At 72.2% G+C, this 46,766-nt stretch carries 38 protein-coding genes; 19 read left to right on the forward strand and 19 right to left on the reverse strand.

The annotated features are described in order from the left end of the window. Window positions 1-158: 158 nt before the first annotated feature. Window positions 159-1,079, reverse strand: coding sequence for a (2Fe-2S)-binding protein (locus ACZ6I1_RS31355; protein WP_469292282.1), 921 nt, complete (start codon window positions 1,077-1,079; stop codon window positions 159-161). Between the two features lie 248 nt (window positions 1,080-1,327). Here ACZ6I1_RS31355 and ACZ6I1_RS31360 point away from each other — a divergent pair, with 248 nt between their 5' ends. The 7 genes from ACZ6I1_RS31360 (at window position 1,328) to ACZ6I1_RS31390 (ending at window position 10,059) form a co-directional block, all read left to right on the forward strand. Further along, the gene (locus ACZ6I1_RS31360; RefSeq protein WP_469292283.1) at window positions 1,328-2,524 is read left to right on the forward strand and encodes an ATP-grasp domain-containing protein; all 1,197 of its coding nucleotides are present in this window, start codon (window positions 1,328-1,330) and stop codon (window positions 2,522-2,524) included. Then, window positions 2,521-4,317 carry an IucA/IucC family protein gene (locus tag ACZ6I1_RS31365; protein WP_469292284.1) on the forward strand — a complete coding sequence of 599 codons (1,797 nt, stop codon included), beginning with the start codon at window positions 2,521-2,523 and terminating at the stop codon, window positions 4,315-4,317. Before ACZ6I1_RS31360 ends, ACZ6I1_RS31365 begins: the two co-directional genes overlap by 4 nt. A gap of 71 nt (window positions 4,318-4,388) precedes the next feature. Next, the gene (locus ACZ6I1_RS31370; RefSeq protein ID WP_469292316.1) at window positions 4,389-5,627 is read left to right on the forward strand and encodes an MFS transporter; all 1,239 of its coding nucleotides are present in this window, start codon (window positions 4,389-4,391) and stop codon (window positions 5,625-5,627) included. After that, window positions 5,627-7,444 carry an IucA/IucC family protein gene (locus tag ACZ6I1_RS31375; RefSeq protein ID WP_469292285.1) on the forward strand — a complete coding sequence of 606 codons (1,818 nt, stop codon included), beginning with the start codon at window positions 5,627-5,629 and terminating at the stop codon, window positions 7,442-7,444. Before ACZ6I1_RS31370 ends, ACZ6I1_RS31375 begins: the two co-directional genes overlap by 1 nt. Then, complete coding sequence (locus ACZ6I1_RS31380) at window positions 7,441-8,664, forward strand: type III PLP-dependent enzyme (protein WP_469292286.1); 1,224 nt, start codon at window positions 7,441-7,443, stop codon at window positions 8,662-8,664. The genes ACZ6I1_RS31375 and ACZ6I1_RS31380 overlap by 4 nt, the downstream gene beginning before the upstream one ends. Window positions 8,665-8,740: 76 nt before the next feature. Further along, window positions 8,741-9,109: an ArsR/SmtB family transcription factor gene (locus ACZ6I1_RS31385; protein ID WP_469292287.1), complete on the forward strand. Its 369-nt coding sequence runs from the start codon at window positions 8,741-8,743 to the stop codon at window positions 9,107-9,109. Window positions 9,110-9,219: 110 nt separating this feature from the next. After that, window positions 9,220-10,059, forward strand: a complete 840-nt coding sequence (locus ACZ6I1_RS31390) for a DUF2182 domain-containing protein (protein WP_469292288.1) — start codon at window positions 9,220-9,222, stop codon at window positions 10,057-10,059. Between the two features lie 302 nt (window positions 10,060-10,361). Here the strand turns inward: ACZ6I1_RS31390 and ACZ6I1_RS31395 are convergent, their stop codons facing one another. After that, window positions 10,362-10,985: a DUF1326 domain-containing protein gene (locus ACZ6I1_RS31395; protein ID WP_469292289.1), complete on the reverse strand. Its 624-nt coding sequence runs from the start codon at window positions 10,983-10,985 to the stop codon at window positions 10,362-10,364. 450 nt (window positions 10,986-11,435) lie between these two features. Between ACZ6I1_RS31395 and ACZ6I1_RS31400 the strand changes: the two genes are divergently transcribed. After that, the gene (locus ACZ6I1_RS31400; protein ID WP_469292290.1) at window positions 11,436-12,323 is read left to right on the forward strand and encodes a DUF4436 family protein; all 888 of its coding nucleotides are present in this window, start codon (window positions 11,436-11,438) and stop codon (window positions 12,321-12,323) included. Here the strand turns inward: ACZ6I1_RS31400 and ACZ6I1_RS31405 are convergent. From ACZ6I1_RS31405 to ACZ6I1_RS31420, 4 genes are all read right to left on the reverse strand, one after another. After that, a complete protein-coding gene (locus ACZ6I1_RS31405) occupies window positions 12,320-16,972 on the reverse strand; it encodes a HEAT repeat domain-containing protein (protein ID WP_469292291.1) in 4,653 nt (1,550 codons plus the stop codon). The genes ACZ6I1_RS31400 and ACZ6I1_RS31405 overlap by 4 nt on opposite strands. A gap of 242 nt (window positions 16,973-17,214) precedes the next feature. Continuing rightward, window positions 17,215-18,090, reverse strand: coding sequence for a potassium channel family protein (locus ACZ6I1_RS31410; RefSeq protein WP_469292292.1), 876 nt, complete (start codon window positions 18,088-18,090; stop codon window positions 17,215-17,217). 87 nt (window positions 18,091-18,177) lie between these two features. After that, window positions 18,178-19,356, reverse strand: coding sequence for an MFS transporter (locus ACZ6I1_RS31415; protein WP_469292293.1), 1,179 nt, complete (start codon window positions 19,354-19,356; stop codon window positions 18,178-18,180). Between the two features lie 110 nt (window positions 19,357-19,466). Next, a complete protein-coding gene (locus tag ACZ6I1_RS31420; RefSeq protein ID WP_469292294.1) occupies window positions 19,467-20,120 on the reverse strand; it encodes a DUF305 domain-containing protein in 654 nt (217 codons plus the stop codon). 640 nt (window positions 20,121-20,760) lie between these two features. Between ACZ6I1_RS31420 and ACZ6I1_RS31425 the strand changes: the two genes are divergently transcribed. The 4 genes from ACZ6I1_RS31425 to ACZ6I1_RS31440 all read left to right on the forward strand — a co-directional run bounded on the left by ACZ6I1_RS31425 (window position 20,761) and on the right by ACZ6I1_RS31440 (window position 23,468). Continuing rightward, window positions 20,761-21,021 carry a hypothetical protein gene (locus ACZ6I1_RS31425; protein WP_469292295.1) on the forward strand — a complete coding sequence of 87 codons (261 nt, stop codon included), beginning with the start codon at window positions 20,761-20,763 and terminating at the stop codon, window positions 21,019-21,021. Between the two features lie 36 nt (window positions 21,022-21,057). After that, entirely contained in the window at window positions 21,058-21,420 is a 363-nt protein-coding gene (locus tag ACZ6I1_RS31430) for a hypothetical protein (protein WP_469292296.1), read from the forward strand. Between the two features lie 131 nt (window positions 21,421-21,551). Further along, window positions 21,552-22,085: a DUF4396 domain-containing protein gene (locus ACZ6I1_RS31435; protein ID WP_469292297.1), complete on the forward strand. Its 534-nt coding sequence runs from the start codon at window positions 21,552-21,554 to the stop codon at window positions 22,083-22,085. Between the two features lie 141 nt (window positions 22,086-22,226). Continuing rightward, window positions 22,227-23,468 carry an NAD(P)/FAD-dependent oxidoreductase gene (locus tag ACZ6I1_RS31440; protein WP_469292298.1) on the forward strand — a complete coding sequence of 414 codons (1,242 nt, stop codon included), beginning with the start codon at window positions 22,227-22,229 and terminating at the stop codon, window positions 23,466-23,468. Between the two features lie 11 nt (window positions 23,469-23,479). Here the strand turns inward: ACZ6I1_RS31440 and ACZ6I1_RS31445 are convergent, their stop codons facing one another. The 11 genes from ACZ6I1_RS31445 to kdpF all read right to left on the reverse strand — a co-directional run bounded on the left by ACZ6I1_RS31445 (window position 23,480) and on the right by kdpF (window position 33,864). Further along, the gene (locus ACZ6I1_RS31445; RefSeq protein WP_469292299.1) at window positions 23,480-24,883 is read right to left on the reverse strand and encodes a M20/M25/M40 family metallo-hydrolase; all 1,404 of its coding nucleotides are present in this window, start codon (window positions 24,881-24,883) and stop codon (window positions 23,480-23,482) included. 480 nt (window positions 24,884-25,363) lie between these two features. Beyond that, window positions 25,364-25,522: a hypothetical protein gene (locus tag ACZ6I1_RS31450; RefSeq protein WP_469292300.1), complete on the reverse strand. Its 159-nt coding sequence runs from the start codon at window positions 25,520-25,522 to the stop codon at window positions 25,364-25,366. 37 nt (window positions 25,523-25,559) lie between these two features. Further along, complete coding sequence (locus ACZ6I1_RS31455; protein ID WP_469292301.1) at window positions 25,560-26,018, reverse strand: SRPBCC family protein; 459 nt, start codon at window positions 26,016-26,018, stop codon at window positions 25,560-25,562. A 4-nt stretch (window positions 26,019-26,022) separates the two neighbouring features. Continuing rightward, complete coding sequence (locus ACZ6I1_RS31460; protein WP_469292302.1) at window positions 26,023-26,961, reverse strand: SDR family oxidoreductase; 939 nt, start codon at window positions 26,959-26,961, stop codon at window positions 26,023-26,025. Window positions 26,962-26,989: 28 nt separating this feature from the next. Beyond that, window positions 26,990-28,042, reverse strand: coding sequence for an iron-containing redox enzyme family protein (locus tag ACZ6I1_RS31465; RefSeq protein WP_469292303.1), 1,053 nt, complete (start codon window positions 28,040-28,042; stop codon window positions 26,990-26,992). Beyond that, window positions 28,042-28,344, reverse strand: coding sequence for a CDGSH iron-sulfur domain-containing protein (locus ACZ6I1_RS31470; protein WP_469292304.1), 303 nt, complete (start codon window positions 28,342-28,344; stop codon window positions 28,042-28,044). Before ACZ6I1_RS31470 ends, ACZ6I1_RS31465 begins: the two co-directional genes overlap by 1 nt. Then, a complete protein-coding gene (locus tag ACZ6I1_RS31475) occupies window positions 28,328-29,014 on the reverse strand; it encodes a HemK2/MTQ2 family protein methyltransferase (protein WP_469292305.1) in 687 nt (228 codons plus the stop codon). The genes ACZ6I1_RS31470 and ACZ6I1_RS31475 overlap by 17 nt, the downstream gene beginning before the upstream one ends. A gap of 227 nt (window positions 29,015-29,241) precedes the next feature. Next, window positions 29,242-29,979 carry a potassium-transporting ATPase subunit C gene (locus tag ACZ6I1_RS31480; RefSeq protein WP_469292306.1) on the reverse strand — a complete coding sequence of 246 codons (738 nt, stop codon included), beginning with the start codon at window positions 29,977-29,979 and terminating at the stop codon, window positions 29,242-29,244. 6 nt (window positions 29,980-29,985) lie between these two features. Continuing rightward, window positions 29,986-32,094: a potassium-transporting ATPase subunit KdpB gene (kdpB, locus tag ACZ6I1_RS31485; protein ID WP_469292307.1), complete on the reverse strand. Its 2,109-nt coding sequence runs from the start codon at window positions 32,092-32,094 to the stop codon at window positions 29,986-29,988. Further along, complete coding sequence (kdpA, locus tag ACZ6I1_RS31490) at window positions 32,091-33,770, reverse strand: potassium-transporting ATPase subunit KdpA (protein ID WP_469292308.1); 1,680 nt, start codon at window positions 33,768-33,770, stop codon at window positions 32,091-32,093. The genes kdpB and kdpA overlap by 4 nt, the downstream gene beginning before the upstream one ends. A gap of 4 nt (window positions 33,771-33,774) precedes the next feature. Beyond that, window positions 33,775-33,864, reverse strand: a complete 90-nt coding sequence (gene kdpF, locus ACZ6I1_RS31495) for a K(+)-transporting ATPase subunit F (RefSeq protein ID WP_401191907.1) — start codon at window positions 33,862-33,864, stop codon at window positions 33,775-33,777. 404 nt (window positions 33,865-34,268) lie between these two features. Between kdpF and ACZ6I1_RS31500 the strand changes: the two genes are divergently transcribed. After that, window positions 34,269-36,137, forward strand: coding sequence for an APC family permease (locus ACZ6I1_RS31500; RefSeq protein WP_469292309.1), 1,869 nt, complete (start codon window positions 34,269-34,271; stop codon window positions 36,135-36,137). A 261-nt stretch (window positions 36,138-36,398) separates the two neighbouring features. Here the strand turns inward: ACZ6I1_RS31500 and ACZ6I1_RS31505 are convergent, their stop codons facing one another. After that, window positions 36,399-38,381: an APC family permease gene (locus ACZ6I1_RS31505; protein WP_469292317.1), complete on the reverse strand. Its 1,983-nt coding sequence runs from the start codon at window positions 38,379-38,381 to the stop codon at window positions 36,399-36,401. Between the two features lie 252 nt (window positions 38,382-38,633). Further along, the gene (locus tag ACZ6I1_RS31510) at window positions 38,634-39,308 is read right to left on the reverse strand and encodes a GbsR/MarR family transcriptional regulator (protein WP_469292310.1); all 675 of its coding nucleotides are present in this window, start codon (window positions 39,306-39,308) and stop codon (window positions 38,634-38,636) included. A 181-nt stretch (window positions 39,309-39,489) separates the two neighbouring features. Between ACZ6I1_RS31510 and ACZ6I1_RS31515 the strand changes: the two genes are divergently transcribed. The 6 genes from ACZ6I1_RS31515 to ACZ6I1_RS31540 all read left to right on the forward strand — a co-directional run. Beyond that, complete coding sequence (locus ACZ6I1_RS31515; protein WP_469292311.1) at window positions 39,490-40,680, forward strand: cytochrome P450; 1,191 nt, start codon at window positions 39,490-39,492, stop codon at window positions 40,678-40,680. A 157-nt stretch (window positions 40,681-40,837) separates the two neighbouring features. After that, window positions 40,838-42,772: an APC family permease gene (locus tag ACZ6I1_RS31520; protein WP_469292312.1), complete on the forward strand. Its 1,935-nt coding sequence runs from the start codon at window positions 40,838-40,840 to the stop codon at window positions 42,770-42,772. A gap of 606 nt (window positions 42,773-43,378) precedes the next feature. Beyond that, on the forward strand, window positions 43,379-44,575 hold the full coding sequence (locus tag ACZ6I1_RS31525) for an acyl-CoA dehydrogenase family protein (protein ID WP_469292313.1): 1,197 nt from the start codon (window positions 43,379-43,381) through the stop codon (window positions 44,573-44,575). A 140-nt stretch (window positions 44,576-44,715) separates the two neighbouring features. Continuing rightward, window positions 44,716-45,174 carry an RrF2 family transcriptional regulator gene (locus tag ACZ6I1_RS31530; RefSeq protein WP_469292314.1) on the forward strand — a complete coding sequence of 153 codons (459 nt, stop codon included), beginning with the start codon at window positions 44,716-44,718 and terminating at the stop codon, window positions 45,172-45,174. 146 nt (window positions 45,175-45,320) lie between these two features. Beyond that, window positions 45,321-45,422 (forward strand): putative leader peptide, encoded by a 102-nt coding sequence (locus ACZ6I1_RS31535; protein ID WP_469292318.1) that lies wholly within the window; start codon window positions 45,321-45,323, stop codon window positions 45,420-45,422. 271 nt (window positions 45,423-45,693) lie between these two features. Beyond that, window positions 45,694-46,766: ABC transporter substrate-binding protein (locus ACZ6I1_RS31540; protein WP_469292315.1), on the forward strand; the 1,073-nt coding region annotated here is incomplete at its 3' end.

A 46,766-nucleotide genomic window follows, 5' to 3' on the forward strand; every position in this document is an offset into this window, starting at 1 on the left:
TCTCCACCCCCCCACCCCCCCCACCCCCCCCCCCCCACCCCCCCCCCCCCCCCCCCCCCCCCCCCCCCCCCCCCCCCCCCCCCCCCCCCCCCCCCCCCCCGGGGCCGGTTTCCGTGTGCGCGGGGGAAGCATTCGGTTCACTCCCCCCGCCTCGATGCTCAGTCCTCGCCCTCGATCCGGCGCAGCCGCTCCGCGTCACAGGTCCGGGGGCAGGTCGTACAGGCGCGGGCCGCGTCCAGCGTGTAGTACATGCAGCAGCCGAGCCGGGTACGGGTCGGGTGCAGTTGTCCGGCGCGGTCCGCGAGCCGCCTGAAGTCGGCGCCGCCGGGGAAGGGCGCAATGGCGGTGGGGAGCACCTCGGTCGCCTCCCGCACGGCCCGGTCCTCCTCGCCCAGGACGCGGCCGAGGTACCAGATCCCGGAGACGAGGTCGTCGGCGGCCATGCCCCACAGGGCCCGTTCGCGGCGCCGGACCCGCGGTCCCATCGCGGCCAGCAGCGGCCGCACGTGGTCGGCGACGGCCGCCCGCAGCTCGGCGCGCAGCGCCTCCTCGCCGGCCACCACCCGGGCGCCCGGCAGACCCGCCGCCGGATCGCCGGGCAGGCAGGCGAACGCGGCCCCCGGCACGATCAGGTACGTGCCCGTCGAGAGGTCCGCGCGCACCTCGCTCGGGCGGATGCGCGGTACGCGCCGCTCCAGGTACCAGGCGCCGCTCATCAGCAGGCTGACGGACCAGAGGTAGTCGTGGAGCGCGCGCGACGCGGCCACGTCGGGGCGCGGCTCGTGCCCGTGCTCCGCCCGGATGCGGGCGGCCTCGGCGGCGACGAAGGCGTCCAAGGCCCCCGGGGAGGCGCCGAAGGCCTCCTGGTCCGCGGGGGGTTCCGCCGCTGCCGATGCCGGTGCCGCGGCCGCGGCGAGCTCCGCGCCGTCGATCCATCGTCCGGGCCGTGCGGCAGCGGTGGCCACCTGCACGCCCAACGCCTCGCAGGTGTCCGTGAGACGACCGTACGTCCGCGCGAGCACGGCGGCGGCGTCCAGGTCACGACGCTCGGGCAGCGCGATGCGCGGGACCGTGGTCATCGGTTCTCGATCAGGTGCGGCACGGAAACTCCGGTTACGGGAGAGTAGGTAAGGCTTACCTTAACCCAATGGCTTAGGATCATGGCATCACGCCATATCAGGCACCTTGAGCCCGAGTTGAGGCTAAGGGTTGGCTAACCTAAGCTGACCTTCGCCGGCGGATGGGAAATCCGTCGGCGCTGAGGCGTGCCGGAAAACAGTCGTCCGCTCACCCCCACTGCTCAGAATCTCGGAAGGGGCCCAGCCCAATGCGGTTGTACCTGCTCGCACTCAACCCCACGGACTCCGTCTCCGAGGGGTTCCTCCCGGCCGCGGCCCGGCTCGGCCTCGAGGTCACCGTCCTCACCGACCGGCCCGACGCGCACCGCCGGACGGCCCCGGACGTCGAGGTCCTGGAGTGCGACGTACGCGACTTCCGCGCTGTCATCACCCGGATATCGACCCACCACGCGCCCGACGCGGTGTTCACCAACAGCGACCACCTCCAGACCCAGGCGGCCCTGGCGGCCGACTACTTCGGCCTCCCCGCCAAGGACTGGCGGACGGCGCTGCGCGTCAAGGACAAGGCCCAGATGCGCCGCCACCTCGCCGCGAGCGGGCTGGACGCCGTCTGGTGCACCGAGCTGGCCCCCGGTCAGGACCCGGCCGGCCTCACCGCCCTGGACGTCCCCTACCCGTGCGTGGTCAAGCCCCGGGAAGGCGTGGCCAGCGAGGACGTGGTCCTGGTCGACGGGCCGGAGGACCTCGTCCTGCGCTGCAAGGAGATCCAGACCCGCCGCCCGGAGGCGTCGCTGGTCGTCGAGGAGTACCTGGCGGGCGACCTGTGCAGCCTGGAGACGCTCGGCGACGGGCAGGTCCGCCACGTGCTGGGCGGGTTCCGCACGCGGCTGTCGCCGCCCCCGTACTTCATCGAGCAGCGCTGCACCTTCGTCAGCGCCCACCCGGAACCGGTCACCCGGCAGGTCCTCGCCCAGCTCGACGCGCTCGGCGTCGGTTTCGGCATCTGCCACACCGAGTTCGTCGTGAAGGACGGCCGGGCCCGCATCATCGAGGTCAACTACCGGGCCATCGGCGACCAGGCCGACCTGATGCTCGCCCAGCTGCTGGACATCCCGCTGTTCGAGCACGTCCTGCGCACGCACCTGGGGGAGCCGCTGCCCGCGGACCTGGGCGCGCGCACGGACGGCGTCGCCCTGGTCGACAACCCCTGCGCCCAGAGCGCCGGCACGCTCACCGCCGCACCCGAGGCCGCCGACCTCGTCGTGGACGGGGTCGAGCTGACGTACCGGCCGCTGCGCGCGGTGGGCGAGCGGCACGACCTCTACCACACCAACCGCGACTTCATAGGCGCCCTGCGCGCGCTCGGCCGGAACACCGACCAGGAGACCGTCGACCGCGTCGTCGCCGACTTCCTCGCGGCCCAGCGCTGGGAGATCACCCCGTGAGCACGACCACCCCGGCCACCAGCGCCGTCCACACCGACACCACCGAGGCGGAGCTGCTGCTCCGCGTCCTCGGTGCGCTCCTGCGGGAGGACGTCGTCGGCCTGCGCACCCGCACCACCGCCGTCGACCGCACGGACGGCCGCTGGCTGCGGCTGCCCGCCGGCGACGGCGACGCCCTGCTCCTCCCGGTCGTCGAGGACGGCTACCAGAGCGTGTACGCCGCCCGGCTGCCGCTGCTCGCCCGGGAGTCCGACGGCCGCGAACTGACCACCCACGACGAGGTCCTCGACGCCCTGGGCGCGCTCGCCGACCCCGCCGACCGCGGCGGCTTCGACGCCTTCGCCGAAGAGTGCCGCCAGACCCTCGCCACCATGCGGCTGCACGCCGAGACCGCGGACGAGGTCGCCGCCGCCCTGGCCGCCTCCCCCCTCGCCGCCGGCGCCGACCCCGCCGACTGGACCGGTCTCACGGGCGGGCTCGCGTACGACACCCTCGCCGCGCGCCTCGACCACCCGGTGTACCCCACCGCGCGCGGCCGCTCCGGCCTCGACGAGAGCCGGCTGCGGGCCTACGCCCCGGAATTCCACCCGCGCTTCGCGCTGCGCTGGATCGCCGTGCCGCAGCAGGACCTGACGGTGGCCGGCGGCCCGGCCGCGCTGCCCGCCGTCTGGCCCACGCCGGGCGCGCTCGGCCTGCCCGAGCTCGACCACAGCCACCTCGCCCTGCCCGTCCACCCGCTGACCGTGGGCGCGCCGCTGCGCGAGGCCCTGAGCGCCGCGGGCCTGGCCGGCCGGGCCGTGCTCGCCGAGCGCCCGTACCTGGACGTCGTGCCCACGCTGTCCATGCGCACGGTCGCCGTCACCGACGACCCCACCCTGCACCTCAAGGTCCCGATGGCCACCGCCACCCTGGGACTGCGCAACCGCCGGATCATCCGGCCCGGCTTCCTCGCCGACGGGGTCGCGGGCCAGCGCCTGATCGAAGCCGTCGTCGCCCGCGAACCGCGGTTCCAGGGCGTGATCCTGCACGCCGACGAGACCGTCTACGCCCATGCCGGGCACGAGCTCCTCGCCGCGCTCTGCCGCCGCTACCCGGCCGGCCTCGAGAACGCCGTCGTCACCCCGCTCGCCGCACTCCTCGCCGAAGCCCCCGGCGGCCGGCTGCTGATCGACCACCTCGCCGACCGGTTCTACGGCGGCGACCCGATCGCCCTGTTCGACGCCTACCTCCGGCTCCTCCTCGACTGGCAGACGACCCTGTTCGGCTACGGCGTCGCCCTGGAGTCGCACCAGCAGAACGTCTCCCTCGTCCTCGACCGCGATCCGGCGGGCGACACCCGCGTGCGGCTGCTGTTCAAGGACGACGACGGCCCCCGCGTGAACCCGGCCCGGGTCCGCGCGGCGCTCGGCGCCGACGCCCCTCTCGGCTTCGACGACCCCCGCGCGTTCTGCGACGACGACCGCCCGCTCACCGACCTGTTCACCACGATCACCCTGCACCTGTGCGCCGGTTCGTACGCCTTCGGACTGGCCCGGCACGGCCGCGCCGCGGCGGGCACCCTGCTGGACCTCGTGCGCGACCGGCTCGCCGAGGCCGTCGAACGGCTCGGCACCCGACCGGGCGAGCCCGGCGCCACGCTGCGCGCCCACGTGCTGGACGCCGCGCAGCTGCCCATCAAGGCGATGGTCACCGCCGGAACCCTGCTCAGCAAGGAACGCTCGGGCGCCGCCGACATCAACAAGCACTACACCACCGGCCCCAACTACCTGCTGCGTCCGGAGGTTTCCCCGTGAGCGCCAGCGCTCCCCCGGACCGGCGCGAGGCGGCTGCCGCAGCCGCCGTCGAGCCGCAGCCCCGCCCGGCCCTGGGCCGCAGGCAGGTCCACGCGGTCGCCGGATGCTACTTCGTGGCCTCCTTCGCCGCGCTCGGCCTGCCGCCCTTCCTCACCGAGATCCTCCCGGAGCTCGGCGACCGCGACGCGAGCTGGGCCGGTGTGCTCTACATCGTCCCCACCGTCTTCGCGGCCGTCGGCGCCCCCCTGTGGGGCCGGCTCGCGGACCGGTTCGGCCGCAAGAGGCTGCTGCTGCGCGCCCAGTTGGGGCTGGCGCTCTCCTTCGTGCTGGCCGGCTGGGCCGACTCGATAGCCACCTTCACCGTGGCCCTGGTGCTCCAGGGCATCCTCGGCGGCACCTTCGCCGCGTCCAACGGATACCTGGGCGCCGCGCTGCAGGGCCCGGACCTGTCCAGAGCGCTCACCCTGATGCAGGGCGCCGCCCGGGCCGCGCTGGTCTTCGCACCGATCGTGGTGGGCAGCCTCTCGCCCTGGCTGTCCCCGCACCGCCAGTACGCCCTGCTCGCCGTCCTTCCGCTGACGGCCGCGCTGCTGATCGCCGCGCTGCCGGAATCCCGCGGCATGCCGGCGGAGCCCCGCAAGCCGGCCGCCGGGGCGCCGCCGGCCGAGGCCCCGGCCGCCGACGAGCCGGCGGCCGGGAAGCAGGAGGAGGACGCCAGCACCGAGCGCCCGACCTCCCTGCACGGCCTGTACGCCCTGGAGTTCGCCTTCGTCTTCTCCACGGTCATCTCCTTCCCGTACCTGATCTCCCTCATCGAGGACCGGATCCCCGGTACCTCCCCGGTGGTCTCCGGCGTGCTCTTCGCCCTGCCCCACCTGTGCTACCTCGCCGCCGCGATGTGGGTGCACTCGGCCTTCCACCGGCGCCCCCGCCTCGGAGTGACGCTCGGCTTCGCCTGCATAGCCCTCGGGCTGGCCGGGCACGGCCTGGCCCACTCGCTCGCCACGCTCGCCGCCGTCCGCCTGCTGCTGGGCGCGGGCCTCACCCTCGGCCTCGTCTGCCTGTCCGTGATGGCCTCCGACTGCGCCAAGGGCCGTGCGCCCGGCGGTCTGTTCGGCTCGATCGAATTCTTCTCCAAGGCCGGTGCGGTCGTCGCCGGCCTCGCCGCCGCCGCGGGCAACAGCCTGTACGGGCCTTCCGCGCCCGTACTGACCGGTACCGCCGTGGCGCTGCTCACGGTCTGCGCAACCGCCGCGCCGGCCCTGAACCTCCGCTCTCCCCGCTCTCTCCGCACCCGCTGGAGCCGTTGATGTCCCTGACCGATGCTTTCGGTACCGCCTCCGCCGCACCCTGCGCCGGCGTCGCCCCCTCCGCGGCTCCGGCCGGGCTGCCCACGGCCGATGAGGCAGTCGCCCACACGCTGCTGAACTGCCTGCTGCGCGAGTTGTCCGGACCGGAACACCAGACCGCGGTCGCGGACGGCCACCTGATGCTGTGGCTGCCCCGCCGCGGGGTAGTGCTGCGCGCCGCCCTGCGCCGTACCTCGCTGCTGGGCGCGCACCGTTTCACCGGACCGGTGCGGGAGCAGCAGGACGGCGGCTGGGCCGAGGTCGGCTGGCGCCGCCTCGCCGAGTACGTGCAGGACGAGCTGGCCCTGCGGACCGACGTGCGCAACGAGGAGTTCCTGGAGCAGATCGCCTCCAGCCACCAGGCCGTGTCGGCCGCGCTCGCCGTACGCGCCGAGCGGCCCTCCACGGGCACCGTGGTCGGGGACGGCGACGGGCTCGCCGCCTACCTGGAGTCCGAGCAGTCGCTCCTCTTCGGCCACCGCTTCCACCCCACCCCCAAGGCCCGTACCGGCGACACCGCGTCCTGGCTCGCGTACGCCCCCGAGACCGGCGCCTCCTTCCGGCTGCGCCACCTCGCCGTCCGTGAGCACCTGGTCGCCGAGGAGACCGCCGCCGAGGGCGCGGCGCAGGCCCTGGACCGGCTGCGCGCCGATGTGCCCGAGGGGTACCGACTGCTGCCCGCGCACCCGTGGCAGTACGAGATGCTGCGCGAACACCCCGGGTTCCAGGCGGCGTTCGACCGCGGGGACATCCTGGACCTGGGCCTCGCGGGCAAGCCGTTCGCCGCCACCGCCTCGGTGCGCACGCTGTACGACGGAGCCACCTTCCTCAAGTTCAGCCTCAACATCCGCATCACCAACTGTCTGCGGAAGAACGCGAGTTACGAACTCTCCGGTGCGGTGGCACTGACCCGCCTGCTGGGCCCGGTCCTCGCCGACCTGGAGACCCGCTTCCCCGGCACCGCCATGCTCCGCGAGCCCGCCTACCGCAGCCTCGCCCTGCCCGGCCCCGACGGCGCCCCGGACCGCTCCCTCCTCGAGGGATTCGGCGTGATCGTCCGCGAGGGGCTGCTCGCCCGGCTCATGCCCGGCACCACCCCGCTGCTCGCCGCGGCCGTCGCCGACGAGTACCCGACCGGCCCCGGGCACATCTCCCGCCTGCTCGCGGACTCCTCCGCGCAGACCGCGCTCGACTGGTGGACGGCGTACCTGGAGCTGCTCCTCCCGCCGGTCATGGCCGCGTACTTCGACCACGGACTCGTCCTCGAACCGCACCTGCAGAACGTCGTCGTCTGCGTCGACGAGGAGGGCATGCCGGCGCAGGTCCTGTTCCGCGACCTGGAGGGAACCAAGCTGGTTCCCGAACAGCACGCGGACCTCCTCGCGTCCCTGCCGGCCGAGGTCGCGGGCCCGATGACGTACGACGCCCAGCGCGGCTGGGACCGGGTCGTGTACTGCCTGCTGGTCAACCACGTCGCCGAGGTGCTCGCCGCCCTCGCCGACCTGCACCCGCAGTCCGAGGGCGCGCTGTGGGCCGAGGTCCGCGCCACGCTCCAGACGTACGCCGACCTGAACGGCTGCCCGCCGCGGCTGGCCGCCCTGCTCGCCGGGGTGCCGCTGCCCGCCAAGGCCAACCTGCTCACCCGCTGGGAGCGCAAGGCCGACCGCGACGCCGGCTACGTCCGGCTGGCCTCTCCGCTCGCCGAGGACGTGCTGTCCCAGGCCCTGCGGCAGGACGCCGACGACGACCTCGACCACGACACCCGGAGCGCCCGATGACCCTGCCCACCGCTGCGGTGCGCGACCGCCTCCTCGCCCTCGACGGCACCGAACTCCCCGCCTACCTCTACGACCTGACCGCCCTGGCCGAGCACGCCGCAGCCGTCCGGGCCGCGCTCCCGGAGCGGGTCGAGCTGTACTACGCGGCCAAGGCCAACCCGGAGGCGGAGATCCTGGCCGCCCTCGGCCCGTACGTCGACGGCTACGAGGTCTCCTCCGGCGGCGAACTGGCCCACGTGGCCAAGGCGGTGCCGGGCCGCCCGCTGGCCTTCAGCGGCCCGGGCAAGACCCCTGCCGAGCTGGCGGCCGCCCTCGAGCTGGGCGTGGAGCGCTTCCACGTCGAGAGCCTGCACGAACTCCGCGTGCTGGCCGCTCTCGCCGCGCGCACCGCGCCCGGCGACGGGCCCGTACCCGGAGTCCTGCTGCGCTTCAACCTGCCCCTGGCCGCCGCCTCCCTCGAAGGCAGCTCGCTGGCCATGGGAGGCCGCCCGACCCCCTTCGGCCTCGACCCGGCCGAGGCCGACACGGCCGTCCGCCTGCTCACCGACGGCACCTGCCCGCAGCTGCGGCTGCTGGGCGTGCACGCCCACCTGGCCAGCGGCCTCGACGCCGCGGAGCAGCTGGCGGTGGCCGAGTCGGTCGTCACCTGGGCCGACGGCCTCGCGGCCCGCCACCGCATCCGCCTGACCGAGGTGAACGTGGGCGGCGGCATGAGCGTCGACTACGCCGCCCCGGAGCAGCGCTTCGACTGGACGGCGTACGGAGCCGGCCTCGCCCGCCTCACGTCCTCCCACCCCGAGCTCACCCTGCGCATCGAGCCGGGGCGCTCGCTCACCGCCTACTGCGGCTGGTACGCCACGGAGGTGCTGGACGTGAAGCACAGCCACGGCGAGGAGTTCGCGGTGGTCCGCGGCGGCACCCACCACATGCGCACTCCGGCGACCAAGGGGCACGACCAGCCCTGTGCGGTCCTGCCCGTGGCCGAGTGGCCCCACCCCTGGCCCCGGCCGGCCGCCACCGCGGACCGGGTCACCCTCACCGGCCAGCTCTGCACCCCGAAGGACCTGCTGTCCCGCAACGTGCCCGCCCCCGGGCTGCGCGCCGGTGACCGCGTGGCCTTCGCCCTCGCGGGCGCCTACGCATGGAACATCTCGCACCACGACTTCCTGATGCACCCGCACCCCGGCTTCCACTTCCTCACGCCGGAGTCGACGGCGTAGCGGCGCCGGGTGGGAGGGTCCGCCCGCCGACGGGCGCCCCCTCCCACCCTGCTTCGACATGTGTCAACATAGACATATGTCGAATGTGAAGGTGCTGCCGCTGCTGGAGCCGGATGCCGTCGTGCCGTGCTGCCCCCCGCTGACCGAGCGCCCGCTGACCGCGGACGAGGCCGAGCGCACGGCGGCGATGTTCAAGGCCCTGGGCGACCCGGTCCGGCTGCGGCTCTTCTCGGCCGTCGCCTCCCACGAGGGCGGCGAGGCGTGCGTCTGCGACATCTCCGACGTCGGCGTCTCCCAGCCGACCGTCTCCCACCACCTGAAGAAGCTCAAGGAGGCCGGGCTGCTTTCCTCCGAGCGGCGCGGCACCTGGGTGTTCTACCGCGTGGAACCCGCCGTCATCGCGGCCATGGGCGCCCTGCTGAGCGGCGCGGCCAAGGGCGCCTGACCCGGCGGGCGCGCAGCGGCCGCGCCGCTCGCGGCCGCTGCGTCGCTGACCCGCGGGTTCTGTGCTGAGCTGGAGGTGTCCGCGGGCAACGCGCCCAGGGGAGGCACGCCATGCCGCACGTCCACCTCGACACACCCGCGCCGACCCGGCCCGGGGTCCTGCTGCCCCGACGGGACCTGGCGGTCGCGTGGACGCTGCTGGTGCTGATCGCCGTACTCGCGTGGCTGCTCACGATCGGGCAGTCCCGCCAGATGGGCATGGAGCCCGGCACCATGGGCCTGGCGCTGCCGCTCTTCCTGCTGCTGTGGGTGGTCATGATGGCGGCGATGATGCTGCCCTCGGTGGCCCCGGTCGCCATCACCTGGGTACGGGGGATCAGCCGGCGCTCGGCAGGCCCGGCCCGTGCACTGCACATCGCCGAGTTCCTCGGCGGCTATCTGCTGGCCTGGACCGGCTTCGGGCTGCTCGTGTACGGGGCGCTGGCGGTGACCGGGCGCCTGGTGGACGGCAACCCGGGGGCGGGGCGCTGGATCGGGGCCGGGGCCTTCCTCCTGGCGGGGCTGCACCAGTTCGGGCCGTTGAAACGGGTCTGCCTGCGGCATTGCCGCAATCCGATGTTCCAGCTGCTGCGGTACTCGCGGTTCCGGCCCTGGGCCAAGGACCTGCGGGTGGGCGCGCACCACGGCCTCTACTGCGTCGGCTGCTGCTGGGGGCTGATGATCGTCCTGATTCCGCTCGGCGTCATGAACGTGGCGGCCATGGCGGCCGTGGCCGTGGTGATCTTCCTGGAGAAGCTGTGGCGACAGGGCCCCTGGCTCACCTGGGCCGTCGGGATCGCCTTCCTCGTCCTGGCGGTTCTCGCACCCTTCCAGGACTGGCTGCTGCCGGGCCTGGAGAACGCTCCCCCGATGGAGGAGACACAGATGCACCGGATGACGGGCCGGTTCTGAGGGCCTCCCCCGCGGCCTTCCCCGTGGCCGCCCGCCGGCAGCTGAAGAATCCGGCACTGGAGACACAGAACGGCACGAAGAAGTTGACGGCCACCCGTACGGCCGTGGCCGCGTCGGCGTCGCCCGACGCGAGCACCGATCCCTGGTTGACCAGGGACAGCAGCAGGCCGACGACGAGCGCGATCGGCACACACCGGGACAGCGACGCCCGGGAGAACACGCTCGGCAGCAGGCGGGGCGGCGCCGGCGTCGCGGGAGGAGGCACGTACCGTCCTCCTCCCGTGTTCAGCGGACTGGCCGCACTAGCCACGTCCCACGGGCGCGCCCTCGGGCTGCTCGCTGGAGAACGTGTACGCGGACTGCTCGCCGTACACCGGCTCGAAGGACAGGCCGAAGGCGCTCGACGTGCCGGTCGTACGGCCCAGGGTGAACTCCTGCGCGAATCCGAACATGGCGTTCTTCATCGTCGTGGGGCCTCCGTCGGGACCCCGGAGCGGCTCGAACGCGAGCTCGGTCTTCCCGCCCACGCTGAGCCGGGGCTCCTCGCCGTCCGTCAGGGAGACGCTCGCCCGCTCCACGCCGAGGTACTCGCCGTAGAACTGGGACAGTTCGCCGAAGGCTCCGCCTTCCCGCCCGGACAGGATGCGCTCCAGCGCATCGACCTGTGCGTCGCTGGCACCCTCGTCGACGACGATCCCGACCTTCCAGTTCCCGGCCGTCAGGTGGGAGGGGAAGTGGTTGTAGAAGGCGAACGTCACCCCGGACAGGTCCACGTCGTCCAAGCGGCCGTCCGCCACATGGAAAGCGGCGCACCCGAGGCATTCCTCACGTCCCTGCGGGTCGTGCGGCTGCGCGTCGACGGCGCACCCGCAGACCACCGCGCATGAGCAACCAGCCAGGTAGTTGCCCGAGATACTCCACGTCATGACTGCTCCCGATCCCTGGATGGATTCCACCGCCCGACGGTGCGGACGGCGCCGGCGCCTTCGGCGGCGGGCGGGGAGCGGGCGGACCACACGGGCGCGCTGCGGGCCGCGGAGCCGGGGCTGACCCCGGCAGCGGCGGCGTACGCCGGCCCGCTGCCCCGGCCGGTGAGCGCTTCCAGCGCAATGGCAGCATGCATGTCCGCCTCGCCTGCGCGGACCGTTCCGGTCCGCGGGGGCAGCCCTTCCCTTCAAGGCTAGGCGTGCCCGAGACCGGTGTACAGATCACCCGGGCCCGGTCGCGCCGCACCGCCCGGCGCTCCGATCGGCGCGACACGCCCGCCCGAATTGCGGTGGATCGCCGGCCCGGTCGACGAGGATCGCCGTGCGCAGGTCCGCTCCCGGCGCCGGCCCGGTCAGGTCCGCTGCCCTTCCCACCTCGCCGGAGTCACGATGGCACCGCTCTCGGCCCCACCTCGCCCCCGCCGCTCCCGAGCGTCGCTCCTGCCGGTCCTGCTTCCCCTCGCGGTCCTGATCGTGGTGGCGGTGGCCGTGGGGTCGTGGCTGCAGTTCACCGAGCGGGAGGCGATCGACACGGTCCACACGGTCGGATCCTCGGCCGCCGACCGGGTGGACGTGGAGGCCACCGTCCAGTACGTGGACGCCGCCGCCAGGGAACTGGTGCTGCGGGTCCGGGTCACCCCTCGAGGGGCCCTCGGCGAGGAGGAGGGCATCGCCCCGGTGGCCGATCTCAGCCTCCAGACCTCCGTTGCGACCCTCGGCGACCTGGCCTTCCAGGCGCACGAGCGGCTCACGACGAGAGACGTGCAAGTCGCGCTCACGGACGGATCGATCAGCGACTACCCGTTCGACACCTACGAGACCGACATCGGGTTCAGGGCTCTGCTGGCCGGCAAGCAGGTGCCGGTGCGGATGCTGTTCTCCAACAACGACACGCTCTTCTCGATCTCCGCGACTCCCGCGCCCTCCCGCCAGGCCGCCGTCGTGGGGCTGGACCTGACCCGGTCGGGCAGTCTCCTCGTCTTCGCCCTCTTCATGATGGTGGTGATGTGGGCGCTGGCCGGGTCCGTGCTCATCGGGGCCTGGTACCTGACCACCCGCGGCCAGGGCCTGGTCTGGCCCGCCCTGGCCTGGATGGCCGCCACCCTGTTCGCGCTCGCGGCCTTCCGCAACACCGCCCCCGGCACGCCCCCGATCGGCTGCGTGCTGGACTGGTTCGCCTTCCTGTGGGCCGAGACGGTCATCGCCCTCTGCCTGATCGCCGTGGTCATCACCGGCGTTCGCAGCGCCCTGCACCCGGACGAGCCCGACCACCCCTAGGGAGCGTCCGGGATCTGTTCGAGAACCGCCGTGTAGAGGGGCCGTTTGTCGGGACGGGCACGGGCGGCGGCGTTCCTGAGGGCGGGGACCGCCGGGGAGCCCATGGCGATGAGCCCCTCGGCCGCGGTCGTACGGACGGCGCGATGGGAGTGCTCCAGCAGTCCGGCGACGGCGGGGAGCGCGGGTGTCCAGCTCGCGTGGCAGAGGGTCCGGATCGCCGTGCGCACCAGGTCCGGCTGGGGGTCGTCGAGCAGGATCGACGTGTGGTGCAGGTAGGTCTGCCGGTCCAGCATCGTCCGCGAGGTCCGGTGGGCGTGCAGGCGGATCCCGGGTCTGGGGTGGTGCAACAGTGCACCGATCAGGGCCTCCAGGGCGGGGTCCTGGTCAGCGTCCGGGCCGCGGTGTCCCTCGGCCAGTCGCGTGAGTGCCCGGCGTATCCGCACCGGGTCGCCGGTACGGGCCAGGTCCAGCAGCTCTTGCCGGGACGGGCTGTGGGCCGGTCCTGTCGACGCGGGCCGGGGGCGCTCGCGGAGCGCCTCCAGCGCGGCGGCGTCCTGCCGTACGGTGTCCGGGCGGCGCAGCGGACCGTCGACGAGGAGCAGCCCGTCCGCGAGGTCGTCCCGTCCTTCGGCGCGCAGCCGCCGGCGGGTCCGCGCCAGGGCGGGGGTGCGCAGCAGGGGACGCCCGCGGAGCAGGCCGAGGAACCCCCAGGCGCCGGAGTCGAGGCGGTCGCCGAGGCGCTCCGCCAGCAGGTCGGCGGGTACCCGGCGCAGCGCACGCCCGGCTGCGGAGCTGCCGGACGGCGGGTCGTGCTCCCACCATTCCAGCAGGAGCGGGACCAGCGGCTCCAGGTCCGCCGGGTCGACGCGGCTCGCCGCGAGGGCCACCCTGTCGTGCAGGACCTCGTCCGCGCGCAGTTCCGTCTCGCCGATGGCGCTCAGCGCGCGGGCCAGGCCGACCCCGACGGGTACGTCGATCCGCCCGTGCAGGAACGCCCGGAGCACGGGGAGCCGGGCCTCGGGCTCGGGCCACTCCAGGAGCGCCAGGGCCGCGGTGTGCCGGCGGTCGGGCGCGTCCGAGCGCAGCATGGCCAGCAGGCGCTCCCGCAGTGCCCTCGAACGGGGCTGGTCGAGGTCGTCGGTCCGCACGGTCCGCGGCGGCGGCGCCGGCCTGCGGGCGGTCTCGGTGAGGGTCCAGGGTGGTGCGTCGAGGGGCTGGACGTCCGTCATCCAGTCGATGAGGGCGGCACGTACCTCGGGGCCGGCAGCGGCGTAGACCTCGATCAGTGCGGTCAGGCGGTCCCGGGAGCCGGGGATGCCGTCGTGCTGCCGGGAGGACCGGCGGAATTCCTCCAGGGCGCCCGGTGTGCGCACCGCGTCAGCCAGCGCGGCCCGCCACCGCTCGACTCCGAAGGCCTCGGCGGCCTCGGCCGGCGCGGTGGCTGCGACGGATTGCGGGGGTGCGGCGAAGGCCTCGCGCAGCACGGCGGTCTCGGCCTGCCAGGGGTCGGCGCCCAGCCGGGCCGAAGCCAGGGCCTGCTCCAGGTCGGCGCGGACCAGCACCGCGCCGAGGCTGCGCAGCAGCGTCAGTGTGGAGCGGCTTCCGGCGGGAGCGGCGGGTGCGGCGGGCAGCGCGCGTACCGCGTCGGCCACGGCCGGCCGCACAGCCGCGGGCAGGGTCGGCGCGAGCGCTTCGAGTACGGCGAGGAGGTCGTTCCGGTCCGCGGCCGGGGCCTCGGCGAGCCCGTCGAGCAGGACCCCGGTGAACCGGGCGAAGGTCGTCCGTTCCTCGGGCGTCCACGGTGCGGGGCAGAGCCGGAGCGTGAGCCGCAGTACGCGGCCTCGGACAGCGGGCTCGGCGTCGGCCAGGCCGAGCCAGTGCGGCAGCAGGGGCCGCAGGAGCCGCAGCTGGGCGGGGTGCGGCGGTTCGTGCCGTTCGGCGATGCGCAGGGCGACCGCCGGGTTCCAGCCCTCCGCCGTCAGCGACCCCACGTCGGGGTCCGCTGCACCGTCCAGCGCCGGCCGCGGCGCGGCGGACGCGGTGATGCCGTGCCCGGCCATGGCCGCGCGCAGGTCCCCGACCGTCCCGGAAGCGAGGCCGACGCGACCGTTCGCCACCAGGGCGAGCAGGGTCGGTGCGGCCCGCGATGCCTGCTCGTCCAGGGCGAGGACCGAGCGCGCCGTCAGCGTGCGGTCGAGGCCTTCCAGCAGCAGTCCGCGGGCGCGGTCGTCTTCGCTGTGTTCGGCGGCGGCGAGGACGGTCGCCGGGTACGCGTCTTCGAGGATGGCCCGCAGCGCCTCGATGAGCGTGCCCCGCAGGCCCGGATTGTCGTGGTGTCCGAGCCAGAAGAGCAGTGCCGGTACGGCCAAGGGCGTGCCCGCACGGACCAGAACGCCGGCGGCGGTCTTCTTGATGTTCATGTTCGGATGGCCGAGGCATGCGGCGATGGCGCCGGAGGCCCAGCGGGCTCGCGCGTGGCCGAGGGCGAGCAGCGCCTGCCGGACGGTCTGGACGTCCTGCGCCGCGGTCAGCGCGATCAAGGTCGCCGACAGCGCCTGCGCGTCGTCCCCCGTGGCGTCGCGGGCGAGCAACGCGATCGCGTGCTTGCGTACGTGCCGGTCGCGGTGCCGCAGCAGGCGGTGCGCGCGGGCACGGGTGCGCGCGTAGGGGGCTCGGAGCAGGAGTTCGAGCAGGATCGCCTGCTCGCCGCTCGACAGTGCGGGCCGGTCCAGCAGATCCAGTGCCATGGTCGCGACGAGTGCGTGTCCGGCCTCGCGGGCGGTCGTCGCGTCGAGCAGGCAGGACGGCCTGATCCGTCCCCGCTCGTGGAGGCGCCGGCCCAGGCCGTGTACGGCGTCCAGGACCTCCTGGGGCACGGCGGGCTCCCCGGCCGGCTGTCCGCTTTCGGGTCGTGGGGCGCCTGCGCCCGTCTCCCCCGCCTCCCCCGCGGCCGCCAGCTCGGCCACGATGCGCAGGAGCAGGTCCGCGATGACCGGCAGGGTGCCGGCGCCGCCGTGGGCGGCCAGCCGGCACAGGGCCGCGACCGGCTCGTCCGGGTCCAGGTGAGAACTGAGGAGGGCCAGTTCCTGCTCGTCCGGGCCGCCGAGATCCATCGCGAGGCGAGCCGGCAGATCGGCGGGGTCGAGGCGGACGAGGAGGGCGCGCCGCTGTGACGGATCGTGGGTCAGATGCCACAGCACCTCCAGGGCGCGGTGGCGCACCGCGCGCAGATGCGGCGCGATCACGCCGGCCCCGTCATCCGGGGCGAGACCGAGCCCTTCCCGCAGCGCGGTCGTCGTCCGGTGCCCGCCGATGGCCTCCAGAGCGTCCAGGGCCGCTGCGGGCGCCGAGGGCAGGACGGCGAGCACGGCGTCTTCGGCGTCCGCATGGCGCAGCGTACGGATCGCGTCGAGAAACGCCCCCGGCGCGGGAGCGGAGGGGAGGACCCGTGTGATCGCGTCCCCGATCGGCAGCTCCCCCGCCCCTTGTGCGGCCAGGGCCACCAGCAGCGCGAGCCGCCGCGGCCAGCTCGGATCATCGGCGGCCACGTCCACCAGTGCGCGGAGCATCGCCTCTCGGCAGGTGAACAGGATCGTCGCGACCTCGTGCGCAGGAATCGAGTGATCGGCCAGGGCGAGGCCGATGATGGGCGCGACGTGCGGTCCGTCCGGGAAGTGCCCGCGCCGGTGGAGGCCGCGCAGGCAGGTCACCGCCGGCCCGCCGAACAGGAGCGGGTCGCGTACGGCGACGGCCGTCAGCGCGCCGATGTCACCGCGGTCCGCGAGGTCACCGAGCAGCTCCAGCGCGCGCCGCCGAAGAGCCGGTGGCAGATCCGGATCGTCGATGACCTGGCGCAGCAGGTCGCGGTGTCCGTGATGGGCCGCGGCCGCGAGTGCGGCCCCGGCCGCCCCGGGTCGTGTGAGCACCGAATCGGCAGTGAGGAAGGGGGACAGGCATGCCGACGGCAAGGGGTCCAACGCCGCCCAGGGCTCGGTGAGTTCGGTGAGCACGGCGGCGGCGAGGTCTGCGCTGTCGACCCCGAGGAGGCTGATCAGGTGGTCGCGGACCCGGGCGGGTGCCAGCAGGCCGGCGTGCAGGCCCTGCCGGGCCAGCCGCAGCGCCTCGGCCTGCAACACCGGGTCACCGCTGTGCACCAGCTCGTTCACGAGGTGCTCGGGCCGGTGGGCGCGGGTGGCGGTGGTTTCCCGCACGGCCTGGTACAGCAGTTCGCCCGGAGACTCCTTCCGGATCACCTCCGGCTCGTTCAGAAGCTCCGCGCGCAGCCAGGCGATCCGTACCCGTACCGGCAGTTCGGCCGTACGCCACGACGGCCGGCGGCGCCCCCGCAGGTACGGCCCCAGGTGTTCATGGAGCCGCGCCAGGACGAGCGCCGCCTCCGGCGGTCCCTCCACCGAGTCCGGCAACAGGGCCGCGAACTCCGCCATTTCGGACGGGGCGCCGGACTCCGGTCCCGGCGTGACGCGCTCGGCCAGGAGGACCAGCCCCAGGTGCCGCAGTCGGGGTTCCTCGTGCCGGATGAGACGTCCGAGGTCGGCGGGCGGGCAGCGCTTCGCGTCGAGGCTTCCGGCCGCCCGGCCGGCGGCGGCTCGACGCACGGCGTCCAGGAAGGGCTGGTCTCCCGGCGTCATCACCGTCGGATGCTAACCGGGACGTTCCCGTCCCCACCAGCAGGATTCCGCCGCGACCGGCTCGGCTAGGGGGTGAGGCCGAGTTCCCCGCGGCGCGCGGTGATCCGGCGTCCCAGGCCGGTCCGGCGGCAGGCACCTCGCCGGTGCGGGGTGCGGACGTGCTCCTGTTCATGACCCTCACGACCTTGGCCGGTCCCCCGCTCCGGGCCGGTCGGGCCCTGCCGTCCGGGGGCGGGACGCCCTCACGCACCGGCGTGGCGTCCGTGGTCGCGGGCGAAGGCCTCGAAGACCTGTCGCGCCGTGCCGCGGGTGTGGAGGAAGCGCTGGTCGAGGATGACGGCGAGGTCCTCCAGAGCGGCGCGGAGCACGGCGGCCGAGAGGCGGACATCGGGATGGCGGGCGACGGCCGCCTGGTCGGCCAGGTTGTCGGCGTACGCGATGTGGCGTGCCAGGGAGGTACGGTCGTCGCCGTCGTAGAAGTAGTAGGACTCGGCGTACTGCATGAAGTCGACCGAGATCACCGAAATCCCGGCGGCCAGGCTGTCGAGGACCGCCGCCCCCGCGTCCGTGTCGATCTGCTCCGCCGTGGGATGCGTGCGGGCGAGATGGGACAGGCGCAGCGCCAGCGCCCGGCGGCGGGCCAGGGCCGGGTAGATGCCGAGGGTCCACGAGACGGTCGCGGTCAGCAGCGCGAAGCCGACGAGGGCCTCCAGCGGGGCGATGATCCTCAGCCCTCCCTTGGTGGGCGCGATGTCGCCGAGGCCGAGGGTGGAGACGTTGACCAGGGAGATGTACAGCGCGTCGACGAACGAGGCGTGGTCAGCGGGCCGGAGTCCGGCGGCATAGGTGAACGCGTCCGGCATGTGCGGCCAGTAGATCAGCGCCCAGCCCACCACCACCGTCAGGGCCCACACCGCGACCACGGCCACCATGGCCACGGGGCCGACCAGGCCGGAGGCCCGGCGCCGTGGCGTCAGCGAGGCGGACAGCCGCCACAGGCCGGTCATGACCAGCCGGCTCAGGCCGCCGTGGCGCGTGGGATGCCAAAGGGTGTGGAACACGTCCCGCAGGACGAACAGCACCAGGGCCGCACCCGCGGTGTTGGACATCCAGCTCATCCGGCTCCCCTTCCAGCGTCGGCTCCTCACCCTCGCGCACGGAGGCGCCGGTCCGCCGGAGCCGCGCACAGGAGGGAACGTGCCCGGTCACCGGGCCGGATCACGCCGACGGGTCTGCCTCGGCACGGCCCGCCGGCGCACGACCGTCGCCGAGAGCGCCCCGGCTCCGGCGGCGGTGGCGGCGAGGAGCACGAAGCCCCAGGTGTAATCGTCCGCGGCGCTCTCGACCCATCCCATCACCAGGGGCGGGAAGAAGCCGCCGAGGCCGCCGGCGGCGCCCACCACTCCGGTCACCGCCCCCACCCGCTCCGGCTCCACCAGGCGGGCGACGAGCGCGAAGACGGCGCCCGATCCCGCGCCCAGTCCCGCTGCCATCCCGAGGAAGGCGACCGTACCGACCGGGACCAGGGCCGCCTCGAGCGCCGCGACCAGCGCGAAGGCGGAGACTGCCGCGTACGTGGCGACGAGCACCGGGACGGGGTGCGTGCGGTCGGAGAGCCACCCGCCGACCGGGCGCATGACGACGGCCAGGACGACGAATCCCGCCGTGCGCAGCGCGGCGTCGGAGCGGCCGAGGCCGTAGGCGGTGGTGAGGTAGGTGGGCAGGTAGACGCTGAAGGCGACGAAGCCGCCGAAGGACATGGCGTAGAGGAAGGCCAGGAGCCAGGTGATGGGCATCCGCAGCGTGGCCGCGGTCCGCGCGAGCACCGACCCGGCGGCGACCGCCCGTCCCTCTTGGTCGCGCAGGAGCGCGTGTGCCGCCAGGGCGTAGACGGCCAGGGCGGCGGCCACCACGTCGAACGGGAAACTGCGCCCGACGGCGTCGCCCAGCTGGACGGTGGTGAACGACGACAGCGCGGTGCCGGCGGTGCCGATGCCGAAGATCCCCAGGGCCAGGCCGCGCCGCTCCGGCGGATACCAGGCGTTGACGAACGGCACACCGATCGCGAAGGTGGTGCCGCCCAGCCCCAGGAAGAAGCCGCCCACGAGCACTTCCCCGAACGAGTCGGCCAGGTGTCCCACGTAGAGCACGGGGAGGATCGTCAGGGCGGCGACGATCGGGAACATCCGGCGCGCGCCCCAGCGGTCGGTGAGGGCCCCGACGGGAATGCGGCCGAGGGAGCCCACGATGACCGGCACGGCCACGATCAGGGACTGCTGGAACGAGCTGAGGTCCAGGTCGTCGCGGAGCGCCGGCCCGAGCGGCGCCAGCAGGGCCCATGCCCAGAAGCAGAGCGTGAACCCGGCCGTGGCCAGGACCAGCATCAGCGCAGGCTGCCGGGAGGATCCGGCGGGAGCTGATCGTCTCCCGGCGCCGCCGCCGACCGTCATCGTGTTTCCTCCCGGACCTCTCGGCGCCGCCTCACCTTCGCGGGTCAGCTCCTGTCCGGCATCGTCTTCATCTGGGCGATCTCCGCGGTCTGGGCGGTGATGATGTCGTCGGCGAGCGTCTTGGCGGGACCGTAGGAGCCTTCGGCCTTCTCGGTCTTCGCCATGTCGACCGCGCCCTCGTGGTGCTCGGTCATCATGGTCAGGAACATGGTGTCGAACGCTGCGCCGGAGGCGCCGCGCAGCTGGTCCATCCGGTGGCCGTCCATCATGCCCGGCATGTCGGGGCCGTCGTGGTCCCCGCCGTCCATCCCTTCCATCCCTTCCATCCCGTCCGTGCCCGTGGGGACCTTCTCGCCCCAGGCCTTCAACCACCCGGTCATCGTGGCGATTTCCGGGTCCTGCGCCTTCTTGATCTTCTCGGCGAGGGCCTTCACCTCCGCGGAGGAGGCACGGGTGCGGGCCATGTCGGACATGAGGACGGCCTGGCGGTGGTGCGGGATCATGCCCTGGGCGAAGGCGACGTCGGCCTGGTTGTGATCGTCCGCGGGGGCGGCGGCCGGGGCCGAGGCGCGCGGTGCGGCGGGGGTGGTCGCGCTGCTGTCGCCGTCGTCGCCGCAGGCGGCCAGTGCGAGCGCGGCGACCGCCGTCGCGGCGACCGCCACGGCCGCACGGCGGGCAGGGGAAGGGGTCGCGTTCATGGTTCACCACTCCTGGACGTGGGGACTCTAGGCGCCGCCGGTCGGCGCCGTCGTCCCCGGCCGTGCACGCCCGCCGGCCCGGCCGCGCCATCAGGGTCCCCTCCCCGGGCTGGCGCCCGCCACGGCGGTACCGCCATCTGCCTCATCGGCTCACCCCGAGCGTCCGGCTCCGCCGCCTCCGGCACCCGCAGCTGCGGTACCGGCAGCCGCTCCTCGGCCGCTTGGCAGGCCGACGTCGTCGCGCGAGGGCCACCGCCGCGAACGGCACTGTCCCGGACGTGAACAGCGAGGCGGCCACCGCGATGATCAACGCTCGGCAGAACGACGGCTCGGCGCCCGCGGCCCCGTACACGGGCAGCACGACTCCCGGGTACTGGCGTCCGACGGGCACCGGTAACGGCGCCACGCCCGAGTGGGGCAAGGTCAAGCCGTTCGGCGTGGCCTCCGGCAGCCAGTTCCGCCCCGCGGGTCCGGCCGGCCACACCGGCATGGACAGCGACACGGTCGGCGACGCGAACTGGCAGCCGCTGTCCCAGGACCGCAACGGCAACCACTTCAGCCCTGCCTTCCCCGCGTACGTCTCCGGCCACGCCACGTTCGCCGGCGCCTGGGCCAGGACCATGCGGCCGCGGAGAACGCCGTGGGGCGCGTCTGGCTCGGCGTGCACTACCGCTGGGACGGCACCGACGGCGTCACCGCCGGCAGCAACGCGGCCGGGTACGTGTCGGCCCACACCCTCAAGGCCAACGCCGCCGCCGACTGGCTGAAGTACGAGGACCTCGGCAACCTCGGCGGATGCGAGGCCGTGGGCAAGCGCCTGGTCGCCGAGCACCGCTGGACCTCGTACAAGTGCACCCAGATCGCAGCGCCGGAGCCCGGCCACGCGCTCTACGTCAAGTAGCCGACCCGTGAGGAAGAGAGACACAGCCATGCGTGCGTGGAACAAGACCCACCGGCTGAGGCCGGGCCTGGCGGCCTTTCGGTCATCACGGCCGTGGCCATCGGCGCGGCCGCCGCGCCCCTGGCGGGCGCCCTCACCGGCACGGACGGGCAGACCGGGCAGACCTCGGCGGCCTCCGCCGGCGGCGGCCCGGACGACCTGCTGCTGCGTACGCCCGACGCGCCGCGCATATCGGACGGCCCCTACGCGGGATTCCAGGTCTGCGGCTCCGCCGCCGGCAAGCCGTTGGTGACCAGCGGTTCACCGACCCTGGCCGCGACGCTGGAGTCGATAGCCCCGCCCGGCACCAGGACGGTGCCACGGTCTCCGAGTGGACCGCCTGGTGCGACTTCACCGTGAAGCGCGCCTGACCGGCCGCACGGTGAGCCCCGCCTGGCGTCTTGCGCCGCGGGAGCGGTGAGCGGCCCGCCGGCTCCATGCCGGCGGGCCGCTTCTCCCCGTGCGGCGGGTCACACTGGACGGGAAGGGGGATGAAGGTCATGGATCACAGTGCCCACCACACCGGCTCCGCTCACGGCCAGTCCCGGCAGCAGGGCGGCGGCGGCGAGCACGGCGACCACCCGACGGGCGTGGTGACCTGGGGCGCTGCCGCGAAGGCGACGCTGCACTGCCTGACCGGGTGCGCCATCGGCGAGATCCTGGGCATGGTCATCGGCACCGCCCTGCAGTGGGGCAACGTGCAGACCATGGTCCTCGCGATCACCTTGGCGTTCCTCTTCGGCTACTCGTTCACGCTGTTCGCCGTCCTCAGGGCCGGCCTGGCCCTCAAGACCGCCGTCAAGGTGGCCCTGGCCGCGGACACCGTCTCGATCGCCGTGATGGAGTTCGTCGACAACCTCATCATCGCGCTCACGCCGGGAGCGATGGACGCCCACCTGTCCGACGGACTGTTCTGGTCGGCGCTGCTGGGCGGCTTCGCGGTCGCCTTCCTGGTCACCACCCCGGTCAACAAGTGGATGATCGGACGCGGCAAGGGCCACGCGGTCGTCCACGCCTACCACTGAGCGGACCCGACCGCCTCGGCGCGGCCGGATCCAACGCGCCGCAGAGCCCTTCGCGGTCTAGCGTGGAAAGGGGCCGCGCGGGGCTCGTCCGGCTCCGTCGTCCGTACGCCGCTGCGGTGCGCCCCAGGGGCAGGTGAGGTCATGACCAGCACGGCAGGCCCGAGGGGAACGGAACACGACGTGATCGTCGTCGGCGCGCGCTGTGCGGGCTCACCGACGGCGATGCTCCTTGCCCGTCGCGGGTACCGGGTCCTCCTGGTCGACCGGGCGACGTTCCCCAGCGACACGATCTCCACCCACCTGATCCATCCGCCGGGGCTGGCAGCGCTGAACCGCTGGGACCTGCTGGAACGGGTGATCGGCACCGGGTGTCCGGCCATCCACACGTACATGTACGACCTCGGGCCGTTCAACATCGCCGGCTCTCCCGCCGGAGAGGGCTTCGACGTCTCGTACGCACCGCGCCGGACCGTCTTGGACAAGCTCCTCATCGACGCCGCCGCCGAGGCCGGCGCGGAGGTGCGGGAGGGGTTCACCGTCGCGGAGGTCCTGTTCGACGGCGACACGGTCACCGGCATCAAGGGCCACTCCAAGGACGGCACACCGGTCACCGACCGCGCCCGCGTCGTCGTCGGGGCGGACGGCCTCCATTCGTCCGTCGCCAAAGCGACGGGCGCCGCGGCGTACGCGGAGAAACCAAAGATCAACGTCTATTACTACACCTATTGGGACGGACTGCCCATGGAGGGCATGTTCGAGGCGTACGACCGCGGTGACCGCGCCTTCGCCGCCTGGCCGACCAACGACGAGCGGACGATGGTCATTTGCGGCTGGCCCATGCGCGACTTCGAAGCCAACCGGGATGACGTCGAAGCCAACTACCACGCCACACTCGACCGGGCCCCGGCCTTCGCCGAGCGGGTGGCGGCGGCCACCCAGGCCGAACGGTTCGTGGGCACGGCCATCCCCAACTACTTCCGCAAACCGTACGGCCCGGGCTGGGTCCTCGTAGGCGACGCCGGCTACCTCAAGGACCCCATCACCGCCCAGGGCATCCAGGACGCCTTCCGTGACGCGGAGCGCACCACCCGGGCACTCGACGACGCACTCTCCGGACGCCGGCCCTTCGAAGAAGCCATGCAGGCGTCGCAGGAGGCGAGGGACGCTCAGGTCAGGAGCATGTACGAGTTCACAGCCAATTTCGCGACGATGGAACCGCCGCCCCCCGAGATGCAGGAACTGCTCTTCGCGGTGTCCCAGAGCCCCGCGGCCCGGGACGAGTTCATCCGGGTGACCGCCGGCGTCACCCCACCCGAGGAGTTCTTCGCACACATGCAAGCACGAATGACCGGCCGGCCATCGGACCTCGCCACAGAAGCCTGATGGCGGATCCGCTACGCCTTCTGACCGGCCGGGGGCTCGCCGGCCGGCAGTTCGTCGAGGAACCGGGCCAGCGCGCTGACCCCTAGGCGGAGCGCCTGGAGCTCGACCCGTTCGTCGGGGCCGTGCCAGCGGTCGCCCGGGAGTCCCGTCCCGAAGAAGAGCACTGGCGCGTCGCAGGCGCGGGCGAGTTGAGCGCCGGGGGCGGCGCCGCCGTTGCCGATGTGCCGTGCCGGAGCCCCGTAGGCATGGCTGACGGCGCGGGTCAGAGCGGCGAGCGCGGGGTGGTCGGGTGGCGTCCGGTAGGGGTCCGAGATGGTCGAGGAGACCTCCAGCTCGTAGGTGAAACCCGGCCGTTCGTGCCCGGCCAGCCAGGCGCGCAACTGGTCGGCGACCTGATCGGCCCGCTGCTCGGGGACGAGGCGGAACAGCAGGTCGGCGCTGGCTTCCGCCGGAATGAGGCCGAGCGCGGGCGCGTCGGTACGGCCGGCGGTCAGGCGGGCGATCTCGGCGGAAGGGCGGATCCACAGGCGCTCAGGAACCGTGAACCCCGCCTCGCCGGGGGCGTCGAAGGTACCGGTTTCCACCTGCCAGTCCGCCAGATGGAAGGGCAGCGCTTCCACGTCGCCGCGAAGGCGCGGGCCGGGTGCGGCCACCGCGTCGTAGAAGCCGGGCAGCGTGACGCGGCCCGACTCGTCGCTCAGCAGGTCCACCAGCCGGCACAGCTCGACCGCCGCGTTCGCGGCGGCGCCGGAGACGGCACCGCTGTGGAGGTCACGTTCGGCTCCGCGAACGGCGAGGGACGCGGTGACCGACCCACGCACCATGGCGCACACGGTGGGCTCGTCCAGGGACCAGAGCATCGAGTCGGACACCATCACGACATCGGCGTCCAGATCACCCGCGTGCTCCGACAGCAGGTCCGCCAGGTGGACCGAGCCGACTTCCTCTTCGCCCTCGATCAGATACTTCAGCGTCACGGCCGGGGCGGTGCGCTGCGCGAGGTGCGTGCGCAGGGCCCACAGGTGGCTCATGATCTGGCCCTTGGCGTCCGACGTCCCGCGGCCGTGGAGGCGGCCGTCACGCAGGAGCGGCGAGAACGGCTCGGAGACCTGCCATTCGGAGGGATCGACGGCGTGGACGTCGTGGTGGCTGTAGACCAACAGGACCGGTGCGTCGGGATCAGCCGCCGGCCAGCAGCCGTAGACGGCCGGGTGGCCTTCCGTTTCCCACACCTCTGCACGCGCGAACCCGGTACGCCGCAGTGCCTCCACGAGCCAGCGGGCGGACCGCCGTACGTCGTCGGCCCGGTCCGGGTCGGACGAGACGGACGCGATGCGAACCCAGTCCGCCAGCTCGTCCAGGGCGTCCTGTCCGAGCACGGCGCCGGGTGCGGTGGTGGTCTTCGGGAGGCTCATGTGCGGTGGCCGCCGCGGATTTGCCGGGTCCGGCCGTCTCCGGCACGTTCACCGCCTGTGCGCCGGACTTCGGCGGTCGGCCCCTCGGCGGCCGCGGTACGGCTGCCTTCCAAGAGATCGAACATCTGATCGAGAACCCCTTTGAGGTCCTGCCACGGGTTCCGGTCCCCGTCGTCGCCCGCCTCGCCGCGACGAGCCCTCGGCTGTCTCCGCTGCATGGGTGCCCACCGTTCTCTGCCCTGCTCCCGCCGTGTGCCGGCCGTTGCCCTACCCGGCCGCAGCGGTCAGACGGCGTCTTCCCGGGTACCGACCGTTCATGCCGGCTGAGCCGGTCGCCGCCGGGGCTCCCGCCGGCATACGCACTCGCTGCCCGTGCGGTGCCGGTCCTCGGCGCTCCACCCGCGGCTGCCGCAAGAGGGACGGCTCCTCGTCCTCGGGCAGACGCGAGGAAGCCAGTTGACCGGCGTTTCGGGACGTCCGTTACCGGTGACGAAGGCCGATGACGTAGTCGGGGTGCGCACGGCGGTCGCTGCGTACGGCGCCCCCCGGCTCGGGCTGTGCCTCGGACACCTCCACGCTCCCGCCGGTGTCGGCGAGCAGGTTGGCGGCGACCGGCGCGTTGGGGTCCGCTGCGATCACGATGGCGTCGGGCGTCGCGTCGCGGCTCCCCTCGTCCTCAGGCGTGTTGGTGGGTGCCGGCTTCGGCGTGTTCCTCGACGACGTTGGCGAGCCGTCTGAGCATGTCGCGGTGGCGCAGCTGGATCAGCGCGTCGAACGCCGCGTTGTGCAACATTCCGCCGATGCCCTGAAGCGGGTGCTCGTCCACGATGACCAGGGACTCCTCGCCCCACGGGCGGACGTCGATCGCCACCCGCGCCTTGCCGACGGGGCCGCTGTCGACTTCCAGCTCGAGCTCGGCCGGGGCGTCCACCCGCCGCACGACCGTGGTACCCGAACCCGTCCACGGCCCGAGCCTGACGGTGTACTCGATGGCTGAACCCAGTTCGGGCCACCGGCCGTGGGCAACGCGCGAATCGCTCGTGCCGACCACCCAGTCGGCGTAGCGCGAGCCGTCGGCGAGTACGGCCCACACGTGGTGCGGGGCGGCGTGGATCAGTCGGTGTCGTACGGCCATGGTGTCACTCCCGGGGGTCGAGGGTTGGGTGGTCGGTGTCCGGGCCCCCGGTCCGGGTGGGGCCCGCGGCTGCGCCGCCGGGCCCGAGGAGACCGGTGGGCGGCGCGGGTGCCGCTCCGCGGGCCGCGAGGGCCCGCCGGGAACGGTGCGCGACGACGGGAGGCAGAAGCGCCCGCGCTGCCTGCGCCCCGCGCAGCCACGGCGGGGCGTAGATGTGCGCGGACCTGCGTTCGATGCCGCTCACCATGGCCCGGACGTAAAGCGCGGGGTCGTGGATGACGGAGGCCGGCCAGGGCAGGTGCGTCCGCAGTTCGCGGAAGACGGCCGTCTCGTCGGCTGCGCGGATCAGGGCGGTGTCGGCCCAGTTCAGGTACGCGATGCCCACACCGACGCCGCGGTGCGCGACCTCGGCGCGCAAGGCGTGCGCGAACGCCTCGGCGCCGGCCTTCGACGCGCAGTACGCCGTGAGAAAAGGGGCGGGCGCGAAGGCCGCCATGGAGGCGACCTGCAGGTAGTAGCCGCGGGTGTGCAGCAGGTCCGGCAGGAAGCAGCGGGCCGTCAGGGCGCTGCCGACGAGGTTGATGTCGATCACCCGCCGCCAGGCGTCGGCGTCGCAGTCCAGCAGGGACCCGCCGAGGGCCACGCCCGCGTTGGCGACGACCACCGAAGGCCTGCCGAAGGTCCGGCCTATGGCTTCGGCGGTCGCGGCGAGCTCCTCGGCATCGGTGACGTCGACGGTCCAGTGGGCGGCGCCGGGCAGGTCCGCCGCGAGGCGGCCCAGGCGCTCGCCTTCCAGGCCCACCAGCGCCACCCGGGCGCCGTGACGGGACAGCGCGCACGCCAGCCCCTGGCCGAGTCCGCGTGCGGCGCCCGTGACGACGGCGACGCGGCCCTCCAGGGGCCCGGGGCCGCCCGGGTGGTCACGCCGACCGCGGCTCATCATGCGGGGCGTCTGCCCGCCCGGCCGACTCCTACACGGCCCGGGCCGGTGCACGCTCCGGCAGGGGCAGGCGCATCGCGCTGCGGCCCTGGTCCCAGGCTTCGCGGATGTGGTCGGCGAGGCGGTCCTCCAGCAGGATCGTCGCGGCGCAGCCGAAGGCGACGTCGGCTTCGAGGCCGGGCTCGTCGACGAGGAGCCCGCCGATGACGTCGCGGCGCACGACCTGTTCGTGGACGGCGTCGGCTTCGACGTGCTCGGCGTAGAAGTGCTCGGCCGCGGCTCCCGCGCCGCAGCGCCGCATGGCCTTGGCGAGGCGCCTGGAGCCGGGCGAGGAGGTGACCTCGACGCAGGCGAAGTGGCCCACGAGCGCGCCGCGCAGGGCGCGGTGGAGCCCGAAGAGCGACATCAGGTTCACGGTCGCGAGCAGGGGCGCCGGCGCGTGGTCCAGGTAGCTGCCGTAGGCGGTGTCCAGGCCGAGGTCGGCCAGGAGGTCGGCGAAGAGCCGCGCGTGGATGCGGTCGGCCCGGCCGGCGCCGAACTCGTCGTACTCGATGGCCACCATGGCGGCCTTGGCCCGGCCGGTGAGCCGGGGGACGACCCAGACGTGCGGGTCGGCCTCCTTGAGGTGGTAGAGCGAGCGCAGGGCGGCGTACTCGCGCAGCTGCCACAGCTCCCCGTCGGTTTCGAGGTGGCGGCTGAGGCTGCCGGAGAGGTCGACGGGCTCCACCAGGAGCGGCGCGAAGGCGTCTTCGGACGTTCTGGGCGCGTCGGTCAGTTCGGTGCGCAGGGCGTGCAGGAAGCGCGCTTCCAGGGCCTCGCGCAGCCGCAGCAGGTCCGGGTCCCATTCCCGCTCGTCGGCGACGCCGTCGAAGCCGCGGTAGTGCAGCTCGTACAGCAGGTACAGGGCGAGCTGGAGGTCCTCGCCCCACGGGTCGGCCTTCAGCACGGAGGCGGTGGTGTACCGAGGCGCTCCACCGGAGCGCAGCGCCTCCGCCAGGGCGCAGGACAGTTCCCCGCGTCCCTCGACCAGGCGGGGACCGGCAGCGGTGGCCGTCGGGCCGGGGTCGGGGCCGGGAGGGAGCATCACGGGTTCCTGTTCTCGGACGGCGGGACGTTTCGCTCTCGCGGGCGGTGGCTGGTGTCGCACCAGGGGTACGTGCGACTGCGGCGGCAGGTGCAGACGGCGACCACGAAGCGGTCGGAGCGGGCGACGGTGCCGTCGTCCAGGACGATCTCGACGGGGCCTTCGACGAGTGCCGGGCCCTGGGGGTCGAGGGCCACGCGGCGGGCCGGGGCCGCGGAGGCCGTACTCGGTGGGGCCGGCGCAGCGGAGGCCGTGCTCGGTGGCGGCGCGGCCGGGGTGCTGTTGTCAGAGGTACCGGGCACGGATGACCACCAGCTCTTCCCACTCGTCGGCGGCGCGGACCAAGCCCCGGCGCTCCAGCCAGGCCCGCCGCGAGCGCAGGACCGGGCCCCACGGCACGGACGCCCGTGCTGTGACGTCGGCGGCCAGGCCTGCCGCCTCCAGCCGCTCCACGGTCGTCTCCGGCCCGCACATGCCCGAGTGCACCATGAGCAGGACCCCACCGGGGCGCAGCAGGACCGGAGCGGTGTCGCAGACCCTGTCGATCACCATGCGCCCGTCGGGGCCGGCGTCCCAGGCCCGCTGCGGTCCGTGCGACGGCAGGCGCGTCGCCGGGGCGGGGACGTACGGCGGGTTCGTCATCACCAGGTCGAAGCGCCGCCCCTCGGTGCGTTCCGCGAAGTCGCCGTGGAGCACGTGCAGGGCCAGGCGGTGGCGCAGGGCGTTGATGCGGGCGGTGACCACTGCGGGCCAGGACACGTCGACGGCCGTGACGGCGGCGCCCCTGCGGGCCGCGTGCAGGGCCAGCGCGCCGGTGCCGGTTCCGATCTCCAGGACGTTCGTACGGGGCCCCACCTCCTCGTCGGCCAGCGCCGCCGCGAGCAGATGGGTGTCCGCCTGCGGCCGGTAGACGCTGGGGAGGGCAACCAGGTCCGCCGACAGCGCGCCCGAGGTCAGAGCCGTACTGGACATCGCTACCTCCCGGATCGGATGCGGCGTACGAGCGCAGCCGCTTGTCCCAGTCAGACTGCGACTGCCCCGTGAAGGGCCCGGTATTCGGCTCTCGGCGATCTTCGGTGAGGCCAGGAGACGCGAATGCGCGTCGGCGCCGGTGCCGGCCTCCTGAGTGCGGGCACCTGCGGAAGCCGGCGGGACGCGGGGCCGCGTCCCGCCGGCTCAGAATCCGTGCGCGGGGACCATCAGCGGCCGGTCAGGGCCTTGAGCGCGGTGTTGAGCTCGAGGACGTTGACGCGGGGTTCGCCCATGAAGCCGAGGGTGCGGCCCTCGGTGTGGTCCTTGACCAGCTTCTCGACCTGGTTCACGTCGAGCTTGTTCTGTTCGGCGACCCGGTGCACCTGGAGCTCGGCGTAGGCCGGGGAGATGTGGGGGTCCAGGCCGGAGCCGGAAGACGTGACGGCGTCCGCCGGCACGTCCTCGGGCGTGACCTTGTACGTGGCGGTGGTGTTGTCGGCGACGACGGCTTCCTTGGCTGCAACGACCTGGGCGCAGAGGGTGCCTTCCTCCGCCTCCTCGGTGCACTTGCCGTTGACGGCGCCGTTGTCGGCGGAGCGGTTGGTGGCGCCCGAAAGGATCAGGGAGTACTGGGTGTTGACGCTGTTGCTGCCCAGGCCGTTGGAGGGGCGCGGCTGGAACCACTTCAGGTCCGGCCGGGCCGCCTCCTCGGCGTCGTTCCCCGTCGTCGTGGAATCGGAACCAGTGTTCTTCGGCAGGTTGTAGCTCTGCCCGATGAGCGAGGAGCCGACGACCCGGCCGCTCTCGTCCTTGAGCTCGGAGCCGTTGGCCTGGTCGTTGAACAGGGCCTGGGCGACGCCGGTGACGGCCAGGGGGTAGAGCACCCCGCAGATCACGGTGAGGACGAGGAGGGCGCGAAGGCCGGCCCCGATCAGGCGCATCGTGTGGGACACGGAAGTGTTCATGACGGGTCAGCCGATTCCGGGGATGAGGGAGATGAGCAGGTCGATGAGCTTGATGCCGATGAACGGGGCGATCAGGCCGCCGAGTCCGTAGAGCCCGAGGTTGCGGCGGAGCATCTTGTCGGCGCTCGTGGGCCGGTACTGGACGCCCTTGAGGGCGAGCGGTACGAGGGCCACGATGATCAGCGCGTTGAAGATGACGGCGGACAGGATCGCGGACTCGGGCGAGGCCAGGCCCATGATGTTGAGCTTGTCCAGGCCCGGGTAGGCGACCGCGAACATCGCCGGGATGATCGCGAAGTACTTGGCGACGTCGTTGGCGATGGAGAACGTGGTCAGGGCTCCGCGCGTGATGAGGAGCTGCTTGCCGATCCCGACGATCTCGATGAGCTTGGTGGGGTTGGAGTCCAGGTCCACCATGTTCCCGGCCTCCTTGGCGGCCGAGGTGCCGGTGTTCATCGCCACCCCGACGTCCGCCTGCGCGAGGGCGGGGGCGTCGTTCGTCCCGTCACCGGTCATCGCGACGAGCTTGCCGCCCGCCTGCTCCCGCTTGATGAGGGCCATCTTGTCCTCGGGCGTGGCCTCGGCGAGGAAGTCATCGACACCGGCCTCCTCCGCGATGGCCTTGGCGGTCAGCGGGTTGTCACCCGTGATCATGACGGTTTTGATGCCCATACGGCGCAGTTCCTCGAACCGCTCCCGCATGCCCTCCTTGACCACGTCCTTGAGGTGGATGACCCCGAGCACGCGGGCACCTTCGGCATCCTCCACCGCAACCAGCAGCGGGGTGCCACCCGCCTCGGCGATCGTGTCGGCGAGGGAGCCCGCCTCGGCGGTGACCTGGCCGCCCTGCTCCTTCACCCAGGCGATGACGGAGCCCGCGGCGCCCTTGCGGATCTTCTTGCCGTCGACGTCCACGCCCGACATGCGGGTCTGGGCGGTGAAGGCGATCCACTCGGCGTGGGCGAGCTCGCCCTGGTGCCGCTCGCGGAGGCCGTACTTCTCCTTCGCCAGGACCACGATGGAGCGGCCCTCGGGGGTCTCGTCGGCCAGCGAGGACAGCTGCGCCGCGTCGGCGACCTCGGCCCGCGTGCTGCCCTTGACCGGGACGAACTCGGCGGCTTGCCGGTTGCCGAGGGTGATGGTCCCGGTCTTGTCGAGCAGCAGCGTGGACACGTCACCGGCGGCCTCGACCGCCCGTCCCGACATGGCCAGGACGTTCCGCTGGACGAGCCGGTCCATACCGGCGATGCCGATCGCGGACAGCAGGGCACCGATGGTGGTGGGGATCAGGCAGACCAGCAGCGCGGTCAGCACGATCAACGAGGTCTGCTCGTCGGCGCCCGCGTAGATCGCGAACGGCTTGAGGGTGACGACGGCCAGCAGGAAGACGATGGTGAGGGACGCCAGCAGGATGTTGAGGGCGATCTCGTTCGGCGTCTTCTGCCGGGCCGCGCCCTCCACCAGGTTGATCATCCGGTCGATGAAGGTCTCACCGGGCTTCGTGGTGATCTTGACGACGATCCGGTCGGACAACACCTTCGTACCGCCGGTGACGGCGCTGCGGTCGCCGCCGGACTCGCGGATCACCGGAGCGGACTCGCCCGTGATCGCGGACTCGTCCACCGAGGCGACGCCCTCGACGACGTCCCCGTCACCGGGGATGATGTCGCCCGCCTCGCAGACCACCAGGTCACCCATGCGCAACTCGGTGCCCGGCACGGACTCCTCGCCCGCGCCGTCCTCGGTCAGCCGCCGGGCGACCGTGTCCGTCTTCGCCTTGCGCAGGGTGTCCGCCTGCGCCTTGCCGCGGCCCTCGGCGACGGCCTCCGCCAGGTTGGCGAAGACCGTGGTCAGCCAGAGCCAGAGGGTGATCGCCCACCCGAACCAGTCGGTCGGGTCCTTCAGCGCCAGCACGGTGGTGACCACCGAGCCGATCAGGACCACGAACATGACCGGCGACTTGATCATCACGCGGGGGTCGAGCTTGCGGATGGCGTCCGGGAAGGACGTCAGCAGCTGCTTGGGGTCGAACAGGCCGCCGCCCACCCGTCCGGTGGGCTTGTGGCCCGTAGGTGCGTCCTGGTGCGGAGCACGGGTTGGTGTTGCGGTGCTCATGAGGCGAGCCCTTCGGCAAGCGGACCCAGCGCGAGGGCCGGGAAATAGGTCAGACCGGTGACGATGAGGATGGTTCCGACGAGCAGCCCGGCGTACAGGGGCTTGTCCGTGCGCAGGGTGCCCGCGGTCTCCGGGACGGGCTTCTGCTCGGCGAGCGAGCCGGCCAGCGCGAGGACGAACACCATGGGCAGGAAGCGGCCCAGCAGCATCGCGATACCGATGGTCGAGTTGAACCACTGGGTGTCGGCGTTGAGTCCGGCGAAGGCCGAGCCGTTGTTGTTCGCGCCCGAGGTGTACGCGTACAGCACCTCGGAGAAACCGTGCGCGCCCGAGTTGAGCATCGAGTTCGCGGGAGTGTCCAGGGCCATCGCGGCGGCGGTGAAGCCGAGGACCAGGGCAGGGGTGATGAGGATGTAGCACGCTGCGCACTTGATCTCGCGGGTGCCGATCTTCTTGCCCAGGTACTCCGGCGTACGGCCGACCATCAGGCCCGCGATGAACACCGCGATGATCGCCATGATCAGCATGCCGTAGAGGCCGGAGCCGACACCGCCCGGCGCGATCTCGCCCAGCTGCATGCCCAGCAGCTGGATGCCGCCGCCGAAGCCGGTGAAGGAGGAGTGGAAGGAGTTGACCGCGCCCGTCGAGGTCAGTGTGGTCGCGACCGAGAAGATCGACGAGGCGCCGATGCCGAACCGGGTCTCCTTGCCTTCCATCGCGCCGCCGGCGACCTCGAAGACCGGCCCCCTGCCCGCGAACTCGGTCCACATCATCAGGGCCGTGAAACCGATCCAGATGACCGCCATCGTCGCGAGGATCGCGTAGCCCTGGCGCAGGTTCCCGACCATCCGGCCGAAGGTGCGGGTCAGCGAGAGCGGGATGACGAGGATCAGGAAGACCTCGAACAGGTTGGAGAACGGGTTGGGGTTCTCGAAGGGGTGGGCGGAGTTGGCGTTGAAGTAGCCGCCGCCGTTGGTGCCCAGCTCCTTGATGACCTCCTGCGAGGCGACGGCGCCGCCGTTCCACTGCTGCGAGCCACCCATGCCGTGCTCATTCACGAACTGCCCGACCTCGTGGATCCCGGCGAAGTTCTGGATCGCACCACATGCCACCAGCACGAGCGCGCCGATCACCGCGATGGGCAGCAGGATCCGGACCACACCGCGCACCAGGTCCGCCCAGAAGTTGCCGAGTTCGCCGGTGCGCGACCGGGCGAAGCCCCGTACGAGGGCCACGGCCACGGCCATGCCGACCGCCGCCGAGACGAAGTTCTGCACCGCCAGGCCGCCGGTCTGCACGACGTGGCCCATGGCCTGCTCACCGGCGTACGACTGCCAGTTGGTGTTCGCCACGAACGACGCGGCCGTGTTGAAGGCCTGGTCCGGATCGATCGACGCGAAGCGGAGCGAGCCGGGCAGACTGCCCTGCAGCCGCTGCAGGGCGTAGAGGAACAGGACGCTCACCACGGAGAAGGCCAGTACCCCGCGCAGGTAGGCGGGCCAGCGCAGCTCGGTGGAGGGGTTCGCGCCGATCGCCTTGTAGATCCACTTCTCCGGCTTGTAGTGCTTTCCGGAGGAGTAGACCCGGGCCATGTAGTCGCCCAGCGGGCGGTACACAAGGGCGAGGGCGCCGATCAGGGCGAGCAGCTGGAGCACGCCGGCGGTTTGCGGACTCATCTGCTCAGAACCTCTCCGGCTTGACGAGGGCGAGGACGAGGTACCCCAGCAGGGCGACGGCGACCGCGAGGCCGACGATGTTCTCGACGGTCACAGCTTCGCCACCCCTCGGGCGATGAGTGCCACCAGCGCGAAGACCGCGACCGTGGCGACGACGAAGGCCAGATCGGCCATCGTGAGCTCCTGGAATGAAGTGATGAAATGGATTCGGCCGTCTGGCCGACGACCATCTCACCCCCTCCACACCCCCGCGCTCAGACACCTTGACGAGGTCCATACGGGCGCTCGGGAGCCCTTAACGGGACTCTGACGCGGGAGCCTCCTGCCCGGGGGCGGCGAAGGTTGTCTTCCCTGACGGCATTCGCAGCGGCCGGCCCCTGCGTATGCGGGGCGTGAAGAGTGGCCCGGCCTGCATATGGAGGCCGTCAAGAGCGGTGGTGGCCGGTGATCGCTGCCGGGACGCTGTCCTGACTGTGTCCACCCGGAGGAACCGGCATCATGGCCCTGCACACGCGTAAGCCCACACCAGCGACCGTCATCGCCGAGGAGCCGCCCGATACCGGCCGGCACGGCGCCGAACGGCACCGGCTCACCGCCACCCAGGGGCTGGCCGCCCTGTCCCTCGACGCCATGGCCTCGGTGGCCTACGGCCCGGAGTCGATCGTGCTGGTCCTGGCTGCGGCAGGCGCGTACGGGCTCGGCTTCACCCTGCCCGTCACCCTCGCCATCGCCGCCCTGCTGGCCGTGCTCGTGGCCTCGTACCGGCAGGTCATCGCGGCTTTCCCGGACGGCGGCGGCTCCTATGCCGTCGCCAAACGCCACCTCGGGCGGCGGACGAGCCTGGTGGCCGCGGCCTCGCTGATCCTCGACTACGTGCTCAACGTTGCCGTCTCCGTCACCGCCGGCGTCGCCGCGCTGACCTCGGCGTTCCCCGAGCTGTACGGCGAGCGGGTGTGGATCTGCCTGGGGATCCTGACCCTGGTCACCGCCGTCAATCTGCGGGGGATCGTCGACTCCGCCAGGGCATTCCTGCTGCCGACCGCCCTGTTCGTCGGCTCGATCCTCGCCGTGATCACCGCAGGGCTCTTCCGGGATGCCCCGGCCAGCACCGCATCCGCCGCCGGCCATGCCTCCGCGCTCGGCGGGGGCGCCACCGCCGTCGGCGCCCTCCTGCTCCTGAAAGCCTTCGCCGCCGGCTGCTCCGCCCTGACCGGCGTCGAGGCCGTGGCCAACGCCGTGCCCTCCTTCCGCGCCCCGGCCACCCGCCGCGCCCAGCGCACCGAGGTCGCCCTCGGCGTGCTCCTCGGCACCATGCTGATCGGCCTGTCGGTGCTCATCGGCCGGTTCCACCTCCAGCCGGTCGAGGGCGTGACCGTCCTCGCCCAGCTCGCGGACGCCTCGTTCGGACACAACGCCGCGTTCTACGTCGTCCAGTTCGCCACCATGGTGCTGCTGGCGCTCGCCGCGAACACCTCCTTCGGCGGGCTCCCGGTGCTGATGAGCCTGCTGGCCCGCGACAACCACCTGCCGCACGTCTTCGCGCTGAAGGCCGACCGGCAGGTCCACCGGCACGGCGTGGTCTGGCTGGCCGTCGTCTCGGCGGGACTGCTGGTCCTTTCCGGCGGCGACACCAACACCCTCGTCCCGTTGTTCGCCATCGGCGTCTTCGTCGGCTTCACCCTCTGCCAGGTCGGCATGGTCCGGCACTGGTACTCCGAACGGCCGGCCGGATGGGGTGCCAAGGCCGCCCTGAACGGCTTCGGTGCCCTGCTGACCGGCGTCTCGGCGGTCGTGGTCACCGCCACCAAGTTCACCGAGGGCGCCTGGCTGATCGTGCTCGCCCTCCCGCTGCTGGTGTCCGCCATGGGCCGGATCCGCAGGGCCTACGACGGTATCGGCGAGCGCCTGGAACTGGGCCGCATCCCTCAACCGCCGCACCGCGCCCGCTCGCTGGTGGTCGTGCCGGTCTCCGGCCTGTCCCAACTGACCTGCCAGGCCCTCACGGCCGCTCGCTCCCTCGGTGACGAGGTCCTCGCCGTCACGGTCACCCACCCGGAGCCGGAGGACCGTGCGGCAGCCGAAGCACTGCGCCGCGACTGGGAGTTGTGGAGCCCCGGCGTCGAGCTCGTCGAAATCGCCTCCCCGGCGCGCTCGCTGGGCCGACCGGTGTCCGCTTACGTCAACGACCTCTCCCATGCCCAGCCGGACGCGCAGGTCACCGTCCTCATCCCGGAAACCGAACCGTCCCGCTTGTGGCAGCGACTCCTGCAGAACCAGCGCGGCTCGGTCCTCGCCCACGCGGTTCGCCGGGACACCGACGCGGTGATCTGCCGGCTCCGCTTCCGGGTCTCGGGGCCGCCGCGTTGACGGCCTTCTTCCGGGACCGCATGATCGCCCTGGTGGAGGGCGCGTCCCGGCAGAAGACCCCCAACGAGATCGCCCTGAACATCCTCCTCGCCGCCCACCGCCAGCTTCATACTGGTGGTCATCGGCCTCCAGCCGATGGCGGGTCGCGCCCTTCGTCGGCATCCACCTCATCGACCTGGTGGTGTCGGCCTCGCCCGGCATCGGATGACGTTCCGACTGCCGACCGTACGGATGGCGCGCCCGTCGAGTGCCGGGACGCGGTCAGCCGCCGACGTGGATGCCCGGGCGGCGGTCGGGGTCGGGTTCGTGGCTGCGGATGATCTCGCGGGTGACCGGTGCGGTGTCACCGCGTCCGAGGAGGAAGTAGCGGACCATGTGCACCAGGGGGCTGCCCTCCGCCCAGGCGAAGTGGCACTGCGGCTGGACCCCGGTGGCATCGCGCAGGGCGAGCAGGACGGCGGCGATGGCGTTGGGGGCGGCCGGCGCGTCGGCGCGCAGGATGCGGTACCCGCCCACCTCGACGCCGCGGACGGTGAGGGTGTCGCTGAAGGCCGAAGGGTCGATGACGTCGATCTCGAGGAAGATCACGTCGGCGAAGCCGGGGACCGGGTTGACTCCGCGCTGTTCGCTTTCCTTGGCGCTGTACTCGGCGACGTCACCGGCCTGGCGGCGGTTGGCGATGAAGTTGATGGCGTTGTCGTGGGCGAGGGTGTCGTTGATGAACCGGCGGGCGTCGGAGTCGAAGACGATGCGGTCGGCGCGCAGCTCGGTGGTGCGCGAGACCCGGGAGACCAGCGACACGGCGATGATCCCGGCGATGAAGAACCCCGAGATGACGATGCCGTCGGGTTTGTCGACGATGTTGGCGATCAGCGCGTACAGCAGGACCAGGGTGAGCACGGCGAATCCGGCGGCGGGCGCGCGCCGGCCGCTGCGTGCCGAGGACACGGTGACCGCGAACGCCGCGGAGACCATCATGGCCAGGATGCCGGTGGCGTAGGCGCCGGCCTGCTTGTCCACGTCGGCGTCGAAGGCGATCGTGATGACGATGCACAGGGCGGTGTAGACGAGCACGACCGGGCGGACGGCCCGTCCCCATTCGGGGGCCATCCCGTAGTCGGGCAGGTAGCGGGGCACGATGTTGACGAGCCCGGCCATGGCGGAGGCGCCGGCGAACCACAGGATGAGGATGGTGCTGATGTCGTAGAAGGTGCCGAACCCTTCGCCGACGTGTTCGTGGGCCAGCCATGCCAGGGCGCGGCCGTTGGCGGCGCCGCCCGGCTCGAACTCCTCGTGCGGGATGAGGAGGGTGGTGACGAAGCTCGCGGTCAGCAGGTAGACGCTCATGATGAGGGCGGCGGCGGTCAGCAGTCTCCGGGTGTTGCGGATCCGCGAGCGCAGCCGCTGCTCCTCGTCGGTTCCCTCGGCGGCTACGAGCGGCATCATGCTCACCCCGGTCTCGAAGCCCGACAGGCCGAGCACCAGCAGCGGGAAGGCCAGCAGCGCCGGGCCCAGCAGGTGTCCGAACCCGCCTCCGGTCCCGGTGAGGGCATCGGTCCAGTCCGACCAGGCGGCCGGCGTGGTGAAGACGTGGGCGAGGCCGACGCCGATCACGACCGCGTTCAGCGCCAGGAACACCGCGACCAGCGGGATGGCCACCACGACCGCTTCACTGAACCCGAGCAGGAACACGCCTCCGAGGACCAGCAGCAGCGCCACCGTGAGGGCGACCTCGTGGCCGTGCAGGGCGGCCGGGAAGAAGGGGTTCTCTACCACGTGGACGGAGGCGTCCGCCGTGGACAGGGTGATCGTGATGATCCACGAGGTGGCGACGAAGCCCAGCAGGACCAGGACGAACAGCTTGCCCCACCAGAACGGCAGCAGGTCCTCCAGCATGGCCACCGACCCGGCGCCGTGCGGGCTCTCCTTGGCGACGCGGCGGTACATCGGCAGCATGCCCAGCAGGGTCAGCGCCACGATCAGCAGCGTCGCCAGGGGTGAGACGGCGCCGGCGGCCAGCGCGGCGATCGCGGGCACGTAGGCCAGGCTGGAGAAGTAGTCGACGCCGGTCAGGCACATCACCTTCCACCAGGCGTGCGGCTCGACGTGTTCCTCATCCGCGGCAGGTCCGACCGGCTGCACCTGGTGGTGCAGCATCCACCGCGCGAAAGGGCCACTGGGCTCGGCCCGGAGAGCGGGACTGTCCACGACCTCGGGCACCAGGGGTTCGTCGGCGTCCTTCATATCCCCCATCCACCTTCCCGTCGGCACCGCAGCGCACCGGCCGGATCCGGCGACACCACACGATCACTGAGCAAGCGTCCTGCCCCGAGCGGGCAGGTCCGGGACGACACGCCCTGCCGCGCCTTGCCGCCGTTCTCGCGGGTGGCGAGCCTGGAGCTGAAGCGTCCGTCGCCGGTGCCCCGGCGGTGGCCAGATGGCCGCCTCGCCCGCCGTGCGGTCGGTCGGCTCCCCGAGTGGTTCGGCCGAGACCCCTCACATCAGGAGGGCGCGCCAGCGATCGGCCGACCGCATCAGGTCCAGGACGACGCGCTCAAGGAACGTCCCCAGCTTGTCCAACCGCTGCCCCACGGGCGTCTGCGGCCCGAGCGTCTGGGCCGCCGCCATCGCGGCGTGCGCCGACTCGAGCGTCTGCCGCGCGCTGATCACGATCGAGTGGTACCAGGCGGCGTCGTCGACCACGTAGATGTCGCGACGCCGCTGCGGATCGCGCTCGCGCCGCACATATCCCTGCTGGACCAGGAAGTTCACGGCCACGGAGACGGAGGCCGGGCTGACCTTCAGCCTGCGGGTCAGCTCGGCCGCGGTGCGCCTGCCCTCCTCGGACAGCAACAGGTCGACATGGACGCGCGCAGTCATCCTCGGCATCCCCGACCTGACCGCCAGCTCGATGATCTCCTCTTCCATCGGGCCGCCCGCCACTCCGGCCGCGCGTGGAGGTGCCGGTATGCCGCGACGCGCCCGCTGGACCGTCGCCTGGTGCGCCTGCTGGGGCCGGTAGCCGCCGGGTCCGCCGTTGCGTGCGACCTCCCGGCTGATCGTCGAGGTCGGCCGGTCGAGCCGCCTGGCGATCTCGGCGTAGGAGAGCCGGTCGGCGAGTCCGGCCGCGATGCGCTGACGCTCCTGCTGGGTCAATCGTCCTCCTGGCATGCCGCAAGTATTGCCTTCGCCGCCATCCATTGCAACGCGCATTGCATTCGAGCCCAGGGTCATTGCATCAATTTAGGGCCTACCACCTGCAATTGCTCCCCTTCATCGTTGACGACATTATGAACGCAACGTAGCTTTTGACATGCAGCAAACACGTGATGTCGCGAGATGAGGAATGGTCATGGGTGAATCCGTCCACACCGTCACGACGCTGCCGACGGAGCGTCGGCCCGGCTGCCCCTTCGACCCGCCGGCCGAGCTGATGGACGCCCGCCGACACGGTCCCATCAGCCGCTATACGCACCCCGGCGGAAAGCCCGGCTGGCTGATCACCGGATACGACCTGGTCCGATCGGTCCTGGCCGACCCGCGGTTCAGCTCGCGCAAGGAGCTCATGAACGTGGTCGACTTCGAGCTCCCCCCGGCGCCGCCCGGCGAGTTCCTCCTCATGGACGAACCACAGCACAGCCGCTACCGGAAGCCCCTGGTGGGCAAGTTCACCGCACGGCGGATGCGACTGCTCACCGAACGCATAGAGCAGATCACCACCGACTGCCTGGACGCCATGGAGAAGACCGGACCGCCGGCAGACCTGGTGACCGCGTTCGCCAAGCCCATCCCCACCATCGTCATCTGTGAGCTGCTGGGGGTGCCGTACGAGGACCGCGGCTCCTTCCAGGAACAGATCGACACGTTCATGAGCGGCGCGACGAGCGACGAGGAGCTGATAGCGGCCTACACCGCGACCCAGGACTACCTCGCACAGCTGGTGGCCGCCAAGCGCGCGAACCCCACCGACGACGTGCTCAGCGAACTCACCGACAGCGACCTGACCGACGAGGAGTTGAAGGGGATCAGCCTGATCCTGCTGGCGGCCGGGTTCGACACCACCGCGAACATGCTCTCCCTCGGCACCTTCGCGCTCCTGCAGAACCCGGCACAACTGGCCGCGCTGCGCGCCGATCCCGCGCTCACCGACCAGGCCGTGGAGGAGCTGCTGCGGTATCTCAGCGTCGCCAAGTCCTTCATGCGGACGGCGCTGGAGGACGTCGAGGTGGGCGGGCAGACCATCAAGGCCGGCACGACGGTCGTCCTCTCGTACCACACCGCCAACCACGACCCCGAACGCTTCGCCGATCCCCACGTGCTCGACCTCCACCGGCAGGACGGCGGCCACCTGGCCTTCGGCCACGGCATCCACCTGTGCCTGGGACACCAGCTGGCCCGCGTCGAGATGCGGATCGCCCTCTCCGCGCTGCTCGACCGCTTCCCGACGCTGCGCCTGACCGTGCCGGCCGAAGAAGTCGGCCTGCGCCCGGAGACCGCGGACATCTTCGGGGTGAAAAGCCTCCCGGTCACCTGGGACGTCTGACCGGGAGCCGGTGACGTCCACACGCCCCCAGAGGAACGCGCGTTAAGGACGCGTCAGGATCGGCCCACGACCCGGCACAGGGCTTCCGGCTGCGTACGCTGACCCAGCCGTCACACCAGATGGCTGAATCCGTGCCGTACGACAGGAGCGCCCCACCATGGCCACCCCTGCCCGCACCACGCGCATACGCGCGTGGCTGCTGGAAGGTCTGACCGACCGCCGTCACCCACAGCAGCAGCATCCGGAGACCGCGCACGAGGGCAGGCCCTGGTACCGGGTGATGTGCCTGACGGGCCTGGACTACTTCTCCACCCTCGGCTACCAGCCCGGCATCGCCGCGCTGGCGGCGGGGCTCCTGTCCCCCCTCGCCACGATCGTGCTGGTCCTCCTGACCCTGTTCGGGGCCCTGCCCGTCTACCGGCGGGTGGCCCAGGAAAGCCCGAACGGCGAGGGCTCCATCGCGATGCTGGAACGGCTGCTCTCCTTCTGGAAGGGCAAGCTCTTCGTTCTGACGCTGCTCGGGTTCGCGGCCACGGACTTCCTGATCACCATCACCCTCTCGGCCGCCGATGCCACCGCCCACCTGGTCGAGAACCCGCACCTGACCAGCACCCTGCACGGCCACGAGGTGCTGATCACTCTGATCCTGATCGGCTTGCTGGGCGCGGTCTTCCTCAAGGGCTTCAGCGAGGCCATCGGCCTGGCCGTCGCACTCGTCGCCTCCTATCTGCTGCTCAACGCGGTCGTCGTTGCCGTCGGCCTGTGGCAGGTGGCCACCGAACCGCACGTGGTCACCGACTGGACCAGCGCACTGACGACCGAGCACGGCAATCCGTTCATGATGATCGCCATTGCGCTGGTCGTCTTCCCCAAACTGGCGCTGGGCCTGTCCGGGTTCGAGACCGGTGTGGCGGTCATGCCTCATGTCCAGGGCGAGCCCGGCGACACCGAGGCCCGTCCGACCGGCCGGATCCGCGGGACCAAGAAGCTGCTGACCACCGCGGCGATCATCATGAGCGTCTTCCTGATCTGCTCCAGCTTCATCACCACGCTGCTGATCCCGGCGGAGGAGTTCACGTCAGGCGGCGAGGCCAACGGCCGGGCCCTCGCCTATCTCGCCCACCAGTACCTGGGCTCCGCCTTCGGCACCGTCTACGACATCTCCACCATCCTCATCCTGTGGTTCGCGGGCTCCTCCGCCATGGCCGGACTGCTGAACCTCATGCCGCGCTACCTGCCCCGCTACGGGATGGCCCCCCACTGGGCCCGCGCCCTGCGCCCCATGGTCATCGTCTTCACCCTGATCGCCTTCCTGGTGACCTGGATCTTCAACGCCGACGTGGACGCCCAAGGCGGTGCCTACGCCACCGGTGTGCTGGTCCTCATCACGTCAGCCGCCGTGGCCGTGACCATCGCAGCCCGTCGCGCCCGCGAGCGCGGCTGGACCATCGCGTTCGGTGTCATCTCCGCGGTGTTCGTCTACACCACCGCCGTCAACGTGATCGAGCGCCCGGACGGCGTGAAGATCGGCGCCTGCTTCATCGCCGGCATCATGGCCCTCTCCCTGCTCTCCCGACTCGCCCGGGTCTTCGAGCTGCGCGTCACCGACGTCGAACTCGACGACATGGCCCAGCGGTTCATCCGCGACACCGCCACCCGCACCATCCGCTTCATCGCCAACGAACCGGACAACCGCGACAAGGCCGAATACCGCGACAAGATCGACCAGATCCGCGCAGACAACGACACCCCGAACGGCGACGACTTCGTCTTCGTCGAGGTCACCGTCCTGGACCCGTCGGAGTTCGAAGCCGGCCTGAAGGTCAAGGGCGAGGTCATGCACGGCCGCTACCGTGTCCTCACCCTCGAGTCCTCGTCCGTTCCCAACGCGCTCGCGGCCCTGCTGCTCCACGTACGGGACGAGACCGGCCAGCGCCCCCACATCTACTTCGAGTGGACCGAAGGCAACCCGCTCACCAACTTCCTCCGGTTCTTCCTCTTCGGCCAGGGCGAGGTCGCCCCCGTCACCCGCGAGGTCCTCCGAGAAGCCGAACCCGACCGGACCCGCCGGCCCCACGTCCACGCGGGCTGACCGGCAGGCGCGGCGCAGGGAAGACGTCAGGAACCGATGTCCCGGCGGGGCCGTTCGGTCTCCGGTGCAAGCACGGCTCAGCGACGTGATCGCCTCGCACCGCGGTCGCCACCCCGCCGAGACGGCCGAAAACGGTGGCCGGATTTCACGGCCCCGCAGTGCGGCCGCCACGCCGACCCGGGGGCACGGCATGATCGGGGGTGACAGCCGGGCGGCGGCGAACTGGGCGGCACCGCCGACGGGATGGGACGGCCGCGGATTCTGCTGGACCTGCACACCGGCGCCGTCGGGGGCCGGTTGCCGCCGGGCTGCACATCGCGGTGCCGCCGTGACGATGTCTCATTCTGCAAGAACGGCCTGTCCATCATTCGGCCATGGGCTTGCTGACGCATACCGCTTCGGAGAGTATCCCTATCAATCCGATGGGAAAGGTGGGATTCAGTGATGCGGCCGGCCTGCCCGGACACGGATACTCGCCGGGCCATCAGCCGAGGCCACCCAACAACGTTCCGGAGCAGCCCACATGACCGTTGCCCTCTCGCATGGCCCCGCTGTCCGCCCAGCCCCCGCGCCACGCCACGGCACCCCGGCCGGCCGGTGACGCCCGTGCCGACACCATCCGGCACGGCCGGGTCCCGGACCGCCGACAAGCACCGCGGCCTCCTGCGTACCGCGCGCGATGTGGCGGAGGACCTCGCCGCGGACGCCATCGCCCGCGATCAGGCGGGCCGGCAGCCGATCGACGAGAAGGTCCGGCTGCGCGAGGCCGGCCTACTGGCGGCCCTCACCCCTCCCTCGCCGGGCCGCGGGGCGGACTGGCGTACCGGATGCGCCGTCATACGGGAGATCGCCACGGCAGACAGCTCCGTCGGCGCCGTACTCGCCCGCCACTACGTCCACACATGGAGCGGACGCTTCTACGCGACTCAGGACCAGGCGACTTCCCTCGAGGAGGCGTCGGTGCGCGAGCAGTGGCTGTGGACCGGGGCTGTCCGCACTCCTGCACCTGACGACACCGATGGACCGGACCTCGCACTGAGACCGCGCAACAACGGCTACGTGCTGAACGGGAGGCGGTTCGTCGATGCGGCGGTGGCCGTCGCCGACCAGATAGTGGTGGACGCCGTCTGTGTCGTGACCGGTGACGTCCTGGTCGTACGGATCCCACCCAGCGCGCGGGGCGTGACCATCGAGCCCGCCCACGACCGCCTCGGACAGCGCGTCGCCGGCGCAGGTGAGGTCGTCCTCGACCGGGTCACCATCACGCCCGGACAGGTGATTGGCCGCGGGCCGCACGATGAGGAGTCGACCGCGCCCTTCACCGCGCTCGCCGAGCCTGCGCTCCGGCTCGCCCTGTGCCACGTGGGCCTCGGCATCACCGAAGGCGCCCTCACCGAAACACGTGACCTCAGCAGAGGCGGCCGCGCACACCGGCTGCCCGGTGAGGACTCGGACCTCTTGCTGACGTACGGGGAACTCGCCTCTGCCGCCCAGACAGCCACCGCCGTGGTCGACCGGGCGACGGAGGTGATGGCGCAGGCCCTCGACATGAGTACGCGCCTCGACGCCGAAGAACCCGCGGGCATCACTGCCCTGGTCGCCACGGCCGAGACCGTGACGTCGAAGGCCGCCCTGCACATCACCGCCCGGGTGCTGGAACTGGCCGATGCCCCCGGCCTGGACCGCTTCTGGCGCAACGCACGCGTCCTGACAGCCCAGCGCCCGATCGCGCACCGCCTGCGTTCCATCGGCGAGCACTACCTCAACAGCTCTCACCGTGCGGTGGCGGCAGCCTTCCACTGACGCGAGGCACCGCACGGGATGCGGGTCGGGGCCGGGTGCTCCCCTCAGCTTGGCGGCGGCCGGGCACCAGCACCTGCCCGCGGTCAGAGGCCCACCCGCAGCGGACGCGGGCCGAAGCCGCCGTACGGGATAATGGGCGCATGCGGATCTCAGCCAGGGCGGACTACGCGGTGCGTGCCGCACTGCAACTCGCCGCGTCTCGGGATGGCGGGCCAGTGAAGGCCGAAGCCATCGCCGACGCTCAGGACATCCCGCACAAGTTCCTCGAAGGCATCCTGAACGACATGCGCCGCGGCGGTCTCGTGCTCAGCCAGCGCGGCGGCAACGGCGGCTATCGGCTGGCCAAGCCCGCCGACTCCATCAGCATCGCGGACGTCATCCGCGTCGTGGACGGACCGCTCGTCTCAGTGCGCGGGGTCCGGCCCCCGGACCTGTCCTACACCGGCCCGGCGGAGTCGCTCCTCCCCCTGTGGATCGCCCTGCGGTCCAACGTGCGCGAGATCCTCGAAGGCGTGACGCTCGCCGACGTCGCATCGTCCGACCTGCCCGCCGACGTATCCGCGCGGACCCACGTTCCCGACGCCTGGACCAATCCCTGAGGCACCGGCACAGGCCGACCACCTGCATGTTCTCACTCTGCGGGATGCTTCCGTCCACGATATGGGCAACCTCTTGGGCCGGATGGCGCCGTCTGCCACTATGCCTACCAACCAGGTAGGAAAACTAGGGATTCGGCGGGGTGGACATGCGAACACTGCACCACGCAGGCCGTGCGCTGCCCCGTCTCACCACCCGCCGGCACATCGACCTGCTCCGTACGTCCAGCGCCATCTGTCAGTCTGCCTGACACCCGGCACGGGGCCTCTCCGCGCGCACGGCACCGCCGTGCGCATACCGCCCGCTACTCGTCGGCTGGGCGGGCCCCCTCCTCGAGCGCGACGTGCGGTGTACGCCGACGCGACATCCGCCGCGGCATCCGCGGCACCCTTCCGCTTCTCAGCCTGCGACAGCGCTCCCCGCACCGACGGCGGCCCGGAGTTGGCCGCGTGCGTGCTGATGACCGTGCGTCGCGTGACCCGGTACCTCCCCGAACACGCATCCCCTGAAAGGACACCTCCGTGTCTGCCGCAAGACCGCTCACCACCCTGCGTGCCATCGCCGCCACACTGGCGCTTCCGCTCTTGCTCACGGCCTGCGGCTACGGCTCCGAGGCCAAGAAGGACGACACGGCCGGCAAGGGCAGTGTTGCCGCCGAGGGCAAGCAGCTGTCGGCCGCCGAGGTCCGTATCGGGTACTTCCCGAACCTGACGCACGCCACCGCTCTGGTCGGCCTCCAGGAAGGCCTGATCCAGAAGGAACTGGGCGGCACCAAGATCAAGCCGCAGGCCTTCAATGCCGGTCCGTCCGAGATCGAGGCGCTCAACGGCGGCTCTCTCGACATCGGCTTCATCGGCCCCTCGCCGGCGATCAACGGCTTTGTGAAGTCCAAGGGCTCCAACCTGCGGATCATCTCCGGTTCCGCCTCCGGCGGAGTCAAGCTCGTGGTGAACCCCGACAAGATCAAGACCCTGGACGACCTCAAGGGCAAGAAGATCGCCACCCCGCAGAAGGGGAACACGCAGGACGTCGCGTTCCTCAACTGGATCGCCGAGAAGGGCTGGACGGTCGACCCGGAGTCCGGCAAGGGAGACGTCTCCGTCGTCCGCACGGACAACAAGGTGACCCCCGACGCCTTCAAGCAGGGCTCCATCGACGGCGCCTGGGTGCCCGAGCCCACGGCCTCCAAGCTCGTCTCCGACGGCGGCACTGTCCTCCTCGACGAGACCACGCTGTGGCCCGACAAGAAGTTCGTGATCACGAACGTCATCGTGTCGCAGAAGTTCCTCAAGGAACACCCGGACGTGGTCGAGGCAGTCCTCGCGGGCACGGTGAAGACCAACGAGTGGATCAACGCCAACCCGGACAAGGCGAAGGCCTCCGCGAACGCCAAGCTCGAGGCCGAGGGCGGCAAGCCGCTCGAAGCGAAGATCATCGACCCGGCGTGGCCGAGCATCCTGGTCACCGACGACCCGCTGGCCGCCACGCTCAAGACGCAGGCCGACTACGCGGTCAAGGCCAAGCTCATCGCCCAGCCCGACCTGACCGGCATCTACGACCTGACGCTCCTGAACAAGGTACTCAAGGCCGCCGG

The sequence above is a fragment of the Streptomyces sp. NPDC046303 genome (assembly GCF_055588085.1).

Coding starts and splice junctions, on each gene's coding strand:
- ACZ6I1_RS31355 (WP_469292282.1), bottom strand. CDS start 1,079: ATGACCACGGTCCCGCGCATCGCGCTGCCCGAGCGTCGTGACCTGGAC.
- ACZ6I1_RS31360 (WP_469292283.1), top strand. CDS start 1,328: ATGCGGTTGTACCTGCTCGCACTCAACCCCACGGACTCCGTCTCCGAG.
- ACZ6I1_RS31375 (WP_469292285.1), top strand. CDS start 5,627: ATGTCCCTGACCGATGCTTTCGGTACCGCCTCCGCCGCACCCTGCGCC.
- ACZ6I1_RS31380 (WP_469292286.1), top strand. CDS start 7,441: ATGACCCTGCCCACCGCTGCGGTGCGCGACCGCCTCCTCGCCCTCGAC.
- ACZ6I1_RS31385 (WP_469292287.1), top strand. CDS start 8,741: ATGTCGAATGTGAAGGTGCTGCCGCTGCTGGAGCCGGATGCCGTCGTG.
- ACZ6I1_RS31390 (WP_469292288.1), top strand. CDS start 9,220: ATGCCGCACGTCCACCTCGACACACCCGCGCCGACCCGGCCCGGGGTC.
- ACZ6I1_RS31395 (WP_469292289.1), bottom strand. CDS start 10,985: ATGACGTGGAGTATCTCGGGCAACTACCTGGCTGGTTGCTCATGCGCG.
- ACZ6I1_RS31400 (WP_469292290.1), top strand. CDS start 11,436: ATGGCACCGCTCTCGGCCCCACCTCGCCCCCGCCGCTCCCGAGCGTCG.
- ACZ6I1_RS31405 (WP_469292291.1), bottom strand. CDS start 16,972: ATGACGCCGGGAGACCAGCCCTTCCTGGACGCCGTGCGTCGAGCCGCC.
- ACZ6I1_RS31410 (WP_469292292.1), bottom strand. CDS start 18,090: ATGAGCTGGATGTCCAACACCGCGGGTGCGGCCCTGGTGCTGTTCGTC.
- ACZ6I1_RS31415 (WP_469292293.1), bottom strand. CDS start 19,356: ATGCTGGTCCTGGCCACGGCCGGGTTCACGCTCTGCTTCTGGGCATGG.
- ACZ6I1_RS31420 (WP_469292294.1), bottom strand. CDS start 20,120: ATGAACGCGACCCCTTCCCCTGCCCGCCGTGCGGCCGTGGCGGTCGCC.
- ACZ6I1_RS31435 (WP_469292297.1), top strand. CDS start 21,552: ATGAAGGTCATGGATCACAGTGCCCACCACACCGGCTCCGCTCACGGC.
- ACZ6I1_RS31440 (WP_469292298.1), top strand. CDS start 22,227: ATGACCAGCACGGCAGGCCCGAGGGGAACGGAACACGACGTGATCGTC.
- ACZ6I1_RS31445 (WP_469292299.1), bottom strand. CDS start 24,883: ATGAGCCTCCCGAAGACCACCACCGCACCCGGCGCCGTGCTCGGACAG.
- ACZ6I1_RS31455 (WP_469292301.1), bottom strand. CDS start 26,018: ATGGCCGTACGACACCGACTGATCCACGCCGCCCCGCACCACGTGTGG.
- ACZ6I1_RS31460 (WP_469292302.1), bottom strand. CDS start 26,961: ATGATGAGCCGCGGTCGGCGTGACCACCCGGGCGGCCCCGGGCCCCTG.
- ACZ6I1_RS31465 (WP_469292303.1), bottom strand. CDS start 28,042: ATGCTCCCTCCCGGCCCCGACCCCGGCCCGACGGCCACCGCTGCCGGT.
- ACZ6I1_RS31475 (WP_469292305.1), bottom strand. CDS start 29,014: ATGTCCAGTACGGCTCTGACCTCGGGCGCGCTGTCGGCGGACCTGGTT.
- ACZ6I1_RS31480 (WP_469292306.1), bottom strand. CDS start 29,979: ATGAACACTTCCGTGTCCCACACGATGCGCCTGATCGGGGCCGGCCTT.
- kdpB (WP_469292307.1), bottom strand. CDS start 32,094: ATGAGCACCGCAACACCAACCCGTGCTCCGCACCAGGACGCACCTACG.
- kdpA (WP_469292308.1), bottom strand. CDS start 33,770: ATGAGTCCGCAAACCGCCGGCGTGCTCCAGCTGCTCGCCCTGATCGGC.
- ACZ6I1_RS31500 (WP_469292309.1), top strand. CDS start 34,269: ATGGCCCTGCACACGCGTAAGCCCACACCAGCGACCGTCATCGCCGAG.
- ACZ6I1_RS31505 (WP_469292317.1), bottom strand. CDS start 38,381: ATGAAGGACGCCGACGAACCCCTGGTGCCCGAGGTCGTGGACAGTCCC.
- ACZ6I1_RS31510 (WP_469292310.1), bottom strand. CDS start 39,308: ATGCCAGGAGGACGATTGACCCAGCAGGAGCGTCAGCGCATCGCGGCC.
- ACZ6I1_RS31515 (WP_469292311.1), top strand. CDS start 39,490: ATGGGTGAATCCGTCCACACCGTCACGACGCTGCCGACGGAGCGTCGG.
- ACZ6I1_RS31520 (WP_469292312.1), top strand. CDS start 40,838: ATGGCCACCCCTGCCCGCACCACGCGCATACGCGCGTGGCTGCTGGAA.
- ACZ6I1_RS31530 (WP_469292314.1), top strand. CDS start 44,716: ATGCGGATCTCAGCCAGGGCGGACTACGCGGTGCGTGCCGCACTGCAA.
- ACZ6I1_RS31535 (WP_469292318.1), top strand. CDS start 45,321: ATGCGAACACTGCACCACGCAGGCCGTGCGCTGCCCCGTCTCACCACC.